Below are 57671 nucleotides of genomic sequence, written 5' to 3' on the forward strand. Positions count from 1 at the left end.
CGCGTCGTACCCGATCGCGGCCAGGTCGGCGGCGACGGTGTCGAGTCCGCGGCTTCGGATGGCGGCGACGTTTTCCAGGAACACGAGGTGGGGTCGAAGGTGGCGAATGGCGTGGGCGATGGTTTTCCACAGTCCTGAGCGGTCACCGGCGATTCCGCCCCGAGGTCCGGCGTTGGAGATGTCCTGGCAGGGGAACCCGGCCGTCAGAGTGGCCGGCCGCGCCATCGAGGCGGCCAGTTCGGCCCAGTCGACCGCGGTGAGGTCGCCGAGGTTGCGGGCGGTGGGCAGGCGGGCGGCGAGGAGCCGGGACGCGGCCGGGTCCTTCTCGGCGACCAGCGTCGTAGGCAGGCCGGTGACGGATTCCACGGCCAGGTCCAGGGCGGCGGACCCGGTGCACAGGCTGATGTTGCCGCCTTCCGGCGGGAGGTGGACGGGATGGGTCATGCTGGAGACCTCCACAGGTCTGTTGAGGGCTTGGGATACGAGGGCGGCCCCGGTTCATTGGCGTGAGAGGGGGCCGCCCTCGCTGTGTTCAGTGGCGGGTGTGGTCGGTGGCCAGGTCGGTCAGCCGCTTGGCCTCGTCGGGGGCGACGTGGCGGTAGCGGACGCTGACCCGGCACCCCGGGTCGGGGCAGCGGATCGTGCGCTTGCCGGCTAAGAGGGCGACCGCGTCCGATACGCGCTCACGCAGGGGGCTCTGGTCCATAGGTCTGCCTTTCAGCGGTTGTTGAGGGTGCCGCTGGCTCGGCCGAAGAGGCCGGTGGCGCTGATGTTCTGAGTGATGTGCTGCACCGGCGCCGTGCCCTGTCCGGCCCTGCGGGTGGTTCGCAGGAGAGCGGGGGCGAGCACGCCGGCGGCGATGAGGGCGATGGCGGCCCAGAGGGCATCTGTCATGGCGATCAGTCCCGGGGCTGCGTAGGCGATCCCGAATCCGGCGGCGGCGATGCCGCCGCCGAGGGTCGGGGCGAGGAGTGCGGTGGTCTTGGCCCATGCCGGGATCGGCTGGACCGGCGCCGGCAGGGGCTCGGCTGGGGGTGTGTAGGCGAGGGTGCGGATGCCGTTGGGCAGGGTGACGAGCTGGACCCCGGGAGGCAGTTCCGCGAGCGGCATCACGGGGTGCTGGACGGCGTTGGGGTAGAGGATCGGGTCGCCGTAGCGGGCGGGCGCGGTGGTGCTCGGGAGGGTGGGTTCATAGGGCATTGCAGGCTCCTGGACGCGGTGCGGACGGCCCCGTGGTGTGCGGCCGGGCGCGGTGGGTGGTCGCTCTGCGTGTGCGTGGTTACTGCCTACTGGCTACTGCCAACCCGGTACTGCCTACTGCCAAAAGCCCCGATGGAGGGCCCTGGTGGGCAGTAGCGGGCCGTTCTACTGCCCACTGCCAAGTTGGCGGTAGGCAGTAGGCGGTAGCCGTGTGTGGCGCTCTCAGGCGTGGTCGGGGTGGACGTAGACGGAGTGGGGGCCGCGGTCGCGGTAGATCAGTTCGCCTCGCTCAGCGGCGGCCTTGAGGGTCTTGCGGACCGCCTCGCGGCTGCGGCCGACGAGGTCGGCGACGGCGGCCGGCTTCATCCCGTCCGTCCCGGCCGCATTGATCGCGGTGACCGCGTCCGCCAGCCAGGCGGGCCCGGTCTCCTTGCCGTCGCGGAGCGCGGACAGGTTCAGCCCCGTACCCGCCTCCGGCTGCTCGGCCTCGACCACAGGTCCGACCTCGGCCGACGGTTCGGGGGTGGTGCCGAACTGCGCGTCGATCTGGGCCATGAACTCGGCCGCCATCACATCCTCATCCGTGACGGCGCGTGCGGCTGCGGACGGGTCTTCGCGGAGCGCCGACAGACTCAGACCTGCGCTCACACCGGTCGCGGTGCTGCTCGTGGCAGGGGGCTCGGCCGGATCGCTGGTCTGCTGGTGGCTGTTGATCCACGCGGTACGGGCGTGGTCCCAGCGTCGGGCGTAGTCAGGGCCTGCGGCTTTGGCGGAGATGTCGTCGAGGCGGGGGTGCCGGTCGGACGTGGCGTGGACGATGTCGCGGATCTGGTTGGGCAGGATCCGCCACGTCCCGAAGAGGGCGACCGGGGATTCGGGGGTGCCCATGAAGCCGGTGCCCTTGTGGGGTGCCTGCTCGACCCGCAGTCCGCGGCCGCCGGGGAAGAGCTTGGAGAGGTCCATGCCCTCGGTCTCACCGCCGGTCAGCGCGACGCGGACCTTGGCTTCGCGGCGGATCATCAGGTTGCCCAGAACCGCCCCGGTCGCTCCGAGGGCGGTGAGGACGGTGCGGATGCCCATCGCGCGGAGCATGCGGATCACTTCAAGGATCTTCTTGGCGAGCTTGCGCATCTCCGCATCGGCGCTGGTCAGGATCTCCGCACCCTCATCGATCACGATCATGATCTGAGGGATCTGGGCGCTGACTGGGAGGAGGTCGGTGTTCGCCTTGGACATGAGGTCCTGGTAGGCGCGCTTGCGGTAGAGGCCGATCCGCAGGGCCGCCTCCAGCATCAGCATGGCCTCGTCGTGGGTGGAGGCGAGCCAGTCGACTCCCGGCCGGACCGGCTGGCCCTGCCCGCCTTCCATCGCGGGGCGGACCCACGGCAGGCCGGCCGATCCCGCGTTCAGGTCGATGACCCAGGTCAGCATGTCCGTGGCGCGGGCGAACCCGGCGAGGATGACGTGCACCATGTTCGTCTTGCCCGACCCGGTCGGGCCGACGACCAGCGCGCACTGCTCCCGCAGGTAGGCGCGGATTTCATCCGCGTTGGTCCGGTACCCCCACGGGACCCCGGTGTGGACGGACAGGGCGCTGTAGTCGGAGGGGTACTGGACTTCCGCGGCCAGCACGTTGGCGGTGGTCACGTCGATGAGCACCCGCCCCTGGTCCACGCCGGGGGTGGCTGCGGCGGTGCAGCCGTGGGGCAGGCGGGCGTCCGCGGAGAGCTTGGCGTTCTCGCGGGCGATCCGGTCGTAGGTGACTCCGCCGGCGGGGAGTTCGGCGTCGATGGTGAAGCCGGTCCCGGTGGGCCAGATCTCCACCGCCAGCACGCGGACGGTGATGCCGCAGACGCGCTGGATGCGGTCGACCCATTCGGCGGCGATGCCGCGCCTTTCCGCAGAGAGTTCGCGGGCGACGTGGCGTTCGGCGGCTTCGAGGGCTTCGAGTTCGCGGGCCTCTTCGTAGAGGCCGGTGGCGCGGGCGGAGGCGCCGATGGCGACGCCGAGGGTGGCCAGCGAGCCGAGGGCGGTCCAGGTCAGCGGGCCGGTGGCGAGGGCCCAGGTGGTCCAGCCGCCGCCGAGGAGCCAGGAGGTGGCGCGGGCTCCGATGGTGCGTCCGGCGAGTTTCTGGCGCAGGCCGGTGGCGGTGTGGCCGATCGCTCCGGCGGTGCCGACGGCGAGGGCCCAGGTGGGGGGCATGTGGGCGAGGGTGCCGACGGTGGCGACGGCGAAGGCTCCGGTGGTGGCGGACAGGGCGCCGGTCACGGGTCGGTGACCGGCCGCCCAGTCCCACGCTGGACCACCGTCGTGCTTGATGGTGTGGGCGCTCATCTCAGACGTTCCAGCCCTTCTCGGCGTCCAGGCCGTTGCGGGGGTCCTCGTGGCGGGCGATGTCGGCTTCGTGGACCTGCCGGAACACCGGCCCCATCTCCTCCGCGAGCGACACGGACGCCATGACTGCGCCGAAGCAGTCGCGGAACGTCTCGGCGACGGCCTTGTGCAGGGGGAACTCCTCGTCGGCGCGCTCGCTGAGGATCTTCATGACGTTGGCGACCGAGCCGAGGGCGTGGGGCAGGCCCTCGATCATGGCGAGGATCTCCATTGCGTTGTCGGGCTCGTAGGACTGGGCGGCGGCCTCCATCTCGGCCGCGTGCTCCTCGAAGCGGAAACCGGAAGCGGTGCTCACCTGGGGTGCTCCTTCACTGGTGGGAGGTGCCGGTACGTGGTTTGCGGGCCGCTCGACGCGGTCCCCGATCTGCTGCTCGTCGTCGCTCTGCTCGGCCACCGCCTGCTGCTCGGCCGCCTCCTCGTCCTGCTCCAGTTGCGTGCGGATCTCCGCGTCCCGGGCCTCACGGGCCGTGCGGGCTCGCTCGACCAGCGCCCGGTACAGGCGCCGGCCGGGGTGCATCAGCGACGGCATCCGCAGCTTTCGGCCCAGCGGGGTACTCACCAGACCGAGCACCCCGGCCGCCCCGGCGAGCAGCCCGGCCACCGCCCGGCGGCCGTGGAAGCGGGCAGCCGAGCGGCGCAGGGCCTTGCGGGCGGCTTTGCGGGCGGGGGCGGCGAGCTGGGTGACCCGCTTGCGGTGCGCGGTCTGCCGGATCCCCTCACGGCCAGAGGCAACGGCCCGGCCCGCGGCGCGGTCCCGCACCTGGCGGGCTGCGCCAACGACCTTGTCGCGGACGGCCGCGGCCTTGGACATGCCCTTGGACAGCGTTCGCGCGGCCGGGCCGCGAGCAGCGGCGCGGGTGCCGGTGGCGCGTTCGGCGGCCTTGGCAGCACGCCTGTTGTCGGCGCCCTGCCGCCGCGCCTGCACCCCCGCCGTACGGGCGGCCGCCCTGCTCGGGGACTGGGCGCGGGCCGCGGCGCGTAGTTCGCGCACCTGCCCCGCCCTGCCCCCGGCCAGACGGCCCGCCGCCTGGCCGGCACGCTGGCGGACCGACGGCATCCCGCCCTTGCCCGGACGTGAACCGTGCTTCCCGCCAGCCGGAGTGCTTCCGGCCCGGTGGCTCGCCTTCCCGGCGCCCTTGCGGGAAGCAGGGATCCCGGAGCGGGCCGACGAGCGGGGCTGCGAGGGCACGCGGCCCGCACCGGAGGAACGAGCGGCCGGAGCGGTCTGCTTCGCAGCCGCCTTGGCCTTGCCGGGCTTGATGCGCTTGCGGGCGGCCGCTCCGAGGGCGACGGCCCCGGTCATCGCCACCGCAGCGGCGACCGGGCCACCCGCGAGGGCGGCCGCGGCGAGCAGGCCCGCCGTGGCGTTCGCCCCGGACAGGGCGAGCGGCACCACGGGGAAGCCGCCCGCCGTGTGGTCGACCTTGGTGGCCGTAGCGTTCTCACCGGCCGTGGAGGTGGTCGGATCGGGGCCGGTTTCCACGAGTGGAGCTACCGGTTCGGTGATGGTGTCGGTCATGCTGAACGTGCTCCTTCAGGGGAGATAGGGGCCCGGCCGGCGCTGTAGGAGGCTGACGGCCGGGCCCTGCCGAGGTGTTCAGGCAGCGCACTGTTCTTCGGGGTAGGCGCACGGGACGCACATTCCGAGCGAGGCCGGGATCACGTATCCGGCATCCGTGCGGCACTCGGGGCAGGTCCGGCGGGCCGCATTGGCCTTCGCCAGCGCCGCAGCCCGGGCCGGTGTCATCGGCCTTACCGGGAGGGCCAGTTCCGTCCGGTAGAGGTAGGCGACCAGCGGGCCGCGCCGGTAGCGGGGGCGCTCCACCTGCGCTGCGACGGCCTGTCCACCGGGCCGAAGCCCCACGGCGCGGAGCTGGCGACGGGTGGCCAGCCCGTCCGGGGCGAGGCGCCAGGAGTAGACGGGCAGCGTGCTCATCCCTCGGCGCCGATCGCGACGGTGACCAAGTCACGGGCCTGACGCTCGTCGTTGAGGCGCTGGTAGAGCTTGTGGACGTAGGAGGTGGAACGGGTGGAAAGCCGGGCCGCCTCCGGCAGGTTCTTGCCTTGCACCCAGCACGCGCGGATCACGTTCGCGGCCTCTTCGGCCGACAGGCGTTCAGGCTCCGGCTCGCCCGGGTGGACGGGGCTGGCGCTGAGGGGGAAAACGGGGTGGAACACCTGCCGGTCACCGCAGATGACCAGCGGCGCCCGGAACGGCGCCTCGGCGACGGGCTCTACCTGGACGTCCACCACGGCCGCGACGGGGACGGGGGGAGAGGGGGTGTGGACAGTGGTGGTGGTGTCCACCCCTTCCACCTCGGCGTCCACCAGCGCCCGGAGTACGGCGCACTTCGCGAGGATCTGGCCCCGGTAATGGTTGATCGCCTCAGCGAGAACGATCAGAAGGACCGGGGGGACAGAGTGGAGGACGAGCCCGGCCGGGTCCACCTCGCGGGGAAACCCGAAGGAGGCACCAGCCGGCCACAGGGAAGTCCAGCAGTTCATCACCCACGTGCCTAGGCCGGTGAACCAGCGCAGCCCGGCGGCCCAGCCGGACGGGTAGAGCCCGTACTCGGAGAGACGGCCGTCGAAGATGAGGACCGTACCGAGCGCGACCGCGACCATCGGGTCCAGGAGCCAGGCGATCCACGGCGAGACGTGGTGGTCGATCGCGAACATCGTCACGTTCGACGCGGTGAAGACCAGCGCCACGAACGCGACGGCCACCAACACCCGCGTCAGCTTCGACAGCATCCCCTCAAGCGCGGCGATCTGCTCCAGCGGCGAGCGCGCCGTCACCGGGAGGCCTCAGAGCCGATCAGGCGGACGGTGACCGAGGCGACCAGGCGCACCGGGCCGGTGTCGTCGTCCTCCAGATCGTCCCACGCCCACCTCTGGCCCGGGACGATCTCGTAGCCGAGGCCGGCCAGAGCCGCGGTGCGCTCGGCCACGGTGGGGATGGGCGAAGTGCGGGCGAACAGGTGCTCCGGCCACTCCCTCGGAACGGGATTGTCGGTCGGTACGTAGACCTCCCACTCGCCGCAGCAGGAGTTGACCAGGCGGGCGGTATGCGTCATGCGGCACCACCCGGCAGCGATGCGGTGGCCTGGTTGGCGAGCGACGTACGGGCGGTGAGGACCCGGTTACGGGCCCGGCGAATCCGGCGCGCGTCGAACTCCGACGCCGGCCGGTCCAGCAGCGCGATCAGCGCGTCGAGCAGGTCGACCTCCGCCAGGATCAGCGGCATCTCGACCTCGATCGCGTCCAGCTCCGCGTCCGACGGCTCCAGGCCGTCGGACCACGGGGTAACACGGTTCTGAAGTGCAGCGATGGACTCCACGGGTCTTGCTCCTTCGGTAGAGGAACGGGACCCAACAGCAGCCCCGGTGTTCGAGCACCGGGGCTGCACTGCGTTGGGGGTCAAGCGGGAAGAACTCCGGCTCCCCTCGACTCCGCCCGTACACCGCCGAAGCGACGGACGGGCGGAGGAGGGAACCGGCCGCGGCTATGGCCGCGCGGGTGTCCCGACTCCGCGAATCACCGCTATGACCGGTGCGCTCGGGCGGCGGCTCGGGGAGACGCGAAGGGCGGTGCCGGCCTGCCGGTCCAGCAGGGCGACGGCCAAGGGTCTTAACCGGATCACGAAGACTCCTGAATGCGAGGTCAAGCGATGTGAGGGTGGGGCTTCACCGGTCTGCCGTTGCCACGGCGGCCGGTCCCGAGCCCGAAAATCGGGCGCGTCATCGTCACTGCTCTGACGCCAGCAGGGCGGCACGAACCGGGTAGCACCCCAGGCCAGGGGCGATCGCAGAGCCGGAACGTGAAAGGAAGGTGTTGCCGCCGAGCGACACCCCGTCGCCCTGGGGACGGGATCACGCCCGTCTCGTCTTGCTTCGCACGCTGTTCAGTTCTCAACTCAAAGCCGGTAGCTCCCGACTGGCCGTGGAAACCAAGAGGGCTCCCCTGCCGCGAGGCAGGGGGACACAGCCGGAGCCTAAGCAAGTTACCTAGGTCGCTTGCTTGATTCGAAGTTACCTAGGTCGCTCGCCGGTCGTCAAGCACCCGCAGGGCGCCTTGGAAAAAGACCTAGGTTGGTTACGCTCTATCCATGGACTGGAACCCGGAGCAACCCCCGACTGCCAAGGAGATCGCCGCCAAGTTCCGCAAGGACATCGGCGACGGCGTGTACCCGACAGGGAGCCAGCTCCCCGGGGCCAAGGGTCTGGCCAGGCAGCTCCGCGTAGGCCTCATGACTGTGCAGAGCGCCTACAGGCAACTTGCCGAAGACGGTCTGGTCGTTGGCAAGCAGGGGAGCGGGACGTACGTGCTCGACCCCAAGAAGGGGGATCCGACGGCCCAGGAGACCTCCCTGGGGCTCCGAGAGCTTCAGGACCAGCTCGTGCATCTCACCTCCCGAGTTTCTGAACTCCAGGGCCGGGTCCAGCAGCTTGAAGCTGCTCGCCCCGGCCTGTCTGACGAGAACCAGTAGGCCTCATTTCGAGTCGATCCACAGCGCACAGGGGTTAACAGTCGGCCGCTGTTACCTGTTAACTCCCCACGTCAGCGGCTTGTTTGGGCATGATGGGCGCCTGTTGCGTCACGGGACATTGGGGGGTGCCATGAAGACGAAGCTCCAAGCAGCAAGGGCCGCGCGAGGGTGGTCTCAGGCCGACCTGATGGATGCATTGGAGGACGCAGCCGTTCGGCTTGGCATCCAGCTCCCCTCTCGAAGCAGCCTCAAAGCTCAGGTCTCGATGTTCGAGAACGGCCGCCGGCCGCCGGGGTCGGACTATCAGACGCTCTTCTGTGAGGCGTACCAGGCCACGCGGGTTGAGCTGGGCTTATCCCTCGACGCCGCACCATCGCAGCTCGATACGTTGCCGTCCTTGCCCGCACCGCGGGCCGCAAGTATGCAGGCTAGCCCGGAAGTCATCGGGTACCTGAAGGCAGTGTTCATGGAGCACGTGCAGGCGGAGCCTGTAGTGGGGCCACGGTTCCTCGTGCCGGCTGTCCAGAGCCAGATGCCGCTCATCGAACAGGTCTGCAAGGGAGCGCGGGGGCCGCTCCGAGACGAAGCGGTGCGGGTGGGCGCCCGGTACTCCGAACTGCTTGGATGGCTCCATCAGGACTCGGGAGACTCGCAGTCCGCAATGCTATGGACGAACCGGGCGTTGGACTACGCCTCGGAGCTGGAGGACCCCGCCCTGAGCGCCTACGTCTTCCAGCGACGGAGCAACATCGCGGCGGAGGCGGGCCAAGCCGGATATGCGGTTGGGCTGGCCAACGCTGCGCTTAGGCAGGCGCGAGGGCTTCCCCAGGACGTTCGGGCCGTTGCACTTCGTGCGAGGGCGTACGCGGATGCCCTTCTTGGGCAGAGCGACGAGAGCACGCGCGCGCTGGACGAAGCGCGGGTGCTGGCCGACCAGGGCCCGGTCGGGGAGGGGCTCGCTCCGTATTGCTCGGTCGCGTACATCGACATGGAGGCAGCGGCATGCGCCCTCCATCTCGGACAGCCGGAGCAAGCCGTCGCGACCCTTGAAGCGAGTCTTACGGAGTGGCCGGCCGAGCAGCAGCGAGACCGTGGCCTTTGTCTGGCTCGGCTCGCCACAGCCTATGCCCAGCTTGAAGACGTGGAAGGCGCGTACAACGCCGCTTCGCAGGCCGCAGCGATCGCTGAGGCGACCGGTTCGGCGCGCATTCTGGGGGAGCTGTTGAGGCTGCAGCCGTTTCTCGCGCCCTGGCGGAAGCTGGTGGAGATTGCGGAGCTCAACCGATTGTTGGGCAGTATGAAGGGGAGCTGACCGGACCAGAGGAGAGCCGTGAACCTGCTTCCCACCATGACCACTACCGATGTCCAGGAACAGGCGCCGCGCGTCGCTGTGCTGCCGGTCGGGTCGTATGAGCAGCACGGCGCCTACCTGCCGCTGATCACAGATACCGCAATCGCGTGCGTCATCACCCGTGAGCTCGCCGCGGCCTACCCCGTTATGGCCCTGCCTCCGATCAGCATCGCATGCAGCCATGAGCACGGGACGTGGCCTGGAACGGTGAGCATCAGCGCCCGGACGCTGCACGCAGTGATCACCGACATTGCCTCATCGCTCGAAGCGTCGGGGGTGCGAAAGCTCGTCCTCGTCAATGCGCACGGGGGCAACTACGTACTCTCGAACATCGTGCAGGAGGCCAACCTCACAGAGCCGCGCATGAGCCTCTTTCCGCAGGGCCGGGAGTGGAACAGCGCCCGTGAACACGCTGGCCTCAGCAGCAGCGCACACGACGACATGCACGCCGGAGAGATCGAAACCTCGATCCTGCTCCACTCGGAGCCGGACCTCGTTCGCCCGGGGTACGAGGCTGCGGACCACGATGCGAGTGATCGGCCGTTCCTACTGACGCTCGGCATGAAGGCGTACACGAAGAGTGGCGTCATCGGTTTTCCTTCTCAGGCCACCGCTGAGAAGGGGGCGGCGGTACTGCGGAGCCTCACGGAGAGCTTCGCCGATCACCTTGCCGCACTGGGGGAAGGCTGAGCCGGGTCTCAGTCCTGGTCTCGGTCACCCCAGAGTCCATGGCTGTCCGGGGTGAGCTGAGGATGTCCGGGAAGTCATTCTGACCTGCGCTTACGTAGCTGTCGGAGACCCTGGCGGACGCGTGCGGAACAAGATCGGACAACTCGTAATGCGTAGGTCTCGGGTTCGAATCCCGAAGGCGGCTCTGTAGAACCCCCAGGACTCACTCGCCGTGACCTGGGGGTTTTGCTATTTCCGGGGCCCGTAGGCGTGCGCCGGCTGGGGCCACGGGTCGCGTGCGTGAGCGGAGATGTGGTTTTTCACGGCCGTCGCACTGGCGAGGATGACGATCCTTCCCTGGGCAGCCGTTGCTGGTGCAATACGGGGCGCGCGGCGGCCGAACTCGGCGGAGGAGAGGCGCTCCGGGCGCCGGCCGTCGGTGTGGATGCCGGGGGGGATGGTGAGGGCGTCCGGGGTTTTCGGTGGCGAGCGGAAGAGGGCGGCGCTGCGGGCCCGGTCAGGCCGCGCCGAGTCGCCGATGCCTGCGGTATCCGTGTCGACCAGTTTGATGACCGTCGTCGCCGAGACGACTGCGGCCGAGGCCGTCGCCGACCTTCTGCATCGACTCCGCGCGCACGGTCACAGGCGCAGGAGGTCTCCGGCCGGCCAATTGCGCTTCGGGATGGACGCAGAGGGTATGGCGAAGTGAGCATTGTGATGCTTGGGCGTGCCCTCCCGAATTCGGAGCCGTTGAGGCAGTCCTCCGACTCCGAAACCGGGAGGGGCGACATGTGCCGGATGATTCGACGTCAAGACCCCAGGACGCCCTCGAAGTAACCGAGTCGAGGGTCATCGGGGGTGCCGACGAGGAGGGCGCGGTCGAGCAGGATGTTGTTGTGCTCGCAACTCGTCTCCGGCAGCATCACGCAGGCGTGGCAGGCCGCCAGGTTGATTCCGCCGGCGCCGGACGCCTCGGTTTCCATGCAGAGCGGGTCCGACGAGCACCACTCGGCACGGCGGACGGCCGAACGCACCGTACGGCCGAGAGTCTCCGGTTCACCTTGGGCGACCAGACCGCCAAGGCTGCCCGCCGAGTCGCTCGTCGCCGTGTAGACGAGCACCCCGGCCATGTCGTCGGCGGCGTACAGGCGCTCGCGCAGAGCCGCGGCCGGGTAGCCCGCCTCCAGGCTCCACTCGTTGACGAGGACGTGGGCGAGCGTGTGCAGGAGCACCATGCGAGGGGTTGCCGGGGAGGGTACGACCTTGCTCGGGTCATCGGCCCGCTGTGCGAGAACCCGCTGGTGGGCGGCACGCATCCGCTCGACGCGGGCTGCCACCGCCACGCTTTTCTCCCAGGCGCCGAGTCGGTCCTCGTCCAATCGGAGGAAGACGCCCTCGCCCCGCACCTCCATGGCCGGGAGCCAGCGCAGGCGACGTTCCGACAGGGGCATCTCCGTGGAGTCGGTCGTCGACTCGGCGTCGACGAGCCGGGTGAAGGCCTTCAGGGCGCGCACCTCGCGAAGCTTCTTGACCAGCATCGGGCCGGTGACGCCGAGCGGGTCGAGCACGCTCCGGCTGCCCAGCGGGGCCTCGCAGACGAACTGCTCGTCGTGGGAGTGCTCGCTCTCCTCGTTGCCCGCGCGGAGACTCTCGTACTCTTTGTTGCGCAGTGCGAGGTAGCGGTGGTCGAAGGTGGGAGCCGACTCGCCGTCCGGGTCCTCCTCGCGCTCCGCGTCGAGGAGTGCCATCACCTCGTCCAGGGGCACCGGACACTTGCCCTTGAAGGCACCCTTGAGATAGATCTCGACTTGCTCGCGTCCGTCGTACTCGCGGAGTGCTGCCCAGTGTTCGGCAAGCGGATCCGACCGGCCGTCGCTCCACGGCGGGATGGAGAGAGCCGACTTCAGCACCGGCTGCCACAATGCCGACGAACCTCGCTGAAGTGTGCGCAGAGCTCGTCCGCACTCCTGAGCCGGGAGAGACGCACCGAGCCACGGGCGGGTTCCCTGGCATCTGAGACCCAGGTCCTTGAGCGCGTTCCTGCGGAAGGAGCCTTCCATCGAGACCTCGGGAACCTGGCCACAGGAGCAGGAGACGAGAATGGAGCGGAGCGAGGACGTGCGCCCGGACGTTCGCATCTTGAGCCTCCCACCGCACTGTGCCGCCCCCGCTGCACCTCGGTCCGTGGAGCGGTGCAACCACTGCCGGTATGGGAACTCGTCGAGGTGCCCGGCCTCGCAGGCAACGACGAAGCGAGAAGGGACCAGGTCGACCTCGCACGTGCCGCAGACGCTTCGCCCGGCAGGTGGGTTGAAGTCGCGGTGCCGTTGGAGGTCTTTGCAGTCGGGGCAGGAGTGCATCAAGGGGAATCTTCGGACGCGGAGGCCGTCCTTGCTGGTGTCATCGGAAGCGGGCGGCAGCCGGAAGGAATCGACGTCGAGCACTCGTGCCAGGCGCCGTTCGTGGATCCTTGGTGACTCGTCACGGCTCCAGCTCTGCTCAGCCCCGTCGAGTCCCGAGACGATGAAGGACTCGTGGTCGACCGCGATGAGCGACCCGACGCCGTAGGTGGTGATCACCTGGGCGCGGCGGACTGCACCACGTCGCGGAAGGTTGTGGGCGGGTGCGGTGCCGGATGCGCCGGCGCGTTGACGGCGGGCGGGGGGCGGAGTCATCGGGTTCCCTCCATGAACAGGGCGGTCTCGGCGTCCACGTCGCGCAGGCTCCACAGAGTGGGCCATGCTTCGGCGTCCTGTGATTCGTCGTCGTACGCCTTCAGGAGCGATGGGGTGCGCTTGCCCCTCTGCGGCTCGAACAGCAGGCCGCTGTGGATCTCGGCCTCGTCACACCACCACTCGACGAACTCGTCGAAGGCCTGCGACACGGTGTCGATCTCCTCCCCGGCAACTGCCTCCACGCGTTCCAGGAGGATCGATTTGATGCGTCCCCGAAGTACGTGTTCGTACGACTCGACCCGGCCGGCGCCCTCGTTGGGTCGAGCGGTGGGGATCATGATGCGGGCGAGGGCGACGATCACCGCGTGCAGGCCCCGGTCGCGGGCCCGGGCGGAGAACGGGGTGACGGAAGTGGACTCGACCTCGCGGTACAGGGCGGAGTGGAAATGCTGGAAGCTCTCGTAGTGGGAGCGGTCACGGGATCGGGTCGAGTTGAACATGACCGCGACCAGACCGGGGTGCGCGCGGCCGACCCGGCTGGTGGCCTGGATGTACTCGGCGGTCGTCTGCGGCTGGCCCATCACGGCCATGAGACCGAGGCGCTCCACGTCCACGCCGACCGCGATCATGTTGGTGGCCAGCAGGACGTCCACGGTGTCATCGCCGGGAAGACGCCTTTCGATGCCCTTGAGGCGGCTGGGAATCTCGCTGGCGTCGACACGACTCGTCAGCTCCGAGTAGTTGGCGACCGAGCGGACTTCCACCTGCTCGCGCTCGGCCAACATCTCCAGATAGGCCACCACGTCGTCATGGACCTGGAGCTCGGCCGCGGACAACAGCCGGAGGCTGTTGAAGTAGCCGACCAGACTCCAGTACGCGTCGCGCACCTCGTCCTCCGTCTTCGCCTGCTTGGCCCGGTGCAGCAGGGTGGCGTACGTGCGGATCAGGAGGGTGGACTGGCTGGTGCCCGGGGCCAGGAGGCCGACGTAGCGACGGCTCGCCTTTTCCTCGCGCGGCGTCTCCACGGCGAACCACGAGTCGCGGGCATCCAGCCCGGCGGGTGGGAACTGTCGCACTTCGCGGGCGAAGAGATGGCGCCCCTGATCGGCGGCACGACGGATGGTCGCCGTGGAGGCGATCACCTTGGGCCGGTCGGCGAGTGCGTCCACGGCGGTCTCGTAGAGACCTGTGAGCGTACCCAGCGGGCCGGAGATCAAGTGGAGCTCGTCCTGGACGATCAGCTCCGGGGGCGGCGTGCCGCCCTCCGGGGCGTCGTCGCGGTTGAAGAGGGCTGAGGTCGCCGGGCGCCATGGCATCGACGCGAACTTGTCGACGGTGGCGATCACCAGGGTCGGTCGTGCGGCGTACACCACCTCATCGATCAGATGGACGGGCAGGCCGTCGGTGAAGTCGCAGTCCACGCCGGGGCAGCGGACGTGCATCCGCTTGGCGTCCTCATCGATCTCGTAGTTCCGCGCGTCGAGGCGGGTCCCGCACCAGGGGCAGGCGTGCAGCTGGACGGGATTCTCGGTGGCGAGCCGCTTGTCGAGATTCCTTAGCAACTCATCAAGCTTTCGGCCCGCCACAGCCAGCGTGTTGGGGGTGGCCGAACGGCCCACCCACATGCCGACGGAGAACGCCTCTTGGCCCAACTCTGGCATCCGGCGGCGCATGCGCTCCATGGCACAGAGCAGGATCGCGGCGCGCTCGAACTGTTGGAGGGTGAGCAGCCGCAGTGTGTAGCGCATGAGGACGGTGACGCCGCCCCCGTCCGCGCCCTTGCGGATCCGACGCAGGAACGACGTGAAGGCGATCAGCCCGAGGTAAGCCTCCGTCTTGCCACCACCGGTGGGAAACCACAGCAGGTCGGAGATCCGCCGGTCTCGGTGCTCGTGGTCGTCGATGCCGGCCAGGCAGAGCAGCACGAACGCGATCTGAAAGGGGCGCCAGTGGCCGGCGGTCGGATCGGGGGCTCCGATCCGGCCGTCCTTCACCCACTTGCTGCGGGCACGCTGGTCTGCCATGGCGCGGTTCGCGAGGCGGAACGCGTGCATCAGATCGGGCTTGGTCCGCAGCAGCTCAATCCCCTCACGGATGCGATGGAGCGCCTCGCCGCAGGCTTTCACCTGCTCCCGCGCGGGCTTCTCGTGAGGGCTGCCCGTCAGAGCCTCTGCCTCGGCCGACTTGCTGTCGATCCAGTGCTTGTAACCCGTGGCTAGATGTTCCAGAGCGGCCAGCACCTCGGCGTCGGACTGCTCGGCCAGCCCGAGCATGGACAGCGCCGAACTGTCGATCTCCGGATTGGAGTCGGTGAGCAGCACCTCCACGGTTGGTACGAACTGGCTCCGGACCTCGGGGACGGCGGGCGTTTGCGTCTCGGTCATACCGACCGGCTGGGGGGTCCAGTCCCACTCGGCGGCGCATCCGTGACCGACGGCGAACGTCGGGGCATGGCGGTGCAGCAACCGACTCGTGGCGATCTCCGGGTCATGGGCGGCGGCCGGGGCCGGACGTTCTACGAAGGCGGTCGAGCCGTCGGCGGCCCGTACTGTCAGACCGCACTGGAACAGGGAGAAGGCGTCCTGAAGATCCCGCTCGCCGACTTTCTGCCCATTGATCAGTGTGACCGTGACCGTGACCGTGTTGTTGACGGGATCGACGGGCCGGACGTTGACATGCAGTGATGCCTCCGGGGTGAGCTCGATCGTCTTCTTCGGGTCCGATCGGGTCACGTCAATGTGCTGGTCGGGGAAGGAGAGTTCCCTGCGTCGCCACAGCTCGCGCTGATCGGCGGTGGTGCGGGCCTCGGCGCGGCGAGCCGGGACGGGATTGCCGTCGGCGTCGGTGGGTACGTAGGCAGCTGCGCGCGCGGAGACCACGATCACCCTGCTTATGGTCGGGCGGACCGCGAAGGTGAGACCCATCGAGGAAGGACGCCTGTCCCCTGAAGCACCCACCTCCTGCGCGGTGCCGGACTCCTCGACCTCTTCCCGGGTGAGCAAAGGAGGGGCGTCCAGGCCTTCCTGCTCCGCCGCGTCCTCGTCCTTCCGTTCCTTCGCGGCCCGGTCCGCCGCACGTGGATAGAGCACGCCGGCCAGATAGCGGTCGATCGGGGCGTCCCGGGTGAGTACCTCGTCCCGATCATCCGGCACGGCCTCCGGTGCGGGGCCGAGGAGTTCGCGGCGGAGCCCCACCAGCAGCTCCTCGTCCCGGACCCGGTAGTGCTCGGAGTGGGGACCTGCCACCTGCTTCATGCGCGCTGCTCCTCATAGTCGTCGGCTCGCCGGTACCGGCCGATGCCGGTGATCCGCGGGGCGATCCACACGCCGCGCTCACCGAGTCCGGCGTTCGTGCCGGCGGCGGCGCTGCCCGTCACGGTCTCCAGGGTGTCGATCCGCAGGTCATGGATCTCGTCGGGCCACCAGGGGTCCCAGGCACGGTTGACCTTCTGTACCTGGAAAAGATCCTCACGGAACCGCTGCGAGGCCTCCCCGATCTCCTTGCCTTCGTGGATCAGGGCGTACGGCGGGCTCTCGCTCTCGCCCATCGGCAGGTCGTGGCGCTTGCGGAACAGCACCTCCTGGCCGGGCCGCACCCGCTCCAGCAGATGCGCCTGGGTGGTGACGGCATCGGTCCGGTGGCCGGGCGGGTCGTTCCGGCAGACGTCGCTCGGCTCGGCGACGATCCCGTATCTGTCGTAGGACCGCCACGACCCCAGGTAACGGCGGCCGTTGCGCCGGTTTCCCGCCCGCTTGAAGTGCGGCAGTTCGGGAGGGGCCACGTGATAGAGATCCTGGCGAGCCCGCGTCATGGCCACGTACAAGGTGCGGGCTTCGGCGGGAAGGTCCAACTCGTCCCGATGCTGCTTGTGGAGCTCGGCCGGGGTCGGTGGCGTCAGGACGATCACCCGGTCGAACTCCAGACCCTTCGCCCGGTGCACCGTAGAGACGACGATGCGTGCGGTCTCCGGATCAGCCGCTTCATCCGGAAACCTGCCGCCGGCGACCGCCCGGCGCAGCCGGTCCAGATCGAGGAACCCGCGGCCCGCTCCGCGCGCGACCCTACGCAGCACCGTCCACAGGGCGGTGGGGTCGGGTTCGTAGGCAAACGGGATGTCCGAGAGGAGCGTACGGAACCGGTCCTCGGTGAGGCCGGTCGCCTCTGTACGACGCAGCAGCTCAGCCACCCAGTACGGCACGGGACGCTCCTCCAGCGGGCGCCGTATCCGGTGGTCGATGCCGTGCCGGTGCAGCAGTGCGGAGATCACGAGGGCCTGCTGGTTGTCACGGGTGAGGACGGCGCAGGTGTCGGAGAGGTCCCGCAGGCCTTCCAGAGTGAACTCGTCATCGAGATCACCCATGCCGTTCGCCGGATCCAGCAGGAGATCCCGCAATGCGTCGTAGAGTCGATCGGCCTCGTCCGGTTCGGTCACCTGCTGGAGAAGAGGGCCGTACGCCAACGCGATCCCGGCCTCGGCCGTGGTGGCCCGGAAGTTCCTTGTGAGACGCAGCTCCACCAGGTCGTCGGGGTAGGAACAGCGCAGCCAGTCGAAGAACCGACCGGTCTCGTCGGTTCGTTCGCCCGGGTCCTTGATCTGGAAGCCGTAAACGGACTGGGCGGCGTCCCCGACGACAGTGAAGCCGCAGCCGTCCTGGTACCGGTCGAGGAGCGTCTCCACCAGCTCACGGCGCCCACCCAGCAGGTCTTGCACCTCGTCGATCACGACATGGGCCGGTGGCACCGCGTCGCCGACCTCCAGCGCGCCCTTTTCGATCGCGAGGGTTGCGGCGGCGATCCGCTCGTCGAAGCCGACCGCACCCCATTCGCCATCCGGATGTGCCTGAAGGAGCACCTCGTAGGCCCACGCGTCGAAGGTACGGGCACGTACCCGGTGCGCCCGTTCCCCGTGTCGAGAGATCCGTTCGCGCAGTTCTCGAGCCGCCGCTCGGGAGAAGGTGAGTACCAGGATCTCGGCGGCTTCCAGCGCTTGGTCGTGGTCCTCGTCACTGCACAGCGCGTCGAGCCGGCGAACCAGGGTGTGGGTCTTTCCGGCGCCGGGGCCGGCCGTGACCAGTACCCGGGCATCCCAGGGCTGCTCGACCACGGCCAGCTGCTCGTCGGTGAGCGGAGGGCTGTCCTGGTAGATGTCGGTCACTTCCGGCTCCAGAGGTGCTCGAACTGAGTGAAGGCGAGGTTGGTGTCGAAGTTGGCGACGTTGTCGCTGACGTTGAGAACCAGGCAGCTGTCCTTGCCGCCGTTCCGCGGTCCGCGCAGTCCGCGTCCGATCATCTGCTGGTACACGTTGGTGCTGTAGACCGGCCGCGCCACGACCACGGTACGAGTGGCAGGTGCGTCGAACCCCTGGGTGAGCACACCGTAGTTGGTGAGTACCCGGATACGACCACTTCGGAAATTCTCGATGCGAGTGCGACGGTCGTGCGCACTGGTCGTAGAGTCCACGGCAGCGGACGGAACACCGCGGTCGTTGAGCATGGCCGCCAAATACTTGGCGTGATCCACCGAGGTGGCGAAGAGCAGCGTCGGCCAATCGTCCGGCAGATCGGCCACGCAGTCGACGATGCGCCGACTGCGCGCGTGATCGTCGGCGAGTCGCTGTTCGGCGGAGCGGGAGAGCACGGCCATGCGATCGGCGTGTGTCTTCTCGTCCTGGGTGAGTTCGATTCGGCCGCCCTCAAGGGTGCGGTGTTCGACTTGGGCGAGCATGCCCCAGTCCTGGAGATCGCGATAAGGATCGCCCGACGGGAAAACGCCTTCGTCGAGTCGCCGATTGCCGAAGCGTCGGACCAGGCGCCGGGTCTCCTCCTCGTTGGTGTTCCGGAACGGTGTGGCGGTCAGGCCGAGTAGATGCCGGCCCGTCTCGTACTGGGTGAGTCCCAACTGCGCGAGGATCTCCGTGTACCGCTTGGAGATGGCGGTGTGCGCCTCGTCCACGATCACCAGAGCGGCCTGGCGCAGCCAGGCGTACTGATCGGTGGCCAGGCACCGTTCCAACTTGGCGTCGGTGGCGACCACCAGGTGCGGGTGGTCGATGACGTCCCCCACCTCGTTGGTGCTCCACAGCCGGCTGATGGTGAGCGGGCGGTCGGCGCCGACCTTGCTCCAGACGAATTTCCAGCTCTGGACTGCCTGCTCGCACAACTCCTCGGTCTGTGCGATCCACAGGAGTGGCCCCTTGAGGTCGCCGACTCGCTTCACCCAGCGGATCACGGCCTCGGCGGTGACCCGGGTCTTGCCGGCGCCGGTCGGCAGCGACAGCATGCCGCGTTGGGGCGCCAGTCGGTCGAGCATGGTGGAGATGTTCCGAACCAGGTCCTCCTGGTACTCGTGGAGGCTCGGGAAATCCCGAGGGCCCTCTACGGTCTCGAAGGAGGGCGGAGACGGAGCCCGCGAACCGGCGAACGCGACCGGCAGCCTCAGATCCGAAACGAACGCGATGGCCGCGGACGAACCTCCGTAGGCCACCGGAGCATTGGGGAATCGCCCCTGGATGTCCCTGGCGTGCTGCTGCAACACACCGTCACCGTGCGCGTTGAACGCCATCTGCGCGATCCGGCGCCCGGTCGGCTCCACACCATCGGTCGAATGCAGTTCGGCCTCCATCAATCCCTCGGGAAGGCCGGTGCGAAGTGCATCGGCACCGATCAGCAACTCGATCTTTGCCACCACGTCCGTGGACTCGCGCACGGCCTTCTGCGCCGCCTTCAACTCGCTGTCCCGTTCCATACGGTCCTGGTGCTCGAGCACCGCTCGGCACCCGGCGGCACCGAGGCCCAAGCTAAGTTCGCGGTCGATCAGGCGCAGCATCGGTTCCGGGGCCAGAGGGACTCGAAGCTTGACGGTGCTGTCCTGTCGTACGGCGTCCAGGGGGGAGGTGCGCGTGCCCTTGGGCGTACGGGTGACCTCTTCCAGCTCGCTGCACCGTTGCACCATGCTGTTCCGGTTTCCGCTGTTCAGACGCTGCCGCAGGGCAGGGAACAGCTCGACCAGCGGCACGGGGTCGCCCATCGGTACTTCACGGGTCTCCAGGCTGATCACGTCGGCGTAGCGGAGCATGCCCCACTTCTCGATCATCAGCTCGGCGTCGTCGGCGGTCGGCACGAGCAGCGCCGGGAGTTGCTCGGCGCGCAGCGCTTGGTACTGAGCGGTCCCGACGGCGACGGTGATCTCGCTGTCGGGCCGGGCTTCCCAGGCGTCGCCGATCCGGCACCGGGTCAGGGAGTCCTCGGGGAAGTCCGCGCCGAAACGGGTCAGCATCACGTAGGTGGCGCCGACGAAGGAGTCGTCCGCGCTTCGGGTCACCTCGTCGAGGAGTGCGTCCCAGCGGTCGGCGGGGACCTCGTCGACGGTGGTCGGGAGCCGCAGCCTGCGTGCCTTCTCTGGGGAGATGTCTGCGACCGGCAGTACATCCCGGTAGCCGGCGAGCTGGGGGCCGACGGCCTCTTTGACCGGCTTGATCCCATGGGAGGTGGCGACCGTGCCGAACTTCCGCAGCATCCACCGGATCGGCGAGGGCACGGGCTGTCGCGTGTTGGTCTGTGCGCCGATCTGGCGCGTCCAGTTGTCCACCACGGCGTCGTCGGGCAGCACCTTCAGGAAGGCGGCACGGGATTCCTCGGACAGGGCACGGAAGAGGTGGAGGGGGCCGCCGATCGCGGCCCCCTCGACCTTCATCCGGCTCAGCGCGGGGCGCGGAGCGCGACTGTCCAGACCGCGCAGGTAGGCGGCGTGGAGGGCTTCGCGGTACTCCACGAACCACGCTTCGTCCTCCTGGGGCCGGACCCCACCGGACGGCCGTTCCCGCAGGCCGACCTGGGAGAAGAACGGGGTGTCGTCGGAGTGGAAGGCCATGTCGACAGCGATGCCGGGGTCGCGCTTCGCATCGACCACGGCACCGGGCAGCATGCAGTCTTCAATGGGCCGGAACCGACCGTCGGCGGTCCGCACCCGGAGCGCCAAGCGTGGAGTGGGTACCTTCTCCAGGACTTTGTGGGCCAGCCGACGCACCCCCGCCTGACGGAACAGCTCCCAGAACCGCTCCCAGTCCGAGTCGCCGTAGTGATCGAAGCCCTGATCGAGAACGCTGGCGAACCGGCCCTCGACATCGGCCTCCCGAATGCCCAGGACGTTGAGCACGTGAGCCAGCGACGGGTCTTGGGCGAGCTCGTCGACCACGTACACCAGGGTTTCGCGTAGTCCGCCCTGGCCGGCACGGCGGAAGACCTTGCCTGGAACGGGTGCGACGAGACCGTGCTCCTCCGTGAGCACGATGTGGGCCTTACGGGCCTCTTCGGCACAGGGAGAGCGGTCCTCGATCATTTCCGCGAGGATGCGAACGGCCACTGCCGACGCCTCGGCGGTGCCGCTCTTGACCAGAGCCTCCAGCCATTCCCGGACATCCGTCCGCTCATGCCCGGACGCAGCGATGATGTGCTCGACCTTTCCGGAGCGCAGGGCGTCGGCCTCGGCACTCGGGTGAAGCCAATTCGAGGGGCGCCCGGGGGACTCGTGCCACATCCGGAGCCACCTGGACAGTTTTCTGAAGTCCTTGTCGAGGCGCGGGTGGATCCTCAGAGTCGTAGGGATGCGCAGGACGCCGTCCTGATCGGGCAACGCAGGACGGTCCGCCGTGCGGGCCCAGATCTCTCGGGTCAGGAACTCGTCGGCCCAGCTGATCGCCTCCTTGCTTCGGCCGGGCAGCAGGGGGAGATAGGCGGCGGGGTCCTCATCGGGTGCAAGCGCGGGGAGGGAGTCGACGACCAGCTTTGCCGACATCCGGATCATCTCCTGGTTGAAGGGAGAGGAATCGAGGAGGTTCTGGCGGTCCTCGTTCGTCTTCCAGGCGCCGTTGAGGATGCCGCTCAACGACATCTCGTACTTGGTCGGGAAGAAGGACCAGAACTTGCCGCGCCCGCGTGATCGGGGGCTGACGTACAGACCGCTCTCCGTGTCCTTCTCCAGGGCGGGGACGCCCCAGGCGAGGTTGAGCGAGAGCCGGTCGTGCAGTTCGCCGGCGTCCGCTCGGGCACTGGGACCGGGTTCGTGGGTGGTGGTGAACACGCGCCATCGGTCGGTGGCGACGGGCTTGCCGGTTCGCTCCTCGATCAAGGTGTGCAGGTCGCCGGTCCGCTGGGCGGTCAGTGTCCGACGAGCCATGGGCCGTGGCCGGCGGTCCTCCAGCACGACTTTGGCGACGTGTGGCGAGAAGAGCTGGAAGCCGACCGGGAATTCTTCGCGGGGCTCGCCGTGGTCCTTGCCACGCCCACCGTGCATGTCCCGGCCCAGCCGGTCGTCAGCCTTCGGGAGCAGGGGCAGACGAACGACGGTGGTGGCCCAGTTCAGCAGCTCGTTGAGGACGTGATCGGAAGCGCGCTCGGCCTGCACGTCCAAAGGCCGGGCCATCCGCAGCACGGGGGCGTCGAACTCGGAGCCGTAGCGCGCCGTCACGCCTGGCACGGCCCTGATCTGCTCGTATGACCAGGCGCGGTCGAATCCGAAACTTCCGGTGCTGCTGAAGAATTCCGGCGCGTCGGTCACCACGAGAACCGATTTGACACCCACTCCGAAACGACCGATCTGGCCGCCACGCTTCTTGGACATACTCATCCGAAGAATTGTCTCTGCGCCTTCCGGCGTGACCGGTGCACCCTCGTTCGCGCAGTACAGGTGGGTTCCCGTGAGGATGACGCAAATTCGCCCACTCGTCTCGTCGACCATTTCATCCGCCGCGTTCTGAACGAGCTCGAAAAGCTGCCGATCACCATATCCGCCCTGGGTGATACGGCGCTCTCCATTGGCGTGCTCGGTCACGAGGCCGGGGTCCACGGCGTAAGTCTGCAGGACACGCGAGGACTGTTCGAGAACGGTTTGAACGACCGAAGAGGACGGTGGCGGCACTGCTTCTGCGCTCCTGAGTAGCAAGGATCCGGACGAAAGAGCGAACACGGGCCGGCCGGCCCGTGTTCGCCGTGGCACTGGACGTTGTTTTCCACAGTGCCTGCGTGAAGCGGGGGGTTGACGGCGAAGGCGCCGTTTGTTGCGAGACCGAGACTTCAGCCTCGTGACGTGCTGGATCAGACCGAGGGAGCGGTCTCGTCCGGAGCGTCAGGCAGGTCCTGGGCCACCTTCGCCAGAACGGGGAACCTGTAGGCGAAAGTCACCTCGGACAGGCCGTTTTCGTGGAGAATCCACAGAACCGCGCCCTTGCTTCGAGCCGTCTTGATTGCCATCTCGAACGCACTCGACTCCCGAAACGAGTCCAGTGATTCACTGTCCTGCTCATTCATCTGGTCCACCCCTGTTTGTCGCATCCTGCAGCTGCACAGGGGTGTATTTGGGTACACGTCCCCCGTGTGAAATGAGATAGACGAATCTATGTCTGGAGCGAGGCCTCCTTCCTCATTCCCGATCAAGCTAGGGGATGGAGGTCTCGTACGGCCAGCCCTTTACGGAACAATTTTCACTGTGCGGCTCTGGCCGGGCGGAAGGCGGGAATCTGGGCGCAGTTCTCCCCGGGTCGCCCGACCATCCCAATGATTTCGGGATTTCGCGAGCGAGATGGGATCCCCATCGTCGGCGACCCTATCGGGTATTCAGTCGAACAGGCAAGCCGAACTCCCGTTCCCCTGAAGGGAGTTGGCGGTTCCGTTTGTAGGGGGGTTGCACGACAGGCCTGAATTGTCGCATTTGGGACAAGGTGGACATCGAGCTGAGGAGATCTGGCGAATCGCTCTCGATCAACTGCTGGTTGACGTTTCCATTCATGTCAAATTAGCCTTCTGATCCACACCATGCGATGGCATGGAAGGTCCAGGAGAGAGAGCAGGCGGCACGTGGAGACAGGTGAGGAGTTCGGGCCCTGGTTGGCCCGACAGCTCAAGCTCGCGGGAAAGACGCAGGCCGAACTGGCCGACGAGCTCAAGCTGACTCGGGCTGCAGTGTCGGCGTGGATCACCGGCAGGTCGACTCCTCGTCCGACCGTCATGTCGGACATCGCCAAGGCGCTCGGCACAGACGTGGGCACGGTGCACACCCGCACCACCGATACCCAGGCCGGCCTTCCGGTCACCTGGTACCACCGCCCCGGCTACCCCGATGGCGGCCGTGACCTGGGCAATGCCGCCGCCTTCGCCTTCGACGCCGACGTGCAGGTCCTCGCTCGCGAGACATGCCAGAACAGCCTGGACGAGCGGCTGATCGAGAACGGCCGCCCCGTCAAGGTGCGCTATACCCTGCACGAGCTCACCGGCGCGGCCCTGGACGCCTTCCGCGAGGCGATCCTCTGGAACGATCTCTTTCCGCACTACTCCGCCGTTTCGGAGACCGCCGGCAACCAGAAGGTCGGTCGGGTCGTGGATGCCGGAGTGCGTGACATGTACGAGAAGGGCCGTTTGGTCCTGCTGCGCGTCGACGACTACAACGCTTCCGGGCTGATCGGCGACGATTACGCGGACGGCAAGTTCGCCGCCGTGGTGAGACGTCAACTGGAGAGCCTCAAGTCCGGTCCCGGAGCGGGCGGTTCGTACGGCTTGGGAAAGGCGACGCTGTGGGCCACCAGCTCCCTCGGGCTCGTGCTCATCAACTCCACTCTCTCCGTGCCTCACGAGGGCCGCACCGAGCGACGCGTCATCGGCCGCCTCGAACTGCCGTGGCGTGAGGTCGACGGCGAGTCGTACGCGGGTCCTGCCTGGTTCGGGCGCCCTGATCCCGACTCGCCCGGGGCCATGGTCGCCCGGTCTTGGTGGGCGGACGAGGAGACCGTGGAGAACCTGTATTTGGCCCGGGAGAGCGACGAACCCGGTACGTCCTTCCTCATCGTCGGTGCGCACGATGTGGCCGGCCTCGCAGCGAACTCCTCCGATCCCGACGACGGATTCATCGACGAGGAGGAGAGCGATGAGGACACGCGTGACATCACCACGATGCACGCCCGGCTGGTCGAGGCACTCGGGCGCGACTTCTGGGCCGCTATGACCGGCGGAGGCAGCAAGCTCCCCCTCCTGGAGGTTTCTGTCCGCGCTCTGCGAAACGGCAAGGAAGTCGTGGCGGAGCAGCAGGTGGACCCGTCTGTCGAACAGCCCGCCCGGACCCGTGCCCTGAGGGCGCACTACGAGGGCACCACGGTGGACCGTCTCACCGAAGCCGGGCAGGTGGCGGCTCGGAGCATTCCGTTGAAGCTGCCGTTGTCCGGAGGTGCTCATGGGACGCTCGGTACGCACCAAGCGGTCTTGCTCGTGACGGAAGCCGAGGGGGACAGGGACGGAGCGAAGAACCGGATGCACTCGGTGCGCGGCAATCGCATGACCGTCAAGAGGGCCGTGGTCCCGAGGCTGCCGAACAGCACCAACCCTTTCCAGGCCGTTCTGCTGCTCGGGGAGGCAGCCGGGGAGACGGCCCCCTTCGCGAAGGAGGCCGAGGACTTCCTGCGTGCGGCGGAACCACCCGAGCATGACCGTTGGGGACAGACCGAAGAGCTGACGCTGCGGTGGTCACCATCCGCTTATCGGCGTATCAACGCAATGACCGCCGAGGCCAACAACGCGGCGAGGGAATTGGTCGCACGGCCGAAACGAAGCAGCGGAGAAGGCGGTGAGGCCCTGCGCAAGGCGTTGACGGTGCGGACGAGGCCCAAGGCCAAGACACCTGCCGGCCCCGTGGTTCCGGTCCTGGACGGCCTCGACGCGGCGGTCGGCGACGCCGGAGAGTGGCGGATCGACGGCGAAGTGAGCATTCCGCGTGGCGACGAGATCTTCCCGATGGTGCCTGTGGCACAGCTGGACGTGCGCTCGGGGGGCCGCCCCCGGCTGGACTGGGCGGAATTGGTGGGCGTCGAGGGCTGCGAAGCGGTCGACGGAGTACTGCACTTCACACCTGGTGCGCGGCGTGCGAAGTTCCGAGGAACCACCGACGTCACCAGCCACCCGGTCAGGACCACTCTGACCCGTCTCGTTGTCGAGCTCCGTGCCGGAAAGGGGGAGTGACACGTGAAGTTCTACCCGTACAAGCGACTCAATCGGCCGGTCCTGCTCAGGGTGACCTCGGTCGCCCTCAGGCTTTCCGACGGCACCCGTGACCAGTTGGAGACGACGGCGTACTCGACCCAACAGCAGGCTGTCGCGCTTGGTATCGCGGGGCACACCGACTGGGTGAGCGCCGAGATCGCCGTTTCGGCGACGCTGCCGCCCGGGGCGAACGCGCCGGACGCGCCCTGGTCGGACCTGCGCGTCCTGGCCGTCCTGACGGATGGCGAGACCAACGTTCGTACCTCTGTGGATCTCACGCTCGACGTGGAGGGCGGCCGGGACTGGTCCGGCGCGCTGAAGGTGTTCCGTGACGATCATCTCGGTCGGGCCTACGTCGCCGTGTACGCCGTCGGGACAGTGGACGGAGTGCGCGGACGGTCGATCGCCGAGACCGACCGAAGCTGGATCATCGACACGGCTTCGGACGAGCCGGTCCGTGGGCTCCAACTCGAGGTTCAGAAAGCGTCCTTCAAGAAGAGCTCCCGCGAGTGGCTTCAGGCCTACGCCGACGCGCCCTGGGTCGTGGACACCTCGGCCAGGGTCCCCACCGTTTTCGTGAACACCGATGTCGAAGGAGTCATCGACCTCCTGGACAGCAACGGGTCGGGTGTGGAGAGCAAGGTGCGCGACCTCTTGGTCGCCCAGATGTCCACCGACGTATGGACCGCGGTATTTCACAGCGCCATCGGCGATCTGGAGGTGGAACCCGGCGGCCGGCCCGTCTTCCCCACCGACTGGCAGGGCGAGGTGCTGCGGGAGATGCTCCCGGACGTGATTCCCGGCGTTCATGTCGAGGAGGCCCTGCGACAGGTCCATCGTCGGCGCACCGGCGAGTCAGGCTGGGTGGAGTTGCAGACGCGTATCCATTACGCGGCCGTCCGCCGCGCCGATGCCACCAAGGCGCTCGCCTTTGCCATCCGCAGTCTGGAACAGATGAACCGCGAGAGTGAGACGTGATCACCCAACCGAACCACGTACCGGAGCGCCTGGGGCTGCTCGCCACCTCTGCCGTCGATCCGTTCCTCACCGAGGAGCTGCTCAAAGGTGAACAGGTTCACGGTGGCATCGACCTCGCCAAAGTCGTCGAGCCGCTTCCCGAGGACGACGCCAGGTGGTGGGTCGAGCCGATCCGGAGCCTGGTGGACGACGCCGTGTTCGAGTTCCGGGAGGACCGCACCCGAGCCGACGCATGGCTCGCGCCACGGCTGCATGCCACGCTGCGCCTGACGCGACGAGAAGCGGCGGACAAGCGTCTGTGGAACCACCTGGCCCTGGCTGTCGCCCCGGACTACGTGGTCTGGCGGCACCTGTCTGAGCCGACGGCGAAGAAGCCGGAGAGACGCGTCGCTGCCGAGCGCTTCCGGGGACCCGCGGACCGCCAGTGTTTCTCCCGCCTGTGGTGGGCGGCCGAACTGTTCAGGAACGGGTCGGACTACGAGCCGGTCGACATCGCCTGCGGAAATCAGGATCTGATCCACACCGTTCTCCGGAGCGAGTTGATCGATCACCGTCCCACCGCTCAGGCCCTGGTCCGTCTTCTGAAGAGTGGCCAGGTCTCCGGCGGGCGAGAGATCAATGGCCTCAGCGTCGCGATCAATACGGCGGGAGCGACCTTGCTCTACGACATCCTCGCGCCGGACCAGCCCCGCGACCCAGCCCGACTGCGGCACTGGATCGCGGAAGCGGGATCGGCGCCGCCGGTCGAGCGGTACGAGCTCCCGAGCGGGCCCGACGAGGACCCCGTGCCGGAGGAGTCCGTGGCGGCGCTCACCCGCTACTTTGCGGAGCTGTTCGAGACTGCGCCGGTCAGGGGCCGGAAGAGCGGGGATTGACCTGGGAGGTGGTCGTCCTATTTCGCCGACGCCTTCTTGTTCTTGCGAGGGCGCACGGAGGAAGGGGGCGGCACCTGGTCCTTGGGTCGCGGGCACCTGTCGGTGCAGGCGTCGGCGGCCCCGCAGCCGCTGCTTCGCAGCTTGGCCCGCTGTTCCTCCGTGGCCGGCTGCCACGGCTTCCTCAACGCCTCCGGGTCCGGCTTGGGGAGCCCCAGAGCGGCGCTCAGCAGGTGGGCACCGAAGAGGGGCGGTACGGCGTTGCCCACCTGCTGGGCCTGCGCCGTACCGGACCACGGATAGTCCGGTGGGAAGCTCTGCAGCATCCCGGCCTCGTTCATGGTGAACCGAGGGCCCTCGTAGACGATGTTCTCGTCGAGGTGCTCGAAGACGACGAAGCGGGAGATGCGACCGGTGACGGTGGCGGCGGGTTGCCGGTCGGTCCGTACTCCACGCCTCCCCGGGTTTCCGGAACTGCCATAGTTCGAGCGCACCAGGAAGGGAGCGGGACGCCCCGGATGTGTGCCCACCGGTGCCGCGAGGGCATCCCGCATGGATCTCCAGGACTGCGGGTCCTCGGCGCTCTTCGACGCGGTGGCGGCTTCGTAGAGAGGCGGTTGATGGGCCTGGTCCGCAGCCTGGTCGGGTTCGCTTGTCCCGTTCTTCCGATTCCATTCCTTCGCTTCATAGGAACGGTGGGTCGCGAGGGGGAGCGAGGGGTTGCCGAGGCCTTCACGCCGAGCGATCAGCACCGCGCGGGATCGTGTCTGGGGCACCCCGTAGGTCTCGGTGGCGAGGATGTCGACGACGACCTTGTACTTGGTCCCGTCGGGGAGCCCCGTCTTCTCCAAGACCTTGGCGTAGTGCCTCCAGAGCGGGGCCACCGCGGGGACCTGCTCCAGGACGATGACGTCGTACGGGCGGTGCTCGCGATTGGGGCTCCTGGTCGCCTGAATCGCGTATCGGAGAGGTTCGAGGACCAACGCGGTGCGCGGATCGGTGAGGGTTTTCAGGTCCTCGTCGATCTTCTGGTCGGACTCGCCCGCCACCAGCCGCTCGATGTACTCCTCGACCCGGTCCAAGGCCTGGCGTCCGGCGCCGTGCCCGGCCACCGAGTACGTCTGGCACGGGGGCCCACCTGCGAGTACGTTGATCTCCGGCGGCAGGGACTCGAAGGAGTCCCTGCGTACCGCGCTCACGTCGGCGTGAAGGGTGTCCAGCCCTGCCGCGTATCGCGTGAGGCATGCACTCCTGTCCCACTCGATGCCGAGGCTCGGGATGTCGAGCACCTGCCCCGCGACATCCAGCCCTCCGGGCCCTGCGAAGAGATCCAGGACAAAAGGGTTGTCGAGGATGGGCTGGTGGTGCGCCGAGCTGGTCATGTGGCGGAAGTCTAGCCGGCCGCAGGCCCTCGCGGATCCCTGTTCAAGGCTCCGGCGACGGCCCGTCCCAGCGCCTCTCCGACCGGCGGTGGGGTCGCGTGCCCGATCTGGCGGTACCGGGCGGTCTTGAGGCCGGAGATCCGCCAGGCTTCGGGGAAGGCTTGGAGGAGGGCGGTCTGGTCGACCGTGATCCGTACCAGTCCGTCGTCATCGAGTGACGGATCCCACGTGAAATCGGGGCCGGGCGGTTCGTCTCCGAACGACTTCGTGTAGACCCCCATCCGTCGCCACTTGGCCTTCGTGCCACTCGGCCCGAAGTCGGGGCCGCCGTGCGCCTTGGATCCGCCCACCAAGGTAGGCGCCACGCTCGTTGCCTGGGCCGCCCAACGGTCGGCGTCCGGCCAGCCGCAGGAACCCATCGACGGCGCCAGCGCCTCTCCCACCGACACGTGCCGGTGGACGCTGGGTGGGGGCGGTCGGAAGGCACCGGCCCACTGCTGCTTGACGGCGACGACGATGCCTTGCAGACGGTGCTGGGGCACTCCGAAGTCGGAAGCGTTCAGGATGAACCAGGTCAGTGCGTAGCCGAGGTGCTCAAGCTCGTCGCGGAGGAAGTCCCGTATCGGCGCCAAGTCGTCCTCGTCGACCAGGCTGGGCACGTTCTCGATGATCAGTGCACGTGGCTGGACGGCGTGGACCAGATAGGCAGTCGCCTCGATGAGACGTAATTCGGCGTCCGACCGACGCGTCACCGTCGCGCTCGACCTCACCCTGGGAAGTCCGGCTGCCAGCAGATCGACGTCGTACACCTCGGGATGGTCCACGGGGTCGAAGTCGAGAAGGTCGGTTTTCAGCACGTTCCAATGCGGCCGGTTGGCTCTGAGCGTGTCACAGGCAGACGGTTCGTTGTCCAGGAGGAGAAGAGGCGTGAAGCCCGCTCGTTCCAGCCCGAGAGCAAGTCCACCTGCCCCCGAGCAGACGTTGACAAAGCTCAGCCCGCTCAACTGTTCCTCCCCCGTTCCAGCCGGACCTTCCGCCGCTCCGCCGTCGCCATACGGAGAGCCCCGGCATCCGGTGCTCCATGCTCCCAGAGGTGCGGGACCTCCAAGCCAGACGGAGGGCGGCCACGGCTTCATCGTGCTCACGGCTACCGTGCTTCACGACGGTGGCTCGCTCTCGATGGCAGTCCAGTGCGTACCGGGGAGCTGCCGACTGCGGCTGTGGTGCCCGAATCCGTCACGGGCCGAGTACTGCCGCACCGATTTCGCCCGTCGGGCCGTACCGCCCGATGGCGTGGGGCAGGCCGAGGAAGAAGGCGGGTCCTCCTGTCGTCGCCGGGGTCGGTGTGGCCTGGTAGGGAGTCCTGGGGCCGCCGGGTCGCTGGGGGGTGGGGGCCGGGCTACTTTGGAGAGGCTGGACCTGGGCTGCGCGTGGTAGGAGGGCGGCATGTCTACACGGGTGCGTCGAGCGGCGGTGGGGGTGGCCGCGTTGGGGCTGGTGTTGGTGAGCCTCGGGTGGGGACGGGCGGTGGACATGCCGGCGGGGACCGTTTCCTCGGCCTCGGCGCCCGTTGCCGCCGATCAGCAGTTTCCGCAGCTCACGCCCGCCGTGGCACGGCAGTTGGACGATGCCGTCCGGAAGGTGATGGACGAGGCGAAGGTGCCCGGGGTGATGGTGTCGCTCTCGGCGCCCGGCAAGGGCTCGTACGTACGGACCTTCGGTGTCGCCGACAAGGCGACCGGTGCGCCGATCCGTACGGACATGAACATGCGCATCGGCAGCGTCACCAAGACCTTCACCGTGACCGCCCTGCTGCAACTCGTCGACCAGGGCAAGGTGCGGCTGGACGACCCCATCGGAATGTATGTGGCCGGCGTGCCCAACGGGGACCGGATCACGCTGCGCCAGCTCGCCGAGATGCGGAGCGGGCTGTTCAACTACTCCGAGGACGAAGGTTTCTTCAAGGCCCTGACGACCGATCCCCGACGGCCCTTCACCCCGCAGGAGTTGCTCGCGTACTCCTTCAAGCACCCGGTGCTGTTCCAGCCCGGAGCCAAGTTCTACTACTGCAACACCAACCTCATCCTGCTCGGGCTGGTGGTCGAGAAGCAGAGCGGGCAGAAGCTCGACGACTACATCAACGAGAAGGTCGTCCGGCCGGCCGGGCTGCACCACACGCTCTTCCCCGTCGGCGCGGAGTTCCCGAAGCCGCACTCCCAGGGCTACACGGACCAGACCGCCTCCGGGAAGACCGAGGACGCTGCCGACTGGAACCCCTCCTGGGGCTGGGCCGCGGGAGCGATGATCTCCGACCTCGACGACCTGAAGGCCTGGACGAAGGTCATGGCCACCGGCACGCTGCTCAAGCCCGCCACCCAGGCCGAGCGCCTGAAGGTCGTCGAGGCACTGCCCGGCACCGGCTACGGCCTGGGCATCTTCAACGTCCAGGGCTGGATCGGCCACAACGGCTCCCTGCCCGGCTATCAGGCGCTGGCCGTGTACCTGCCGGAGGCGAAGGCCACGCTGGCGGTGATGCTGAACACGGACGTCGCGTACGAGGGTTCCGAGCCGAGCACCCTCTTCGGTCAGGCGATCACCAAGGTCGTCACGCCGGACCACGTTTTCACCCTGCCCGCCCAGTCCGTTACCGCACACTGAGGGCATGAGCGATCAGGATGTGGTGTTGCGCGTTGCCGGTCACAGCGATCTCGACGTCGCGGGTGCGCTGTTCCGGAGTTACCTCGACTTCTACGAGGTGAAGGTGGAGGATCCGGACGCGCCGAGGGAGTACCTCGCGCAGCGGCTCCGGGGTGAGGAGTCGCTGGTGCTGCTCGCGGACGTGCCGGGTGCCGGAACGGTCGGGTTCGCGCAGGTCTACCGGACCTTCTCCTCGCTGGCGCTGCGGCCGATGTGGATCCTGAGCGACCTGTACGTCGACCCCTCCGGCCGCCGCAGCGGCGCCGGGCGGGCGCTCCTGCGCGAGGTGCTGCGCCGGGCGCGGGAGGCCGGGGTGTGCGGGGTGCAGCTGGAGACGGCGTACGACAACCACGTCGCGCAGGCGCTGTACGAGGCGGAGGGCTTCGAGCGGGATCCGTTCCACGTGTACTTCCACCCGCTCGGGTAGGAGCCGCTTTCACCGGTTCGCCGGTTCGCCGGTTCAGCGGTTCACCCGGTTCATTTGGCGTCCGCGTAGCACTCCACGATCGCCGTCGTGAACGGGAAACGGACCGGGGTCTCGCCGAAGGCGATGCGGCCTGCGCGGTCGCCGGCGGTGCGGATCGCCTCGGCGACCGCCTCGGCCTCCTCGGCCGGGCAGTGCACGATCACCTCGTCGTGCTGGAAGAACACCAGCTCGGCCCGCATTCCGGCGGCCGCGATGGCCTGGCGCAGCGCCGCGAGGAGCAGCAGGGCCCAGTCGGCGGCACTGCCCTGGACGACGAAGTTGCGGGTGAACCGGCCGCGGGCCCGGGTGTTGGTGGAGGCGTAGCTCGGCGTGTAGCCGTCCTCCCGGTCCTGCGGGATGCCGGCTTCGCCGTCCTCGTCGGCGCCGGCCGGCGGCGGGCAGGTCCGGCCCAGCCAGGTCCGTACGAGGCGGCCCTCCTCGCCGGCTTTGGCGGCGTCGTCCACGTACGCCACGGCCTGCGGGAAGCGGCGGCGCAGCGCGGCCAGGTTCTTCAGGCCGTCGCCGGAGGTCTGCCCGTACACGGCGCCGAGGACGGCCAGTTTGGCCATGTCCCGGTCGCCGGAGAAGCCCTGGCGGGAGATGGCCGTGTAGAGGTCCTCGGGGCGTCCGGCGACCTCCATGAAGGCGGGATCGCGGGAGATCGCGGCCAGGACGCGGGGCTCCATCTGGTCGGCGTCGGCGACGACGAGCCGCCAGCCGGGGTCGGCGATGACCGCTCTGCGGATCACCTTGGGGATCTGGAGGGCGCCGCCGCCGTTGGTGACCCAGCGGCCGGTGAGGGTGCCGCCGGGGACGAACTCGGCGCGGAAGCGGCCGTCGCGGACCCAGTCCTGGAGCCAGCTCCAGCCGTGGGCGGTGTAGATCCGGTACAGCTTCTTGTACGCGATGAGGGGCTCGACGGCGGGGTGGTCGAGCTCCTGGATCTCCCAGCGGCGGGTGGACTTGAGCCGGATCCCGGCCTCGGCGAAGGCCTTTATGACGTCGGCGGGCAGGTCGGGGCGGACGCGGCGGCCGAACGCGGCGGAGACCTCCTCGGCCAGCTCGGCGAGGCGGCGGGGTTCGCCGCCGCCGGCGTAGCGCTCGCCGAGGAGCTCGGTGAGCAGGGCGCGGTGGACGTCGGCGCGCCAGGGGAGGCCGGCGCGCTGCATTTCGGCGGCGATGAGGAAGGCGGCCGACTCGGAGGTGGTGAGCAGGCGCATGCGGTCGGGGTGGGCGGTGGCGGCCGTGCGGTTCGCCTGGTCGCGGTGGATGGCGACGAGGGCGTCGAGGGGGAGGGGCGTGGTGGCGGGCCTGGGGTCGAAGAGGAAGAGGGAGTCCTGGGTGGTGGGAGTGGTGGTACGGGCCGGCTGTGGGGGATCGGGGGGTACGGGGGCGCCCGTGAGGCGGGCCCAGGCGGCTGCCGCGGAGCGGGGTTCGCCGGATCGGCCTTCGTGGGCGAGGAGGAGGAGCTCGGTGTCCTCGATGTCGTGGCAGCGCTCGACGCGGGCGCCTGCGGCGAGCAGGCGGGGGTAGACGGCGGCGGTGTTGCGCCAGACCCAGCGGGTGGGGGCGGGGGCGGAGCGGATCGCTTCCGCGGGGTCTTTGAAGGTGAGGGGAGTGGGGGTGGTGGTGCCGGTGGTGGCGGGGGCGCCGGTGGTGGGGGTGAGCGGCATTGCGTGCCAGAGGCCGTCGGGGGCTTCGGCCAGGGCCCAGTGGGGGGTGCGGTCGCTCATGGGTGCGAGTGTCCCACCGGGGGCTGACAGTTCTGCCTGGTCGGCGCGCGGGGGGTGGGGGCGGGGTGGCGGTGCCGCTGCGCGGGGCTTTCTCCCCGCCCCGCCCTTCTCCCGTTCACCGGGCGCGGCCCGGACCCCTTCGGGGCTCCGCCCCCGGACCCCCGCGCCTCAAACGCCGGCGGGGCTGGGCGGGGCCCCGGCGGCGGGGCTGGGCGGGGCCCCGGGCGTCAGGTGTAGGCGGGGCCTGGTGGGTCCGGCGCCTCAAGCGCCGGAGGCGCGGGGTGGTCCCCTGTGCCGCAAACGCCGGTGGCTGGGTGGGGTGGGCTCCGCCCCGGACCTCATGGCCTCGGGCGCCGCAGGCTGGGGTGAGCGGGTCTGCCCCAGGACCCCCCGCGCTTCGCAGCCGGCGGGGCCCGGTGGGGCCCCAGGCCTCAAGCGCCGGTCGGGCCGGGTGGGGCCCCGCGCCCCGGGCCTCGTGCCTCGGCGGGGCTGGGCGGGGCCCGGGGCCTGGGTGGGGGCGTGGGAAGCTGGGGTGGTGAGAGAGATTGTCGATCGGGCTTGTGAGGCCGCGCTCTACGGCGACGGCGATGCCGGGCTGGATGCCGGGGCTTCCGTGCTCGTCGGGGACGGCGGGCAGTGGGGCGGGGTGGGGCGGGAGCTGCTCGGGCGCGGGGAGGCGTACGTACGCCAGGCCTGGGAGCGGGGGTGGCAGCCCGCCGACGTGCTGCGGCTGGTCGGGCGGGATCTCGGCGAGCGGCATCTGAGGATCACCCGCGACCTGATCGCCGCGGAGGCGCGGTGGTACGCCCGGCTGCCCGAGCGGTGGACCGACGCCGAGGTGTGGTGGGCAGCGGACGGGGAGTACGGGGAGGCCCTCGTACGGCGGGAGAAGAGCGATCGGTTCAGCCTCGCCACGGCCGTGCTCGAAGTGTTCAGGCTGCTCATCCGGCTGCCCTCCATCGAGGCCGTCGGGCCGCTGCCCGGGGACCCCGTCGGCGACGCCCTGGAGCACGCGCACCTGGAGCCCCGCATGCTCGGGCGCATCCGGGCCCTGCTCGCCAAGGCCGAGGCGACCAACTTCCCGGACGAGGCGGAGGCGCTCAGCGCCAAGGCGCAGGAGCTGATGGCCCGGCACACCGTCGACGAGGCGCTGCTCGCGGCGAGCGGGAAGGTGCCCGCTCAGGTGCCCGTCGCCTGCCGGATCGGGGTCAAGGCCCCGTACGAGGAGGCCAAGGCCGTGCTGCTGGACGCCGTCGCCACGGCCAACCGGTGTCGGGCCGTGTGGAACAGCGCCTTCGAGTTCTCCACTGTGGTGGGGTTCGAGAGCGACCTGGAGGCCGTCGAGCTCCTCTACACCTCCCTGCTCGTGCAGGGCACGGCCGCCATGACCCGCGCCGAGGCCGCGCAGCGCTCCGGCGGGCGCAAGCGGACCAAGACCTTCCGGCAGTCCTTCCTGCTCGCGTACGCCAGCCGCCTCGGCCAGCGCCTCGCCGAGACCGCCGAGCACACCGCCGCCGAGGCCCCCGACAACCTGCCCGCACTGGTGGCGCGCGACGTCGCCGTCACCTCGCGGGCCGACGAGATGTTCCCCCGGACCACCACCACCCGGCTGCGCGGTGCCACGGACCATGCGGGTTGGGAGGACGGCACCGCCGCCGCCGATCGGGCCCACATGGCCACCAGGCGGTCATCCCTCCCGCGTTAGCCCCGCCGGCCGTCTCCCACGCCGTCTCCCTCGCCCTCGGCACGCAGGGCCTGCGTCTCCGACTTCAGGATGCGCATCGACCTGCCCACCGAGCGGGCCATGTCGGGCAGCTTCTTCGAACCGAAGACCAGCACGCAGACCATGAGGAGCAGGACCAGGTGCCAGGGTTCGAGGGCATTGCGGATCATGCGGGTTCCCCCTGTGGGTGACGGGAATTCCGGTGTGGTTCCGACCATCGAACAGGGCCGTTCGCGTACGGACAAATCTGAAGAAGACCTGAAGGACGGGTCGGTGTCCGGCACTGGTCGGAGCTTGATCCAGGCTTTACAAGGGCCCGATTCACCCCTGATCCACCCGAGTTCTTCCCTGACAGTGATCAGGGCAGCACCCTCTGCGTGCACGTGCATCTGCCCATGCATGCGCTTATGAACACAGCTATGATCCGGTGCAGTTGACATCTGCACTATCGGGGGCTTCCTGTGGACCACGCGTACAACGGGATGGCAGCTGCAGAACTCGGCGGAGTGACCTGGCAGAAGAGCAGACACAGCAACTCGCAAGGTTCCTGTGTGGAGTTCGCCAAGCTGCCCGGCGGCGCCGTCGCCATGCGCAACTCGCGCTTCCCGGACGGGCCGGCGCTCGTCTACACGCCGGCCGAGATAGAGGCGCTGCTGCTGGGCGTCAAGGACGGCGAGTTCGACCACCTGATCGCCTGACCACCTGATCGGCCGGCAGGGACGGCCGGAGGAACAGCGCGCCGATCAAGCCATGCACGTGCACTGGCCGGGACTGATCGCAATGATCAACCCCGGCCAGTTCCGGTCGTTCACCGGTGCTTCCGTCGGTGTCCGGCGCCCCGCGTCGGACCTACTCGTGCAGCATGAACAGCGCCCAGACGACCTTGCCGGTCAGCCGGCCCGCGAGCGGGTGCCAGCCCCAGCCGTCGCTGTAGGCGTCCACGAGGAACAGCCCGCGCCCCGACTCCAGGTCGCAGTTCTCCTGGGTGCGCTCGGGCGCGAAGGACCCGCCCGGCCGGTCCTCACTGGGATCCCGCACCGCGCACACCAGCCGGGTGCTCCACCGCATCAGGTGCAGCCGGACCGTCGGTTCGACCTCACCCGAGCCAGAGCCCGAGCCAGAGCCCGAACCGGAACCGGAACCCGAGCCCGAACCGGCGCCCGCACCGCCCCCGGCCCCCGACAGCGCCCCCGCGACCGAGCCGCCGCCCGTCCCGGCGTCCCCCGGCAGGGCGTGGCGCAGCGCGTTCGTGACGAGTTCGGACACCACCAGGGCCACGTCGTCGAAGCGCTCGTCGAGGCCCCACTGCGACAAGGTCGACCGGGTGAACGAACGGGCGCCCCGCACCGCCTCGAAGCGGGCGGGCAGAGCGCAGGAGGCGGACCCGGAGACAGCCGTGGGGTCGACCGGGGGCAGCCCCTGCCGTAACGGCTCGAGCATGGTCGATCCATTCGTCCCCATGCGAGGCACTCCCGGGATTCGCGGACGGGGCGGCTCGCTCCGTCCAGAAAGAACTGCGGGGTGGGTCCGGCGCCGGCGCGAAAGGAGCACGCAGGTGCGCGGCACCATCGTTCCGAATGCAGAAGCTGGATGCAAGGGCAGATGCACGTGCACGCGCCGGACCTGTCCACTCCCGTGATGGTTCTTGCTCATTTCTTCCTACGCATACTTACGGACTTCTTTTGCGGCAGGCGGGATTCCGTTACAGAACGAGTACGGACCGATGCGTTTTGGTGGCAGACTGCGGGGCCTGGGGTTCGGGGGCCCCGGCGACGCACATCACGCGCAGACCACGCGTACACATGGCGATGGGGAGGGCTGGACTAGTGACCGCAGAAGCAAGCGGTTCCGTGGTGCGCCGCATCCTCCTGGGCTCTCAGCTCAGGCGACTCCGAGAATCCCGCGGCATCACCCGTGAGGCGGCCGGCTACTCGATCCGCGCATCCGAATCGAAGATCAGCCGCTTGGAGTTGGGAAGGGTGAGCTTCAAGGCAAGGGACGTCGAGGACCTCCTCACGCTCTACGGAGTGACGGACGGCGCGGAGCGGGAGTCCCTGCTGGGGCTCGTCCGCGAGGCGAACGCGGCCGGCTGGTGGCACAGCTACGGAGACGTGCTGCCCGGGTGGTTCCAGACGTACATCGGCCTGGAGGGCGCCGCCTCGCTCATCCGGATCTACGAAGTCCAGTTCGTCCACGGCCTGTTGCAGACCGAGGCCTACGCCCAGGCCGTCGTCAGCCGCGGCATGCCCGGCGCCACCAAGGCCGAGATCGACCGCCGCGTCGCGCTGCGCCTGGAGCGCCAGAAGGTGCTCGTCTCCGAGACCGCGCCCGTCTTCCACGCCGTCCTCGACGAGGCCGCGCTGCGCCGCCCGTACGGCGACCGCGACGTCATGCGCGGCCAGCTGGAGCACCTCATCGAGGTCTCCCAGCGGCCCAACGTGCAGCTCCAGGTGATGCCCTTCTCCTTCGGCGGCCACGCGGGCGAGAGTGGAGCCTTCACCCTGCTGCGCTTCCCGGAGTCCGACCTCCAGGACATCGTCTATCTGGAACAGCTCACCAGCGCCCTCTACCTGGACAAGGACGAGGAAGTGGCCCAGTACGAAAGGGCGATGGAGCGGCTCCAGGCAGACTGCCCCGATCCCGACCGGACGCGGGATCTTCTCCGCGGCCTGCTCCAACTGTCTTGATTCGCACGTAGTATGACGTCTGATCAGTGCATGATGACCGATCGGTCTCCGGTGCAGCGCACGGGTGCGCGCTCGCAGTAAGGGATGGCATGTCCATATTCGACGACCTGGCTCACCAGTACATCGACGGCGAATGGCTGGCCGGCACCGGTTCGTGGGACATCATCGACGTCAACCCGTACAACGGGGAGAAGCTCGCGGCCATCACCGTGGCCACCGTCGAGCAGGTGGACCTGGCCTACCGCAGTGCCGAGCGCGCCCAGAGGGAGTGGGCCGCCACCAGCCCGTACGCCAGACGCGCCGTCCTGGAACGCGCCCTGCGCATCACCGAGGAGCGCGAGAAGGAGATCGTCGAGGCGATGATCGACGAGCTCGGCGGGACCCGTCCCAAGGCCGAGTACGAGGTCCACCTCGCCAAGGAGTTCATCCGCGAGTCGATCCAGCTGGCCATCCGCCCCGAGGGCCGCATCCTCGCCTCCCCGGTCGACGGCAAGGAGAACCGGGTCCAGCGCCTCCCGGTCGGCGTCGTCACCGTGATCAGCCCCTTCAACTTCCCGTTCCTGGTCACCATGAAGTCCCTTGCCCCGGCCCTGGCCCTGGGCAACGCGGTGGTGATCAAGCCGAACCAGAGCGCACCCGTGGTCGGCGGCGGACTCATCGCCAAGGTCTTCGAGGACGCGGGCCTGCCGGCCGGGCTCCTCAACGTGCTGGTCACCGACATCGCCGAGATAGGCGACGCGCTCCTGACCCACCCCGTCCCGAAGGTCATCTCCTTCGCCGGCTCCGACCGGGTCGGCCGGCACGTGGGCTCGGTCGCCGCCCGCCACTTCAAGCGGACCGTCCTGGAGCTCAGCGGCAACAGCGCGCTCGTCGTCCTCGACGACGCCGACCTCGACTACGCGGTGGACGCGGCCGTCTTCAGCCGCTTCGTCTACCAGGGCCAGGTCTGCATGGCCGCCAACCGCATCCTCGTGGACGCCTCGATCGCCGAGGAGTTCACCGAGAAGTTCACCACCCGCGTGCGGGGTCTGAAGACCGGCGACCCCCACGAGGCCGACACCCACATCGGCCCGCTGATCAACTCCTTCCAGGCCGACGCCCTGACCGCGCTCGTCGACCAGGCCGTCGCGTCCGGCGCGCAGGCCCTCGTCCGCGGGTCTACGCGCGGCAACCTGGTCGAACCGACCGTCCTGGCCGGCCTCCCCGAGGACTCCCCGCTGCTCGGCCAGGAGATCTTCGGCCCGGTGGCCCTGCTGGTGGTCTTCGACGGCGAGGACGAGGCCGTACGGCTGACCAACGCGACCCCGTACGGGCTCAGCGGCGCCGTCCACACCCGGGACGTGGAGCGCGGCGTGCGCTTCGCGCAGCGGATCGAGACCGGGATGATCCACGTCAACGACTCGACCATCGGGGACGAGCCGCTCGCCGCGTTCGGCGGGGAGAAGGCCTCGGGGCTGGGCCGGCTGAACGGCGACGCCACGATCGAGGCCTTCACCACCCAGAAGTGGATTTCGGTGCAGCACGGGCGCACGACCTTCCCGTTCTGATCTCGTTTCTCCCTCCGGCCTCGGTTCTGCGTCCGGGGTCGCTCTAGACTCGGGCGAGTCAGCGGCGGGCAGCGTTCCGGGGGAGACCTGAGTTGAGCAACATTCCGGAGACGGGGCGCACACCCCGGGTCCAGAACCGCCTGGTCGTGATCCAGGTGGTCGTCTTCTCCCTGCTGCTCACGCTGGGCGGGCGCCTGTGGTATCTCCAGGTCCGCAACGGCCAGGAGTACACCGACGAGGCGAAGAACAACCACACCCAGCAGGTCGTCCAGCCCGCCGTGCGCGGCTCGATCCTGGACTCCCGCGGGGTGCCGCTCGCCGACAACGAGACGCGCATGGTGGTCTCCGCCAGCCGCACCGACCTCACCAAGATGAAGGACCGGGGCAAGGGCGTCCTGACCCGGCTCGCCGGCGTGCTCGGCCTCAACCCCGAGGACGTGGTCAACAGCGTCCGGCTCTGCGACGCGAAGACGCCGAAGCCCTGCTGGAACGGCTCCCCGTACCAGCCGATCCCCGTCACCGACGAGGCGACGACGGACCAGGTGCTGGAGATAAGGGAGCACGCCGAGCAGTTCCCCGGCATCACCGCCGAGCCGACCGCCCTGCGCCGCTACGCCGGACCCGACGGGGCCAACACCTCGCAGGTGCTCGGCTACCTCTCGCCCGTCACCGACGCGGAGATCACCAAGGCCAAGAAGACCGACTCCCCCTACCTGCGCTCCGACCAGGTCGGCCGCTCCGGCCTGGAGCGCACGTACGACAAGGAGCTGCGCGGCAAGGCGGGCGTCACCCGCTACGAGGTGGACAACCTCGGGCGCGTCATCGGGCAGGCGCAGGCCGACAAGCCGACGCCCGGCTCCAACGTCGTCACCTCGATCGACTCGCGCGTGCAGGCGGTCGCGGAGCGCGAGCTGAACAACGCGATGGTCGAGGCCCGCAAGACGTACGACAAGATCACGCACAAGAACTACGAGGCGGACTCGGGCGCGGTCGTCGTGATGGAGGCCAAGACCGGCCGCATCGTGGCGATGGCCTCCAACCCGACGTACGACCCGAACGCGTGGGTCGGCGGCATCTCCGCGAAGGACTACGCGTCCCTCACCGACAAGGAATCCAACTACCCGCTGCTCAACCGGGCGATCCAGGGCCAGGCGGCCCCCGGCTCGATCTTCAAGGTGGTCTCCTCGACCGCCGCGGTGAACGCCGGGTACCCCTTCAACGGGCGGTACGGCTGCCCCAGCTCCTACTCGGTCGGCAGCCAGACCTTCACCAACTTCGAATCGCAGGGCTACGGAGACATCACCATCGGCCGGGCCCTCGAAGTCTCCTGCGACACCGTCTACTACGGCATCGCGGACAAGGAGTGGAAGAAGGACGGCGGGATCAACCCGAAGAAGGACCCGAGCGACTGGTTCTACAAGACGGCGCACCAGTTCGGGCTGGGCAAGGCCACCGGCGTCGACCTGCCGAACGAGGTGAACGGCCGGGTCCCCGACCGCCAGTGGAAGAAGGACTTCTTCGAGGCCAACAAGGCCGCCTGGTGCCGGGACGGCAAGAAGGACGGCTCGTACGCCGAGAAGATCGCCTACGAGAACTGCCGCCAGGGCAACCAGCTGCGCGAGGGCGACGCGATCAACTACTCGATCGGCCAGGGCGACACCCTCGTCACCCCGATCCAGATGGCGTCGATCTACGCGGGCATCGCCAACGGCGGCATGATGCACCAGCCGAGCATCGGCAAGGCGATCGTCAGCGCCGACGGCACCTCGGTCAAGGAGATCGCGCCGAAGGAGCAGGGCCGGCTGCCGATGGACGAGGAGCTGCGCGACGACATAGACGGCGCGCTCGCCTCGGTGGCCACCACGGGCAGCGCGGCCTGGCGGTTCGGCGGCTGGCCGCAGAAGCAGATCCCGATGCACGCGAAGACCGGTACGGCGGAGGTCCAGGGCAAGCAGACCACCTCCTGGTTCGCCTCGTACACCGAGGACTACGCGATCGTCATGACGATCTCTCAGGGCGGTACGGGCTCCGGGGCGTCCGGGCCGGCGGTCCGCAAGATCTACGAGGCGATGTACGGGCTCGACGAGAAGGGCGGCCAGGACCTGTCCAAGGCCCTGCTCCCCAAGCCGCAGACGCAGCTCCCGGCGATCCGCCCGGAGGGGGCCTCCAACTAGGCCGCCACGCCGGGCCGGATCGAGGACAGAAGCTGACCGCAACCCTTCGTAACGTGGTCTTCGTCAGCAGCGAGAACCACGAAAAGGCGGTTGGTCATGGCGCACATCTCCGAAGAGGTCCCGGGCGACGAGCGCGGCACGCTCCTGCTCTTCGTCGAATCCCAGCGCACGGCGATCCGCGAGTCGCTGGCCGGGCTGACCGCGGAGCAGGCGGCGAGCCGGCCCAGCGCCAGCGAGCTGTCCCTGTCCGGGCTGGTCAAGCACGTCGCCGGGGTCGAGCTGACCTGGCTGCGCATGGCACAGGGCCGGGCGGACGAGAGCGAGCGGAGCCCCGAGGACTGGGCCGACGCCTTCCGCCTCACCGGGGACGAGACCATCGAGTCGGTCCAGGCCTTCTGGGACGAGGTCACGGCCGAGCTGGTGGCCTTCGTACGGGACCTGCCCAGCCTCGACGAGAGCTTCCCGCTGCCGCCGGCGCCCTGGTTCCCCGAGAACGCCAAGGTCTCGATGCGCTGGATGCTGCTGCACCTGGTGGAGGAGTTCGCCCGGCACGCGGGCCACGCGGACGTGATCCGGGAGTCCCTCGACGGCACCAAGGCCATGGGCTAGTCCCACCTCTGCCGGACACACCTCCGCGGCGGACTTGCACCTCACGTGGCGTGAGGGCCCACAGTGAAGGGCGTACCGACCAGAGGAGCGGAAGAGATGAGCTACTCCGTGGGACAGGTCGCCGGATTCGCCGGAGTGACGGTGCGCACCCTGCACCACTACGACGAGATCGGCCTGCTCTCCCCGAGCACCCGCAGCAGCGCGGGTCACCGGCGTTACGACGACGCCGACCTCGACCGGCTGCAGCGGGTCCTGTTCTACCGGGAGCTCGGCTTCCCGCTCGAAGAGGTCGCGGTCCTGCTGGACGATCCGGAGTCGAACCCGAGGGAGCACCTGCGCCGGCAGCACGCCCTCCTGTCCGACCGGATCGCCCGGCTCCAGCAGATGGCCGAGGCCGTGGAGCACGCCATGGAGGCAGAGAGAATGGGCATCAACCTCACGCCCGAGGAGAAGTTCGAGGTCTTCGGGGACTTCGACCCCGACCAGTACGCGGACGAGGTGCACCGACGCTGGGGCGACACGGACGCGTACAAGGAGTCCGCCCGCCGGACGGCCGCCTTCACCAAGGAGGACTGGAAGCGCTTCCAGGACGAGGCGGACGAGATCAACCGGCGGTTCGCCGCGCTGCTGGAATCCGGCGCCGCCGCGGACTCCGAAGAGGCCATGGACGTGGCCGAGGAGCACCGGGGCTGGATCGACCGCAACAGCTACACCTGCTCGCACGAGATGCACACGTGCCTGGGCGAGATGTACGTCGCGGACGAGCGCTTCACCGCCTACTACGACGGGATCCGGACCGGGCTGGCGGTGTTCGTGCGGGACGCGATCCTCGCGAACGCGGTCGCAGCGTCTAGATCGCCGGATGTTCCCCGCACGGCCCCCTCCCGGTACCTGGAACCGGGAGGGGGTCTTGTGCGTTGATAATTGAAACCGCCGTCCTGTCCGAAGCCCCTTCTCGGACGCCCCGCCGCGATACTCGCGATACCCCGATCCAGGAGAGCCCGGAACTCGTGTACACGCTTGCGCTCGGCCCAGAGTGGCTGTCCCCGGAGTATCTGATCGGGCAATTCGGTCTGATCGGCATCCTGGTCATCGTCTTCGCGGAGTCGGGCCTCTTCGCGTTCCTGCCGGGGGACTCGCTGCTGTTCACGGCGGGCCTGTTCGTCGCGAGCGGCACGATCAAGCAGCCGCTGTGGCTGGTCTGCACCCTGATCTCGGCCTCCGCCATCCTCGGTGACCAGGTCGGCTACATGATCGGCAAGGTCTTCGGTCCGAAGATCTTCAACAGGCCGAATTCCAAGCTCTTCAAGCGCGAGAACCTCGACTCGGCGCACGACTTCATGGAGAAGCACGGCCCCAAGGCCATCGTCCTCGCGCGCTTCGTGCCGATCATCCGCACCTTCGCGCCGATGGTCGCGGGCGCGACGGCGATGAGGTACCGCACCTTCCTGACGTTCAACGTCATCGGCGGCGTCCTGTGGGGCGCGGGCGTCACGGTCCTGGGCTACCAGCTCGGCCAGTTCGAGATCATCAAGAAGAACGTCGAGCCGATCTTCATCGTCATCGTCCTGATCTCCGTCATCCCGGTGATCTTCGAGGTGCTGAAGTCCCGCAAGGAGAAGAAGGCGTCGGCCGCCTCCGGCGGGCAGCCCTCGGGCGGCGAGGAGGCGCAGGCCCCGGGCCGGCGCAGCGGCCGCCACGCCAAGCGCTGAGCCGCGCCCCCGTACCGGCCCGGCACGGCCCCGTACGTCCGAAAGCCCTGGCGACCCGAGAGGGTCGGGCCGGGGCTTTCGCGTATGGGGGCCGGCCGGGGCTTTCGCGTGCGGGGGAGGCCTACGGCCTAGAACCCGCGGGTCCGCTTCGCCGCGCGGCGCTTGGCGGCGCTCGCGGCGCCCGGGATCCGCATGAACAGCCGGGAGGTCTCCGACCCCAGGTTGACCCCGATCGCGATGGCCAGCGCGATGGCGGCGGCGTTCACCAGCGAGCCGAGGCCCTCGTTCAGCCGGTTCTCGGCGATGAGCAGCAGGCCGTAGTACGTCGCGGAGCCCGGCAGCAGCGGGCCGATGGCCGCCGTCGTGTACGGCAGGGCCGAGGCGAAGCGGTAGCGCGAGAAGAGCTGGCCGAAGAGGCCGACCAGTCCGGCGGCGATGGCCGTGGAGGGTACGGGCGGGATGCCGCCCGCGTAGTGCAGGGCCCCGAAGGTCACCCAGGCGACCCCGCCGTTCAGCGTCACGATCCACACGGTGGACCGTTCCTGCTGGAGCAGGATCGCGAACGTGAACACCAGCACCATCGAGGCCGCGATCTGGATCAGCGGCCGCTGGGTGATCTGGAGGACCTCCTCCGGCTTCGGCGAGGAGCCCAGCTGGAGCCCGAGGTACAGCACGACCAGCACGCCCATGATGATGCCGATGAAGAGGTACATGACCTCCAGCAGCCGGGCGGAGGCGGTGATGTAGAAGCCGGTCAGGCCGTCCTGCACCGCCGCGACCAGGGCTCGCCCGGGCAGCAGCGCGAAGAGGCCGCCGGTGATCACCGCGGAGGCGCGTACGTCGATCTCGCTCAGCTTCAGGGCCACGCCTATGGCGGCCGGCGGCATCGCGGCCACCACGAACTGGTAGAACTCCGGCAGCCCGCGCCCGGCGCACAGCCAGGCGAACCGGTCGCCGAGCATCGCCCCGATCGCGGCGGCGAAGAACACCAGCACGCCGCCGCCGACCAGGGTGGAGGCGGCCCCGGCGAGCAGCCCGGCGGCGGCCGTCAGGACCCAGGAGGGGTAGGGGTGCCGGTTGCGGCGGATCTCGGCGAGGCGCCGGTAGGCCTCCTCCAGCGAGAGCTCGAACTCGTGCGCGCTGATGTCGTCCACCAGCTGGTAGACGGCGGCCAGCCGGGTGTAGTCGGTGCCGCGGCGGCGTACGGTCCGGCTGGCCGAGACCGGGTCGTCGACGAGGGAGGGCTGGTAGGTGATCGACAACAGCGTGAAGGTCACCGTGGGCTCGCAGCGGTCCAGCCCGTACGAGTGCGCCACCGCGAACATCGCCGCCTCCACGTCCTCGGCGCCCTCGCCGCCCGCGAGCAGCAGCTCGCCGATGCGCAGGGTGAGGTCGAGTACGCGCCCGACGGCGGGCCCGTGCTCGGCGTGCTTCTGCACGGCCTCCGGGACGGGTCGGACGTCGACCGGCATGCGCAGCATGGTGCGCATGCGGTCCTGCCAGGGGGATTCCTTCATCAGGGAGACGGGGAACCCCGTGCCGGGGGTGTAGGCGGGAGGCGAGTGCTGGGCGCTGTACGTGGCCGGGGGTGCGAAGGCGGAGCCCTCCGGCCCCTGCTCGGCGCTCGGCTCCGGTACCCCTGGCGGGACGGCGAACTCGGAGGTCGGCTGGTCCTCGTCGAGCGGTTCCGGCTCGATGCCTGCGGGCGGGGCGAAGGCGCTGCGCGCCTCGTCCGATTTCGGCTTCCGGTCCTCGGTGCCCCCGGATCCCTCGCCCTCCGACACACGTCCTCCAGTCCCCGGCCAGCCCGGGTATCAGTATGCGGAACCGTTCCGTCCTCGGCGAAACCGGACGACGAACGGGCGGCACCCCCTCGGTGAAGGGGTACCGCCCGTCGCGTTCGAGCCTGTCACCTGCCGGGCGGACCCGGCCGGAGCAGCGGACTCAGTGGTGGCCGCCCTGGGCCTCGAGGCGCTTGTACGAGGCCTCGATCTCGGCCTCGGCCTCGGCGCGGCCGACCCAGTTGGCGCCCTCGACCGACTTGCCCGGCTCCAGGTCCTTGTAGACCTCGAAGAAGTGCTGGATCTCCAGGCGGTCGAACTCCGACACGTGGTGGATGTCGCGCAGGTGCTCCACGCGCGGGTCCGAGGCCGGCACGCAGAGCAGCTTGTCGTCGCCGCCCGCCTCGTCCGTCATGCGGAACATGCCGATCGCGCGGCACTTGATCAGGCAGCCCGGGAAGGTCGGCTCGTCCAGGATGACCAGGGCGTCCAGCGGGTCGCCGTCCTCGCCGAGGGTGTTCTCGACGAAGCCGTAGTCCGCCGGGTAGCTGGTGGAGGTGAAGAGGCGACGGTCCAGACGGATCCGGCCGGTCTCGTGGTCCACCTCGTACTTGTTCCGCGAACCCTTGGGGATCTCGATGGTGACGTCGAACTCCACGTCCTGCTCCTCCATGCTCAGCTTCATTGCTTCGAGACTGCGATTGGTCCATCCGCACGCGGGTCGCGCCCACCCGGCGGGGTGGGTGCCATGCTCGCGGCAAGACGCAGTGGTTAAGTGTCCCTCACGCATATGTGTGATCGCGAAAGGGGCTGGTCCGAGGTGCCATACGTCAAGACGTGGCAGCTCATCGCCGTGTCGGCCGTCGCCGGCCTCGCCCTGTCGGTGGCCGCGGTGGCCGCGGCCGGTCCTTGGGACTCCGGCCAGCGTAAGGCCGAGCGGGACAGGGCCGCCTCCCGGGGCCTTACGGGTGGCGCAGATCACGGCGGCCACCGCGCCGGCGGGCTGCTGCCGCAGGCCGCGCCCAGCGCCCCCGGGGTGCTCTCCGGGATCGGTCCGGGCTCCCCGCGGACGACCGGCAGCGGGATCGCGGCCGCCGATTCCGGGCAACTGGCCGAGGCGCTGCGGCCGCTGCTGGCCGACCCCGCGCTCGGGACCGTCCGTACGGCCTCGGTGATCGACACCGCCACGGGCCGGGTGCTCTTCGAGTCCGGGGCGCGCGAGCCCATGACCCCCGCCTCCACCACCAAGATCGCCACCGCGGTGGCGGCCCTCTCCGCGCTCGGCCCCGAGCACCGCATCCGGACCACCGTGACCCCCGGAGCCGGGCCCGGGGAGATCGTCCTGGTCGGCGGCGGGGACCCCTCCCTCACCGCCCGGAAGAAGAGCCCCGCCGGCTCCGGCGGCAGCCTGCTCGCCCTCGCCGCCGACACGGCCCAGGCCCTCAAGGCGGCCGGCACCGACTCCGTGCGCCTCGGCTACGACGACACCCTCTTCACCGGCCCGGCCCGCCACCCGATCGGCGAGAACCCCAACATCGCGCCGGTCACGGCCCTCGCGGCCGACGAGGGCCGCACCGACGAGTCCACCTCCGGGCCCGTGGAGCGGGTCGAGGACCCCGCCAAGGAGACCGCTCTCTCCTTCGCGGCCCTGCTCAAGGAGCGCGGCATCAAGGTCACGGCAGACCCGGCCAGGGCCGAGGCGCCCGCCGGGGCCCGGCCGCTCGCCACCACCCTCTCCACCCCGCTCGCCGGACTCGTCGAGCGGATGCTGACCAACAGCGACAACGACATCGCCGAGGTCCTCGCCCGCCAGACCGCCCTCGCCTCCGGGCAGCCCGCCGGCTTCGAGGGCGCCGAGAAGGCCGTCACCGCCCGGCTCGCCGCCCTCGGCGTGGACACCGCGGGCTCCCGCTTCGCCGACGGCAGCGGCCTCAACCGCGCCGACAGGATCAGCACGGGGCTGCTCGCCGGACTCCTGGCCAAGGCCGCCGACCCGCAGCGGCCGGAGCTGCGCCCCGTGCTCACCGGGCTGCCCGTCGCCGGCTTCACCGGGACCCTGCGCAGCCGCAACGCCGGCACCTCCCCGGCGGCCGGGCTCGTACGGGCCAAGACGGGCACCCTGACCGGCGTGAACTCGCTCGCCGGGACGGTCGTCGACTCCTCCGGGCGACTGCTGGCCTTTGCGTTCCTGACCGCGAACGCCCCGGACGCCGGGCCTGCGGAGAAGGGCCTGGACAAGCTCGCGGCGGCCGTCGCCCGCGCCTCCTGACACCCCTCCGGCCGCCTCCGGGCGCATCCGAGGGGCTCCGCCGCGGCGCCGGTCCACGTACGGTTGACGCATGACGAGCATCGGTGGTGCCGAGATGGTCGACTGGAATCTCGCGGTGGCGACCGCGACCCGGCTGGTGCGGCCGGGTCCCGAGGTCAGCCGCGACGAGGCCCGCGCCGTGGTGGCGGAACTGCGCGGGCATGCGAAGACCTCCGAACGCCACGTCCGCGAGTTCACCCGGGTGATCCCCGAGGGGATCACCGTCCCCGACACCCCCGTCCTCGTCGTCGACCGGGCCGGCTGGATCCGGGCCAACGTGGCCGGCTTCCGCGAGCTCCTCGCCCCGCTGCTGACCAAGATGCAGGACCGCCGCGCCGGCGCCCCCGGCGGCGCCGTCCTCGGCGCGGTCGGCGGCAAGGTCACCGGCGTCGAGCTGGGGATGCTGCTCAGCTTCCTGGCCTCCCGCGTGCTCGGCCAGTACGAGACCTTCGCCCCGGCCGGGCGCGATCTGCCGGGCTCGGCCCCGGGCGGCGGCCGGCTGCTGCTCGTCGCCCCGAACATCGTCCACGTCGAGCGCGAGCTGGACGTGCGCCCGCACGACTTCCGGCTCTGGGTCTGCCTGCACGAGGAGACGCACCGTACGCAGTTCACGGCCGTCCCGTGGCTGCGCGACCACCTGGAGGGCGAGATCCAGACGTTCCTCGGCGCCACCGAGGTGGACCCGGCGACCATCCTGGAGCGGCTGCGCGAGGCCGCCCAGTCCTTCGCCGGCGCCCGCCCCGACTCCGAGCAGGGCGACGAGGGCCGCTCCCTGGTCGAGCTCGTCCAGACGCCCGAGCAGCGCGAGGTGCTCGGGCGTCTGACCGCCGTCATGTCCCTGCTGGAGGGCCACGCCGACTACGTCATGGACGGCGTCGGCCCCACCGTCGTGCCCTCGGTCGCCGAGATCCGCGAGAAGTTCCAGCAGCGCCGGGCCAGCGGCGCGGGCCGCCTCGACGCGGCGCTGCGCAAGCTGCTGGGGCTCGACGCGAAGCTGCGCCAGTACCGCGACGGCGAGCGCTTCGTAAGGGCCGTCGTCGGCCAGGTGGGCATGGACGGCTTCAACCGGGTCTGGACCTCGCCGAACACACTGCCGACGAAGGCGGAGATCGCCAAGCCCGCGGACTGGGTCGCGCGGGTGCACCGCAAGGGCGAATAGGAGCGAAGGGGGGTGACTCAGGGGGCGTAAACCTGACTCACTGGGGGAAGAAGCGTCACCCGTCCGAGGGACCGTGGGGCGTGGAAGGGCGTGCGATGCTCAGGGAACGGCTCGGTTCTGTCACCATCGACGCACTCTGAGTGACAACCCGCGTTCCGCGGGGGCTCCCGGCGGGGGCTCCTCACGGGAGGCGGGGCACCGGGCAGTGTCGAACAGCACCGAACACAGCCGTTCCAGCACCACACCCCCAGCCTTCGAGGCATCCGAACTCCACCGAAGGGCACCGGACATGGGTCCCCATCCTGCGGTCGCGGCGATACGCCTGGCGGTCCGCCGCGTACTCCACGACGTCCTCACCGACCTCACCGACCGTCCCGCCGGCCACTCCCCGAACCCGTCCGGGGGGACGTCCACGGCGGCTGCCAGCACCCTGCCACTCGTACTCGTCGCCTGCTCCGGGGGCGCCGACTCCATGGCGCTCGCCTCGGCCCTGGCCTTCGAGGCGCCCAAACTGGGCATCCGGGCCGGGGGCATCACCGTCGACCACGGCCTCCAGGCCGGCTCCGACCTGCGCGCCGCCGAGGTCGTCACCCGCATGACCGCGCTCCGCCTCGACCCGGTGGAGTCCGTCGCCGTGCGCGTCGGCCGCGACGGCGGACCCGAGGCCGCGGCGCGCGACGCCCGCTACGGGGCCCTGGACGAGGCCGCCGACCGCCTGGGCGCCGCCGCCGTACTGCTCGGCCACACCCGGGACGATCAAGCCGAAACCGTCCTGCTGGGCCTCGCCCGCGGCTCCGGCATCCGCTCGCTGTCCGGCATGGCCGAGGTGTCGGGAGGACCGGGCCGCAGCCACCGCTACCGCCGCCCCTTCCTCCACATCGACCGGCAGACCGCCCGCAAGGCCTGCATGGTCCAGTCGCTGCCGGTCTGGGACGACCCGCACAACATCGATCCCGCCTACACGCGCTCCCGGCTCCGCCACGAGGGGCTGCCCGCCCTCGAGAAGGCGCTGGGCAAGGGAGTGGTCGAGGCGCTCGCCCGTACCGCCCAGCTCTCCCGCGACGACGCCGACGCGCTCGACTCCTGGGCCGCCGAGGCCGAGGCCGGCGTACGGGACGAGGACGGCAAGCTGGAGTGCGCCAAGCTGTACGCCCTGCCCCCGGCCGTCCGCCGCCGCGTGCTGCGCAGGGCCGTGGTCGCCGCCGGTTCCCCCGCGGGCTCGCTCTTCGCCCGTCACATCGAGGAAGTGGACCGCCTCATCACCGGATGGCGGGGCCAGGGCGCCATCAACCTGCCCGGCCGGGTCGAGGCTCAGCGGCAGGGTGGCAGACTTGTCATCCGGCAGGGCTGATTGGTGCTGAAACACGGCTGAGTCCTCCGGGGGCACCCCCGGAGCCCCGGCCGCAAACGAAAGTGATGCGGGTGGACGAGAAGGACATGGGCAGCGACCTCCAGTCGGTGCTCATCACCAAGGAAGAGATCGACGCGAAGCTGGCCGAGCTGGCCGCGAAGATCGACGCGGAGTACGCGGGCAAGGACCTGCTCATCGTCGGTGTGCTCAAGGGCGCCGTGATGGTGATGGCGGACCTGGCGCGTGCCTTGTCCACCCCGCTCACCATGGACTGGATGGCGGTGTCCTCGTACGGCGCCGGGACCCAGTCCTCGGGCGTGGTGCGGATCCTCAAGGACCTCGACACCGACATCAAGGACAAGCACGTCCTGATCGTCGAGGACATCATCGACTCGGGCCTGACCCTGTCCTGGCTGCTGTCGAACCTGGGCTCCCGCCAGCCGGCGTCCCTGGAGGTCGTCACGCTGCTGCGCAAGCCCGACGCCGCCAAGGTCGCGATCGACGTGAAGTGGGTCGGCTTCGACATCCCGAACGAGTTCGTCGTCGGCTACGGCCTCGACTACGCGGAGAAGTACCGCAACCTGCCGTTCGTCGGCACCCTCGCCCCGCACGTCTACGGCGGCTGACGCCCGGATCGCGATCGGGCCCCGGACAGGGGCCCGCTCAGGGGAACCCTGGAACGATTCCTGCCGTTGGAGCAGGGGAAAGCAGTTCTGTCAGCCGTCCCACGAGGCCGCGGGTGACAATACAGGGGTACATTCCGAAGAACAGTCTTTACTCACAGCAGCATTTACCTACGGGCAGGAGGGACGGGGCGCCTGGCGCCCCGTATGGATGGACGTGAAGCGATACTTCCGTGGGCCGGTCATGTGGATCGTGCTGGCCGTCCTCGCCGTGGTCGTGTTGATGAACGTCGTCGGCTCCGGCGGCGGCTACAAGTCGGTGGAGACCAGCGAGGTCATCAAGGCGATCAACAGTGGCCAGGTGGAGAGCGCCAAGCTCACCACCGGTGACAGCCAGATGATCAAGATCGAGCTGAAGAAGGACCAGAAGCTCGGCGACAACGACGGCACCAAGTTCCAGGCCAACTACATCGGAGACCAGGGCGTCCAGCTCGCCCAGAACCTCCAGACCAAGTTCGAAGCCGGTCAGATCCCGGACGGGTACACCGTCTCTCCGGACAAGACCAGCCCGTTCCTCAGCGTGCTGCTCTCCCTGCTGCCCTTCGTCCTCATCGTCGTCGTCTTCCTGTTCCTGATGAATCAGATGCAGGGCGGCGGCTCCCGGGTGATGAACTTCGGGAAGTCCAAGGCCAAGCTCATCACCAAGGACACCCCGAAGACGACGTTCGCCGACGTCGCGGGCTCGGACGAGGCCGTCGAGGAACTCCACGAGATCAAGGAGTTCCTGCAGGAGCCGGCCAAGTTCCAGGCAGTCGGGGCCAAGATCCCCAAGGGCGTGCTGCTGTACGGCCCGCCCGGAACGGGCAAGACCCTGCTGGCCCGCGCCGTCGCGGGCGAGGCCGGGGTCCCGTTCTACTCGATCTCCGGTTCCGACTTCGTCGAGATGTTCGTCGGTGTCGGTGCCTCGCGTGTCCGCGACCTGTTCGAGCAGGCCAAGGCCAACGCGCCGGCGATCGTCTTCGTCGACGAGATCGACGCCGTCGGCCGGCACCGCGGTGCGGGTCTGGGCGGCGGTCACGACGAGCGCGAGCAGACCCTGAACCAGCTGCTCGTCGAGATGGACGGCTTCGACGTGAAGGGCGGCGTCATCCTGATCGCCGCCACGAACCGCCCGGACATCCTCGACCCGGCGCTGCTGCGCCCGGGCCGTTTCGACCGGCAGATCGCGGTCGACCGTCCGGACATGCAGGGCCGTCTGGAGATCCTCAAGGTCCACCAGAAGGGCAAGCCGGTCGCTCCGGACGTCGACCTCTCGGCCGTCGCCCGCCGCACCCCCGGCTTCACCGGTGCCGATCTGTCCAACGTTCTGAACGAGGCGGCGCTCCTCACCGCCCGCTCGAACCGCAAGCTGATCGACAACCACATGCTGGACGAGGCGATCGACCGCGTCGTGGCGGGCCCGCAGAAGCGGACCCGGATCATGTCGGACCGGGAAAAGAAGATCACCGCGTACCACGAGGGCGGTCACGCCCTGGTCGCGGCGGCCTCCCCGAACTCCGACCCGGTCCACAAGATCACGATCCTGTCCCGCGGCCGGGCCCTGGGTTACACCATGGTCCTGCCCGAAGAGGACAAGTACTCGACCACGCGCAACGAGATGCTCGACCAGCTGGCCTACATGCTGGGCGGGCGCGCGGCCGAGGAGCTGGTCTTCCACGACCCGACCACCGGCGCGGCGAACGACATCGAGAAGGCCACGGCGACGGCCCGCGCGATGGTGACCCAGTACGGCATGACCGAGCGCCTCGGCGCGATCAAGTTCGGCGGGGACAACACCGAGCCGTTCCTGGGCCGCGAGATGTCGCACCCGCGGGACTACTCGGAAGAAGTCGCGGCGCTCGTCGACGAAGAGGTCAAGAAGCTCATCGAGACGGCGCACAACGAGGCCTGGGAGATCCTGGTCGAGAACCGCGACGTCCTCGACAACCTGGTCCTGGCCCTCCTGGAGAAGGAGACGCTGGGCAAGGAGGAGATCGCCGAGATCTTCTCGACGATCGTGAAGCGCCCGGCCCGTCCGGCGTGGACCGGTTCCTCGCACCGCACCCCGTCGACCCGCCCGCCGGTGCTCTCTCCCAAGGAGCTCCAGCTGACGAACTCGGCGAACGGCACCTCGGCGGCCACGCCGACGGTGTCCGTGGACAAGGACCCCGTGCCGGAGGACCGCGCCGAGTAGCCCTCGGCCGGACCGTCCCGGAATGGATGCCGCGCCCCCCAGGTTCTAGCCTGGGGGGCGCGGCACTTTTGCGTGCCCGTGAGGCGCCAGTGCACACAGGAACGAGGAAGAGATGACCGACCCAGTGACCCTGACCGGTGACGAGGGCACGATCGGAGAGTTCGACGAGAAGCGCGCCCAGGCGGCGGTCCGCGAGCTCCTGATCGCGGTCGGCGAGGACCCGGACCGCGAAGGCCTCCTCGAAACCCCGGCCCGTGTGGCCCGCGCCTACAAGGAGATATTCGCCGGCCTCTACCAGAAGCCCGAAGAGGTCCTCACGACCACCTTCGACCTGGGACACGACGAGATGGTCCTGGTGAAGGACATCGAGGTCATGAGCAACTGTGAGCACCACCTGGTGCCGTTCCACGGCGTGGCCCACGTCGGCTACATCCCGTCCACCGACGGCAAGATCACCGGGCTCTCGAAGCTGGCCCGCCTCGTGGACGTGTACGCCCGCCGCCCGCAGGTGCAGGAGCGGCTGACCACGCAGATAGCGGATTCCCTGATGGAAATCCTGGAGCCGCGCGGGGTCATCGTGGTCGTCGAGTGCGAGCACATGTGCATGACGATGCGCGGGGTCCGCAAGCCCGGGGCGAAGACGATCACCTCGGCGGTCCGGGGCCAGCTCCGCGACCCCGCGACCCGCAACGAGGCCATGAGCCTGATCATGGCGCGCTAGAGGCCCCTTCCCGGCCCCTGCGGACGCCTTCGGCGAGCTCGCCGGCGAGGGCCTTGACGGCTGTCAGTCCGGTCGGCAGGTCGGGTGCGTCCAGGAGCAGCTTGACGAAGGCGGAGCCGACGATGACTCCGTCGGCGAATCCCGCGACCTGTTTGGCCTGGACGGCGTTGGAGACGCCGAGGCCGACGCAGACGGGGAGGTCGGTGGTGGTGCGGGTGCGGCGGACGAGTTCCTGGGCCTCGTTGCCGACGGATTCGCGGGTGCCGGTGACGCCCATCAGCGAGGCGGCGTAGACGAAGCCGGAACCGGCGGCCGTGATGGTCGCCAGGCGCGCGTCCTTGCTGCTGGGGGCGACGACGAAGACGGTCGCCAGGCCGTACTTGTCGGCGTGCTCGCGCCACAGGGCGGATTCCTGGACGGGCAGGTCGGGCAGGATGCAGCCCGCGCCGCCCGCCGCGGCCAGCTCAGCGGCGAACCGCTCCACGCCGTAGCGGTCGATGGGGTTCCAGTACGTCATCACCAGCACCGGCGCCCCGGTCGCCGCGTGTGCCTCGCGCACGGTGCGCAGGACGTCGGCGATCTTGACGCCGCCGCGCAGGGCGATGTCGTCGGCGGTCTGGATGATCGCGCCGTCCAGGACGGGGTCGCTGTGCGGGAGGCCGACCTCGACCACGTCCGCGCCGCCCGCGATGACGGCCTTGACGGCCTCGATGGCGCCGTCGACGGTCGGGAACCCGGCCGGGAGGTAGGCGACCAGGGCCGCGCGGTCCTCGGACTTGGCCTTGGCGAGGGTGGCGGAGAGGAGTTCGATGTTGCCGCTCACTTGGTCTCCCCCTCGCAGGCGTCGGTGTCGTAGAGGTGGAAGTAGCGGGCGGCGGTGTCCATGTCCTTGTCGCCGCGGCCGGAGAGGTTGACCACGATCAGTCCGTCGGTGCCGAGTTCGCGGCCGAGGTCGAGGGCGCCGGCGAGGGCGTGGGCGGACTCGATGGCGGGGATGATGCCCTCGGTGCGGGAGAGCAGGCGCAGGGCCTGCATCGCCGCGTCGTCGGTGACGGCCCGGTACTCGGCGCGGCCGGTGTCCTTGAGGTGGGAGTGTTCGGGGCCGATGCCGGGGTAGTCCAGGCCGGCGGAGATGGAGTAGGGCTCGGTGATCTGGCCTTCCTCGTCCTGCAGGACGTAGGAGCGGGAGCCGTGCAGGATGCCGGGTTCGCCCGCGGTCAGGGTGGCGGCGTGTTCGCCGGTCTCGACGCCGTGGCCGGCGGGTTCGAAGCCGACCAGGCGGACGTCGGTGTCGGGGAGGAAGGCGTGGAAGAGGCCGATGGCGTTGGAGCCGCCGCCCACGCAGGCCGCGACGGCGTCGGGCAGGCGGCCGGTGCGTTCCAGGATCTGGCGGCGGGCCTCGACGCCGATGACGCGGTGGAAGTCGCGGACCATGGCGGGGAAGGGGTGGGGGCCGGCGACGGTGCCGAAGAGGTAGTGGGTGCGGTCCACGTTGGCGACCCAGTCGCGGAACGCCTCGTTGATGGCGTCCTTGAGGGTGCGCGAGCCGGACTTGACGGCGATGACCTCGGCGCCGAGCATCCGCATGCGGGCCACGTTCAGGGCTTGGCGCCGGGTGTCGATCTCGCCCATGTAGACGGTGCATTCGAGGCCGAAGAGGGCGCAGGCGGTGGCGGTGGCGACGCCGTGCTGGCCGGCTCCGGTCTCGGCGATGACGCGGGTCTTGCCCATGCGCTTGGTGAGCAGGGCCTGCCCCAGCACGTTGTTGATCTTGTGGGAGCCGGTGTGGTTGAGGTCCTCGCGCTTGAGGAAGATCCGGGCACCGCCGGCGTGCCCGGCGAAGCGGGGAACCTCGGTCAGGGCGCTGGGCCGGCCGGTGTAGTTGACCATCAGGTCGTTGAGTTCGGCGGTGAAGGCCGGGTCGCCCTTGGCCTTCTCGTACTCGACGGCGACCTCGTCCACCGCGGCGACCAGCGCCTCCGGGATGAACTTGCCGCCGAAGTCACCGAAGTAACCCTCGGCGTTCGGGGTGTGACCCTCCGGGTCCGGAATGAAGAACGAGGTCATGACCCCTCCTGAAGGGTTCGGCGTGCCTGGGTGTCCTTGAGTCGTGCCACTTCCGCCGCCGGATCGGCCGACCGCATCAGGGTTTCCCCCACCAGTACGGCGTCGGCGCCGTCGGCGCGCAGCCTCAGGGCGTCCGCCGGGCCGCGTACGCCGCTCTCCGCGACCAGCACGCGGTCCGCCGGGACCTGCGTCCGCAGCCGGCCGGTGAGGCCGAGGTCGATGCTGAAGTCCCGCAGGTCGCGGTGGTTGACGCCGATGTTGACGGCGCCGAGGGCCAGCGCCGTGCTCGCCTCCGCCTCGCTGTGGACCTCCACCAGCAGGTGCAGGCCCAGCGCTTCGGCGTACGCGTACAGCTCGGCCAGCCGGTCCCCGGTGAGGGCGGCGACCACGAGCAGGACCGCGTCCGCGCCGTACGCGCGTGCTTCGGCGATCTGGTACTCGTCGACGATGAAGTCCTTGCGCATGACGGGCAGGGCCACGGCCTCCCGTACGGCTTGCAGGTCCTCGGGCCGGCCGCCGAAGCCCTCGGTGTGCGCCAGGACGGAGAGCGCGCAGGCGCCGCCCGCCTGGTAGCGCCGGGCCAGCTCGGCGGGCCGGTACGCGGCCGGGTCGACGAGCGGGCCCTTCAGCGGGCTCCGGGGCTTGAGCTCGGCGATGACGCCGAGGCCGGGGGCCCGCAGGGCGGCTCCGAAGTCCCGTACGGCGGGGGCGCTCGCGGCGCGCCGCTCCACCTCGGCCAGCGGGACCTCGGCGCTGCGGGCGGCCGTCTGGCGGTGCGCGGCTTCGATCAGCTCGCCGATCAGGCCCGGCAGGCCGGCCGGGCCCGGCAGGCCCGGCGGTGCGGTGGGGGTGGACACAGCGGTTGCTCCTCGTTCGGTTCGCGGGGTCGCGGGTGTCGGTGCGGTGCTGGGTGTCACGCGGCGGTCCGCTCGGCCCGCCGGGCCCGCCGGGCGGTGCCCGTCGCCACCCACCGCTCCAGGACGGCGGCCGCGTCCCCGCCGTCGATGGCCTCGGCGGCGCGGGCGATGCCCGTCCGCCAGTCCTCGCACTG

The 57671-nt window shown here is 69.6% G+C and carries 45 protein-coding genes and 2 pseudogenes (1 of these 47 running past the window's edge); 22 read left to right on the top strand and 25 right to left on the bottom strand.

The window, feature by feature from the left end; genetic code table 11:
* From ACS04_RS00265 to ACS04_RS00300, 9 genes are all read right to left on the bottom strand, one after another.
* Nucleotides 1–444, bottom strand: a 444-nt coding sequence (locus tag ACS04_RS00265; RefSeq protein WP_048474426.1) for a DNA cytosine methyltransferase, incomplete at its 3' end; no start/stop codon positions are given.
* Between the two features lie 88 nt (nt 445–532).
* Nucleotides 533–706 carry a hypothetical protein gene (locus ACS04_RS38015; protein ID WP_158977140.1) on the bottom strand — a complete coding sequence of 58 codons (174 nt, stop codon included), beginning with the start codon at nt 704–706 and terminating at the stop codon, nt 533–535.
* Nucleotides 707–717: 11 nt separating this feature from the next.
* On the bottom strand, nt 718–1200 hold the full coding sequence (locus ACS04_RS00270) for a hypothetical protein (protein ID WP_048474383.1): 483 nt from the start codon (nt 1198–1200) through the stop codon (nt 718–720).
* 222 nt (nt 1201–1422) lie between these two features.
* Nucleotides 1423–3534 (bottom strand): hypothetical protein, encoded by a 2112-nt coding sequence (locus ACS04_RS00275; protein WP_048474384.1) that lies wholly within the window; start codon nt 3532–3534, stop codon nt 1423–1425.
* Between the two features lies 1 nt (nt 3535).
* A complete protein-coding gene (locus tag ACS04_RS38545; RefSeq protein WP_048474385.1) occupies nt 3536–5113 on the bottom strand; it encodes a hypothetical protein in 1578 nt (525 codons plus the stop codon).
* A gap of 78 nt (nt 5114–5191) precedes the next feature.
* Nucleotides 5192–5530: an RRQRL motif-containing zinc-binding protein gene (locus ACS04_RS00285; protein ID WP_048474386.1), complete on the bottom strand. Its 339-nt coding sequence runs from the start codon at nt 5528–5530 to the stop codon at nt 5192–5194.
* Complete coding sequence (locus ACS04_RS35140) at nt 5527–6393, bottom strand: hypothetical protein (RefSeq protein WP_053080641.1); 867 nt, start codon at nt 6391–6393, stop codon at nt 5527–5529. The genes ACS04_RS00285 and ACS04_RS35140 overlap by 4 nt, the downstream gene beginning before the upstream one ends.
* Nucleotides 6390–6671 (bottom strand): DUF6303 family protein, encoded by a 282-nt coding sequence (locus ACS04_RS00295; protein ID WP_048474387.1) that lies wholly within the window; start codon nt 6669–6671, stop codon nt 6390–6392. The genes ACS04_RS35140 and ACS04_RS00295 overlap by 4 nt, the downstream gene beginning before the upstream one ends.
* Nucleotides 6668–6934, bottom strand: coding sequence for a DUF6284 family protein (locus tag ACS04_RS00300; RefSeq protein ID WP_048474388.1), 267 nt, complete (start codon nt 6932–6934; stop codon nt 6668–6670). Before ACS04_RS00300 ends, ACS04_RS00295 begins: the two co-directional genes overlap by 4 nt.
* A gap of 768 nt (nt 6935–7702) precedes the next feature.
* Between ACS04_RS00300 and ACS04_RS35145 the strand changes: the two genes are divergently transcribed.
* The 3 genes from ACS04_RS35145 to ACS04_RS00315 all read left to right on the top strand — a co-directional run bounded on the left by ACS04_RS35145 (nt 7703) and on the right by ACS04_RS00315 (nt 10124).
* A complete protein-coding gene (locus ACS04_RS35145) occupies nt 7703–8083 on the top strand; it encodes a GntR family transcriptional regulator (RefSeq protein WP_053080643.1) in 381 nt (126 codons plus the stop codon).
* A 130-nt stretch (nt 8084–8213) separates the two neighbouring features.
* Nucleotides 8214–9395 carry a helix-turn-helix domain-containing protein gene (locus ACS04_RS00310; RefSeq protein ID WP_048474389.1) on the top strand — a complete coding sequence of 394 codons (1182 nt, stop codon included), beginning with the start codon at nt 8214–8216 and terminating at the stop codon, nt 9393–9395.
* A 36-nt stretch (nt 9396–9431) separates the two neighbouring features.
* Nucleotides 9432–10124, top strand: a complete 693-nt coding sequence (locus ACS04_RS00315) for a creatininase family protein (protein ID WP_048474429.1) — start codon at nt 9432–9434, stop codon at nt 10122–10124.
* A gap of 788 nt (nt 10125–10912) precedes the next feature.
* Here ACS04_RS00315 and drmB read toward each other — a convergent pair.
* From drmB to ACS04_RS00345, 5 genes are all read right to left on the bottom strand, one after another.
* Nucleotides 10913–12778: a DUF1998 domain-containing protein gene (drmB, locus tag ACS04_RS00325; protein ID WP_048474391.1), complete on the bottom strand. Its 1866-nt coding sequence runs from the start codon at nt 12776–12778 to the stop codon at nt 10913–10915.
* Nucleotides 12775–16032 carry a helicase-related protein gene (locus tag ACS04_RS00330; RefSeq protein WP_048474392.1) on the bottom strand — a complete coding sequence of 1086 codons (3258 nt, stop codon included), beginning with the start codon at nt 16030–16032 and terminating at the stop codon, nt 12775–12777. The genes drmB and ACS04_RS00330 overlap by 4 nt, the downstream gene beginning before the upstream one ends.
* Nucleotides 16029–17933, bottom strand: coding sequence for a UvrD-helicase domain-containing protein (locus tag ACS04_RS00335; RefSeq protein ID WP_048474393.1), 1905 nt, complete (start codon nt 17931–17933; stop codon nt 16029–16031). Before ACS04_RS00335 ends, ACS04_RS00330 begins: the two co-directional genes overlap by 4 nt.
* A complete protein-coding gene (locus tag ACS04_RS00340; RefSeq protein WP_048474394.1) occupies nt 17930–22693 on the bottom strand; it encodes a DEAD/DEAH box helicase family protein in 4764 nt (1587 codons plus the stop codon). Before ACS04_RS00340 ends, ACS04_RS00335 begins: the two co-directional genes overlap by 4 nt.
* Nucleotides 22694–22869: 176 nt before the next feature.
* The gene (locus ACS04_RS00345; RefSeq protein ID WP_158977142.1) at nt 22870–23082 is read right to left on the bottom strand and encodes a hypothetical protein; all 213 of its coding nucleotides are present in this window, start codon (nt 23080–23082) and stop codon (nt 22870–22872) included.
* Between the two features lie 546 nt (nt 23083–23628).
* On the opposite strand from ACS04_RS00345, the gene ACS04_RS00350 reads away from it, so the two are divergent.
* From ACS04_RS00350 to ACS04_RS00360, 3 genes are read left to right on the top strand one after another with little or no spacing between them, the layout of a single operon-like run.
* Complete coding sequence (locus ACS04_RS00350; RefSeq protein WP_048474396.1) at nt 23629–25776, top strand: helix-turn-helix domain-containing protein; 2148 nt, start codon at nt 23629–23631, stop codon at nt 25774–25776.
* A 3-nt stretch (nt 25777–25779) separates the two neighbouring features.
* On the top strand, nt 25780–26775 hold the full coding sequence (locus ACS04_RS00355; protein WP_048474397.1) for a hypothetical protein: 996 nt from the start codon (nt 25780–25782) through the stop codon (nt 26773–26775).
* Nucleotides 26772–27650 carry a DUF6339 family protein gene (locus tag ACS04_RS00360; protein ID WP_048474398.1) on the top strand — a complete coding sequence of 293 codons (879 nt, stop codon included), beginning with the start codon at nt 26772–26774 and terminating at the stop codon, nt 27648–27650. Before ACS04_RS00355 ends, ACS04_RS00360 begins: the two co-directional genes overlap by 4 nt.
* 17 nt (nt 27651–27667) lie before the next feature.
* Here the strand turns inward: ACS04_RS00360 and ACS04_RS00365 are convergent, their stop codons facing one another.
* Entirely contained in the window at nt 27668–29029 is a 1362-nt protein-coding gene (locus ACS04_RS00365; RefSeq protein WP_048474399.1) for a DNA cytosine methyltransferase, read from the bottom strand.
* Between the two features lie 11 nt (nt 29030–29040).
* A complete protein-coding gene (locus ACS04_RS00370) occupies nt 29041–30033 on the bottom strand; it encodes a DNA cytosine methyltransferase (protein WP_048474400.1) in 993 nt (330 codons plus the stop codon).
* Nucleotides 30034–30475: 442 nt separating this feature from the next.
* On the opposite strand from ACS04_RS00370, the gene ACS04_RS00375 reads away from it, so the two are divergent.
* On the top strand, nt 30476–31687 hold the full coding sequence (locus ACS04_RS00375) for a serine hydrolase domain-containing protein (RefSeq protein ID WP_053080645.1): 1212 nt from the start codon (nt 30476–30478) through the stop codon (nt 31685–31687).
* A gap of 4 nt (nt 31688–31691) precedes the next feature.
* Complete coding sequence (locus ACS04_RS00380; RefSeq protein WP_048474402.1) at nt 31692–32153, top strand: GNAT family N-acetyltransferase; 462 nt, start codon at nt 31692–31694, stop codon at nt 32151–32153.
* Between the two features lie 50 nt (nt 32154–32203).
* On the opposite strand, the gene ACS04_RS00385 is transcribed toward ACS04_RS00380, so the two are convergent.
* A complete protein-coding gene (locus ACS04_RS00385; protein ID WP_048474403.1) occupies nt 32204–33925 on the bottom strand; it encodes a bifunctional 3'-5' exonuclease/DNA polymerase in 1722 nt (573 codons plus the stop codon).
* Between the two features lie 535 nt (nt 33926–34460).
* On the opposite strand from ACS04_RS00385, the gene ACS04_RS00390 reads away from it, so the two are divergent.
* Entirely contained in the window at nt 34461–35630 is a 1170-nt protein-coding gene (locus tag ACS04_RS00390) for a DUF2786 domain-containing protein (RefSeq protein WP_209441580.1), read from the top strand.
* Here ACS04_RS00390 and tatA read toward each other — a convergent pair.
* Complete coding sequence (gene tatA, locus ACS04_RS00395) at nt 35627–35818, bottom strand: Sec-independent protein translocase subunit TatA (RefSeq protein ID WP_048474404.1); 192 nt, start codon at nt 35816–35818, stop codon at nt 35627–35629. The two genes, ACS04_RS00390 and tatA, sit on opposite strands and share 4 nt — an antisense overlap.
* 291 nt (nt 35819–36109) lie before the next feature.
* Here tatA and ACS04_RS00400 point away from each other — a divergent pair, with 291 nt between their 5' ends.
* Complete coding sequence (locus tag ACS04_RS00400) at nt 36110–36346, top strand: DUF397 domain-containing protein (RefSeq protein WP_048474405.1); 237 nt, start codon at nt 36110–36112, stop codon at nt 36344–36346.
* Nucleotides 36347–36497: 151 nt separating this feature from the next.
* On the opposite strand, the gene ACS04_RS35935 is transcribed toward ACS04_RS00400, so the two are convergent.
* The gene (locus tag ACS04_RS35935; protein ID WP_048474406.1) at nt 36498–37088 is read right to left on the bottom strand and encodes an ATP-binding protein; all 591 of its coding nucleotides are present in this window, start codon (nt 37086–37088) and stop codon (nt 36498–36500) included.
* 368 nt (nt 37089–37456) lie between these two features.
* Here ACS04_RS35935 and ACS04_RS00410 point away from each other — a divergent pair, with 368 nt between their 5' ends.
* From ACS04_RS00410 to ACS04_RS00435, 6 genes and pseudogenes are all read left to right on the top strand, one after another.
* Nucleotides 37457–38335 carry a helix-turn-helix domain-containing protein gene (locus tag ACS04_RS00410; protein ID WP_048474431.1) on the top strand — a complete coding sequence of 293 codons (879 nt, stop codon included), beginning with the start codon at nt 37457–37459 and terminating at the stop codon, nt 38333–38335.
* Between the two features lie 89 nt (nt 38336–38424).
* Nucleotides 38425–39882, top strand: coding sequence for an aldehyde dehydrogenase family protein (locus ACS04_RS00415; RefSeq protein ID WP_048474407.1), 1458 nt, complete (start codon nt 38425–38427; stop codon nt 39880–39882).
* 92 nt (nt 39883–39974) lie between these two features.
* Nucleotides 39975–42047 (top strand): annotated as a pseudogene (gene mrdA, locus ACS04_RS00420) (penicillin-binding protein 2); the annotation flags it as partial.
* Nucleotides 42048–42152: 105 nt separating this feature from the next.
* Nucleotides 42153–42665, top strand: a complete 513-nt coding sequence (locus ACS04_RS00425) for a DinB family protein (RefSeq protein ID WP_048474408.1) — start codon at nt 42153–42155, stop codon at nt 42663–42665.
* 96 nt (nt 42666–42761) lie between these two features.
* Nucleotides 42762–43586, top strand: coding sequence for a MerR family transcriptional regulator (locus ACS04_RS00430; RefSeq protein ID WP_078864316.1), 825 nt, complete (start codon nt 42762–42764; stop codon nt 43584–43586).
* Between the two features lie 89 nt (nt 43587–43675).
* Nucleotides 43676–44338, top strand: a pseudogene (locus ACS04_RS00435) (DedA family protein); the annotation flags it as partial.
* A 167-nt stretch (nt 44339–44505) separates the two neighbouring features.
* Here the strand turns inward: ACS04_RS00435 and ACS04_RS00440 are convergent.
* Together ACS04_RS00440 and ACS04_RS00445 are read right to left on the bottom strand one after the other, a co-directional pair.
* Nucleotides 44506–46161, bottom strand: coding sequence for a threonine/serine exporter family protein (locus ACS04_RS00440; RefSeq protein WP_048474410.1), 1656 nt, complete (start codon nt 46159–46161; stop codon nt 44506–44508).
* Nucleotides 46162–46321: 160 nt separating this feature from the next.
* Complete coding sequence (locus ACS04_RS00445) at nt 46322–46816, bottom strand: inorganic diphosphatase (protein ID WP_030031597.1); 495 nt, start codon at nt 46814–46816, stop codon at nt 46322–46324.
* 162 nt (nt 46817–46978) lie between these two features.
* Between ACS04_RS00445 and dacB the strand changes: the two genes are divergently transcribed.
* The 6 genes from dacB (at nt 46979) to folE (ending at nt 54553) form a co-directional block, all read left to right on the top strand.
* Nucleotides 46979–48427, top strand: a complete 1449-nt coding sequence (gene dacB / locus ACS04_RS00450; RefSeq protein ID WP_053080647.1) for a D-alanyl-D-alanine carboxypeptidase/D-alanyl-D-alanine endopeptidase — start codon at nt 46979–46981, stop codon at nt 48425–48427.
* Nucleotides 48428–48497: 70 nt separating this feature from the next.
* Complete coding sequence (locus ACS04_RS00455; RefSeq protein WP_048474412.1) at nt 48498–49625, top strand: zinc-dependent metalloprotease; 1128 nt, start codon at nt 48498–48500, stop codon at nt 49623–49625.
* A gap of 289 nt (nt 49626–49914) precedes the next feature.
* Complete coding sequence (gene tilS / locus ACS04_RS00460; RefSeq protein ID WP_048474413.1) at nt 49915–50976, top strand: tRNA lysidine(34) synthetase TilS; 1062 nt, start codon at nt 49915–49917, stop codon at nt 50974–50976.
* A gap of 65 nt (nt 50977–51041) precedes the next feature.
* Nucleotides 51042–51602, top strand: a complete 561-nt coding sequence (gene hpt / locus ACS04_RS00465; RefSeq protein ID WP_030158549.1) for a hypoxanthine phosphoribosyltransferase — start codon at nt 51042–51044, stop codon at nt 51600–51602.
* A 208-nt stretch (nt 51603–51810) separates the two neighbouring features.
* On the top strand, nt 51811–53832 hold the full coding sequence (gene ftsH, locus ACS04_RS00470; protein ID WP_048474414.1) for an ATP-dependent zinc metalloprotease FtsH: 2022 nt from the start codon (nt 51811–51813) through the stop codon (nt 53830–53832).
* A 112-nt stretch (nt 53833–53944) separates the two neighbouring features.
* Complete coding sequence (folE, locus tag ACS04_RS00475) at nt 53945–54553, top strand: GTP cyclohydrolase I FolE (RefSeq protein ID WP_048474415.1); 609 nt, start codon at nt 53945–53947, stop codon at nt 54551–54553.
* Here the strand turns inward: folE and trpA are convergent.
* The 4 genes in view from trpA to trpD are tightly spaced (at most 56 nt apart) and all read right to left on the bottom strand, a layout consistent with a single transcriptional unit that may run on beyond the window.
* Nucleotides 54540–55376, bottom strand: coding sequence for a tryptophan synthase subunit alpha (gene trpA, locus ACS04_RS00480; protein WP_048474416.1), 837 nt, complete (start codon nt 55374–55376; stop codon nt 54540–54542). The two genes, folE and trpA, sit on opposite strands and share 14 nt — an antisense overlap.
* Nucleotides 55373–56620, bottom strand: a complete 1248-nt coding sequence (trpB, locus tag ACS04_RS00485) for a tryptophan synthase subunit beta (RefSeq protein WP_048474417.1) — start codon at nt 56618–56620, stop codon at nt 55373–55375. Before trpB ends, trpA begins: the two co-directional genes overlap by 4 nt.
* Nucleotides 56617–57477, bottom strand: a complete 861-nt coding sequence (gene trpC, locus ACS04_RS00490; protein WP_398025162.1) for an indole-3-glycerol phosphate synthase TrpC — start codon at nt 57475–57477, stop codon at nt 56617–56619. Before trpC ends, trpB begins: the two co-directional genes overlap by 4 nt.
* A 56-nt stretch (nt 57478–57533) precedes the next feature.
* A protein-coding gene (gene trpD, locus ACS04_RS00495; protein WP_048474418.1) for an anthranilate phosphoribosyltransferase crosses the window boundary here: on the bottom strand, nt 57534–57671 show its final stretch. 900 nt of this gene lie beyond the right edge of the window; 138 of the gene's 1038 nt are visible here — the last part of the coding sequence; its start codon lies beyond the right edge, outside the window; it ends in the stop codon at nt 57534–57536.

Source organism: Streptomyces roseus, assembly GCF_001044425.1.
GTDB lineage: Bacteria > Actinomycetota > Actinomycetes > Streptomycetales > Streptomycetaceae > Streptomyces > Streptomyces roseus.

What these genes read in the sequence shown, in the direction of transcription:
- ACS04_RS00385 (WP_048474403.1), bottom strand. Translation starts at nt 33,925, where the DNA reads ATGAGCGACCGCACCCCCCACTGGGCCCTGGCCGAAGCCCCCGACGGC.
- ACS04_RS00315 (WP_048474429.1), top strand. Translation starts at nt 9,432, where the DNA reads ATGACCACTACCGATGTCCAGGAACAGGCGCCGCGCGTCGCTGTGCTG.
- ACS04_RS38545 (WP_048474385.1), bottom strand. Translation starts at nt 5,113, where the DNA reads ATGACCGACACCATCACCGAACCGGTAGCTCCACTCGTGGAAACCGGC.
- ftsH (WP_048474414.1), top strand. Translation starts at nt 51,811, where the DNA reads ATGGACGTGAAGCGATACTTCCGTGGGCCGGTCATGTGGATCGTGCTG.
- ACS04_RS38015 (WP_158977140.1), bottom strand. Translation starts at nt 706, where the DNA reads ATGGACCAGAGCCCCCTGCGTGAGCGCGTATCGGACGCGGTCGCCCTC.
- ACS04_RS35935 (WP_048474406.1), bottom strand. Translation starts at nt 37,088, where the DNA reads ATGCTCGAGCCGTTACGGCAGGGGCTGCCCCCGGTCGACCCCACGGCT.
- ACS04_RS00365 (WP_048474399.1), bottom strand. Translation starts at nt 29,029, where the DNA reads ATGACCAGCTCGGCGCACCACCAGCCCATCCTCGACAACCCTTTTGTC.
- ACS04_RS00380 (WP_048474402.1), top strand. Translation starts at nt 31,692, where the DNA reads ATGAGCGATCAGGATGTGGTGTTGCGCGTTGCCGGTCACAGCGATCTC.
- ACS04_RS35145 (WP_053080643.1), top strand. Translation starts at nt 7,703, where the DNA reads ATGGACTGGAACCCGGAGCAACCCCCGACTGCCAAGGAGATCGCCGCC.
- ACS04_RS00430 (WP_078864316.1), top strand. Translation starts at nt 42,762, where the DNA reads ATGAGCTACTCCGTGGGACAGGTCGCCGGATTCGCCGGAGTGACGGTG.
- folE (WP_048474415.1), top strand. Translation starts at nt 53,945, where the DNA reads ATGACCGACCCAGTGACCCTGACCGGTGACGAGGGCACGATCGGAGAG.
- ACS04_RS00330 (WP_048474392.1), bottom strand. Translation starts at nt 16,032, where the DNA reads ATGAAGCAGGTGGCAGGTCCCCACTCCGAGCACTACCGGGTCCGGGAC.
- hpt (WP_030158549.1), top strand. Translation starts at nt 51,042, where the DNA reads ATGCGGGTGGACGAGAAGGACATGGGCAGCGACCTCCAGTCGGTGCTC.
- ACS04_RS00410 (WP_048474431.1), top strand. Translation starts at nt 37,457, where the DNA reads ATGGGGAGGGCTGGACTAGTGACCGCAGAAGCAAGCGGTTCCGTGGTG.
- trpB (WP_048474417.1), bottom strand. Translation starts at nt 56,620, where the DNA reads ATGACCTCGTTCTTCATTCCGGACCCGGAGGGTCACACCCCGAACGCC.
- ACS04_RS00375 (WP_053080645.1), top strand. Translation starts at nt 30,476, where the DNA reads ATGTCTACACGGGTGCGTCGAGCGGCGGTGGGGGTGGCCGCGTTGGGG.
- ACS04_RS00285 (WP_048474386.1), bottom strand. Translation starts at nt 5,530, where the DNA reads ATGAGCACGCTGCCCGTCTACTCCTGGCGCCTCGCCCCGGACGGGCTG.
- tatA (WP_048474404.1), bottom strand. Translation starts at nt 35,818, where the DNA reads ATGATCCGCAATGCCCTCGAACCCTGGCACCTGGTCCTGCTCCTCATG.
- ACS04_RS00270 (WP_048474383.1), bottom strand. Translation starts at nt 1,200, where the DNA reads ATGCCCTATGAACCCACCCTCCCGAGCACCACCGCGCCCGCCCGCTAC.
- ACS04_RS00275 (WP_048474384.1), bottom strand. Translation starts at nt 3,534, where the DNA reads ATGAGCGCCCACACCATCAAGCACGACGGTGGTCCAGCGTGGGACTGG.
- ACS04_RS00310 (WP_048474389.1), top strand. Translation starts at nt 8,214, where the DNA reads ATGAAGACGAAGCTCCAAGCAGCAAGGGCCGCGCGAGGGTGGTCTCAG.
- ACS04_RS00455 (WP_048474412.1), top strand. Translation starts at nt 48,498, where the DNA reads ATGACGAGCATCGGTGGTGCCGAGATGGTCGACTGGAATCTCGCGGTG.
- ACS04_RS00295 (WP_048474387.1), bottom strand. Translation starts at nt 6,671, where the DNA reads ATGACGCATACCGCCCGCCTGGTCAACTCCTGCTGCGGCGAGTGGGAG.
- ACS04_RS00425 (WP_048474408.1), top strand. Translation starts at nt 42,153, where the DNA reads ATGGCGCACATCTCCGAAGAGGTCCCGGGCGACGAGCGCGGCACGCTC.
- drmB (WP_048474391.1), bottom strand. Translation starts at nt 12,778, where the DNA reads ATGACTCCGCCCCCCGCCCGCCGTCAACGCGCCGGCGCATCCGGCACC.
- tilS (WP_048474413.1), top strand. Translation starts at nt 49,915, where the DNA reads ATGGGTCCCCATCCTGCGGTCGCGGCGATACGCCTGGCGGTCCGCCGC.
- ACS04_RS00415 (WP_048474407.1), top strand. Translation starts at nt 38,425, where the DNA reads ATGTCCATATTCGACGACCTGGCTCACCAGTACATCGACGGCGAATGG.
- ACS04_RS00345 (WP_158977142.1), bottom strand. Translation starts at nt 23,082, where the DNA reads ATGAATGAGCAGGACAGTGAATCACTGGACTCGTTTCGGGAGTCGAGT.